Source organism: Leptospira perdikensis, from assembly GCF_004769575.1.
GTDB classification, from domain to species: Bacteria; Spirochaetota; Leptospiria; order Leptospirales; family Leptospiraceae; genus Leptospira_A; species Leptospira_A perdikensis.
Genome location: NZ_RQGA01000007.1, coordinates 1 through 57,671 on the forward strand (window position 1 = coordinate 1; position 57,671 = coordinate 57,671).

Consider the following 57,671-nt stretch of genomic DNA (forward strand, 5'->3'; position numbering starts at 1 on the left):
ATGGATTCGAACAGAACGTTTCAAAAACTCAGGAGGACTCCGAGCCGTCGGAGAAGTAAAAACGGAATGTGGTGGTGCTAAGTGCACAGAAGACCAGGTTTCAAAGTTTGCTCCCGCAAAAATCAAATCGTTACCAAAAAATGGGACTTGGGAAGAATACATCCAATTCGAACAACCAGGTTCCACAGCAGAAAATCCAAAATATAAATCCACACTAGACCAAGTGGGCGAGTATCTTGATGGGAAAAAAACAGGAATTTGGAAAAAACCAGATCCAGAAAGTCCGCAAAAATTTCTCGCCGAAACTCCATGGGTAGATGGGAAAAAAGAAGGTGTTGCTAAAACCTTTGACAAACAAGGGACAATCACTTCTGAAACCAACTATGCAGATGACAAAAAAAATGGTCCCTACTACCGAAAGAATAACAAAGGTGAGTGGGTAGAAAAAGGTTCCTTTAAAGATAATGAAGAAGATGGTGAGTGGACATACCACTTTGTCGGAGCAGACGGAAACGGAATCAAAACAAAAGTATCATTTTCTAATGGCTTAAAAAATGGCCAAGAGACCAACTATTACAAAGATGGTGCTGTCGAATCACAAGGATCCTATGTTTCAGACATTCGCAACGGTCTGTGGAAGATGTATGGATCAAAAGGAAACATTTTAGCTGAAGGGACTTATTCAAAAAAAGAAAATTCTGAAAACTTGGACATTAAGTACGAAAGAACAGGAATCTGGAAAGAATACTATGCTGATGGAAAAATATTTGGAGTTGGTCCACGAAAACATACAAGATCAGGGGAATGGAAGTTCTACTATAAAAATGGTCAAATCGGATACCATGGTAATATGGCAAATGAAAGTATGTTAGAATCTGCTAAAGTTTATGACAATACTGGAAAAATTCTCGGAGAAGGAAAACTTTTCTTTTCACTCGTGAAAATTGACGAAGAAACACAAGACTTAAAACTAAATTATAAACCAAGTATTCCTTATACTTACTTCTACCCTTCCGGAAAAAAAAGGATGGTCATTCGATCCACTGAAGATGCCACCGAATATTCCGAAGATGGTAAAGAATTAGGCAAAGGACCTGTAGAACCTCAAGGAAGAAAAATGGGTTGTTGGACCATTGGAGGCAAAACAGAATATTATATGATTGATAAACCAATGCCAAAAATGACTCCTTCGCAATGCAAATAAACAAAGAACAAATTACAGAAATTTCCGACCAAGTAAAATTACTTCGGTCGGAACTATCCGAATCGATATCAGGGATGGATAATGTCATTCAGTCCCTATTTGTAGGATTGGTTGCTAATGGACACGTGTTACTTGAAGGAATGCCAGGTCTTGCAAAAACACTTGTAGCCAAAAACTTAGCATCTATCATTGATGCAAAATTTTCCAGAGTACAATTTACACCAGATTTGTTACCAGCAGACCTTACTGGCACAAATATCTTTAACCCGAAAACTTCGTCCTTTGAGATCAGAAAAGGACCAATATTCACAAATGTTTTGTTAGCTGACGAAATCAACAGAGCACCCGCAAAGGTTCAATCTGCCTTACTCCAATGTATGGAAGAAAGACAGGTTTCCATTGCTGATGTAACCTTTGATTTAGAACCTCCCTTTTTTGTAATAGCAACACAAAACCCTATTGACCAAGAAGGGACATACCCACTCCCAGAAGCCCAACTAGATCGATTTTTATTTAAAGTAATTGTCACCTATCCAACATTTGACGATGAAGTTGCAATTTTACACCAACATGGAAGTTTGAACGTTACAAAGAAAAAATCAAAGAAAACTCTCAAACCACAAGAAATCCAAAAAATCTCAGGAATTTCAAATCAAGTGTTTGTGGAACCAAAACTACAAAACTACATCGTTAACCTCACGAGGAACACAAGACCAGAAACTACCGTCGATAGTGAACTAAAAAATTTCATTCAACATGGAGTCAGTCCTCGCGCCAGTCTTGCGATGTTAAAAGTAAGTAGAATTCATGCCCTTCTGGAAGGACGTGACTTTGTAATCCCCGAAGATATCCAACGTTTTTTTTCCGAAATCGTTAAACACAGACTTCACCTAACAATTGATGCCATCAGTGAGGACATCAGCACAGATTCTATTATCAAACGAATCCTATCTGTTACGGAAGTTCCATAAATGTTATCTCCAGAGCTAAAACGTTTACTTCAAGTTTTGCAATGGGAAACGAAGAAAAAATTTTCTTCCACTAGACAAGGTTTTCTTGCGATCTCAGAACGGGGGAGGGGGTTTGATTTCAAAGAAGTAAGAAATTATCAGTATGGTGATGATACACGTTATATAGACTGGAATGTAACTTCTCGAACGGGGGAATTGTATACAAAACAATTTTACGAAGAACGGGATGCTTCCATAATCATTTTTTATGATAGGAGTAGGTCACTTAGTGGCTCAAAACAAACCGCAAGTCTTCAAATTGCCTTATTTTTATCATTATTTCATGTAAAAATGGGGAATCGCATTCTTCTTGTTAGCTTTTCAGAGGATCCTAACACACCCTCAGGGTGGCTAAAAACCGAAAACGATATTTTATCTGCTTTTAACACCCTCATAAAACAGAAAGAAGGTAATGGAACTGATTATTCGAAAGCATCTCAAATCGCCTTCAAACTTTATCCAAAATTTGCGATTAGTTATTGGATCTCTGATTTTGTTAACTTTTCTACCTACATAGAAAAAACTAAAATTCCCAAAGTCTGGGATTCCACTGGGATTTGGATCGAGGATGAATTGGACAATTTAAAATTCCCATTTTGGCTTCGTATGTTTAGAGAAATTTCAGAAGAGAAAGTAAACTTTCAAAGTAGGGAAAATACATATTCTAAAGATTTAAAGGCAGCAAAATCTTTCTTTGGAATTAATTTTGTCCAAATCAATTCAAATACAAAACTCTCCAACCAAATCAGACCTCTATTCAAAACCAAACGTCATGATTAAATACATCACGGTATTCCTATTATCCTCAGCTTCGGCATTCGCCTTGCCAAAAGAGATGGTTTTAGAATCAGATATTTATGTCGGAGATACCGTACATTACCAAATCGAGTTAACAGATACCAACGAATCCAACCTAGATTTGCCAGAAGGAGATATCTACGAAGATGACACTATACCATCTTACAAAATCTTCAACATTAAGAAAGAAAAATCAAAACTAAAAGCATCTATTCTTTTTTTCAAACCAGGCGATTATGTAATCCCTATTACTTGGGATAGAGAAAATGAAAAAACAAAATCGACCTTATCTATCAAAGTTAAATCTCAACTACTTGGTTTTGAAAATGATATAGAGGATATAGAACCACCTATCGAATTCTCTGGACCTTATTTTTTTCGTTTATTCATCATCATACTAATCACAGCAATCAATATATACTTATTGTATGCACTATACATTTATTGGAAATCAAAACCAAAAGTTATCGACGCCCTTTGGGAAAAACAACCAACATTAGAAGAAACAACCAAACGCCTTCGCGCAATAGAAACCTATTTACAATCGGAACCAATCCACGAGAAGGAATTGGTCTTTAAAATTAGTGAGTACCTCAAAGAAGTATATTCACAAAAGTTAAAGCGAACCCTACTAGGAAAAACCGATTCGGAATTTCTAGCGGAGTTGTTTGACAGAACTCATATCGAAGACTCTGTCCTTCGTGACCTACGACTTTATTTCAAAAACACGAAATATGACAACAACAGAACCGAAATAAACAAAGATAGAGCAAATTCTATCTGGGAAAAAATCAAAAAGGATTTTGAACTATAATTATGGATCAGTTCCAAAGACCGTATCTTTTATTTTTCATAATTCCACTGCTTCTACTAGGAATATACCAATGGAGAAAAAAACCACTAGGTAATCTCTTACTCATTCAGTCCGATCGATTTCAAACTCCTGATCAAAATATTTTCCTCAAAATCCGTGTTCTTTTTTTAAAACTAACTGAAGGTTTAGTTTATGCAGCCGGCATATTCCTCATCATTGCAGCAGCAGGGCCAGGGGAAAAATACAAACTAACACCCGATACCACCAATGGGATAGATATCATGATCGCTTTAGACATCTCTGGCTCAATGGTCAATTCTTACGATTTTTTACCAAAAAATCGACTCACTGTATCGAAGGAACTACTCAGAGAATTCATTCAAAAGCGATTGTATGATCGAATTGGAATTGTATTATTTGCAGGAGCAGCATACCTTCAGTCACCTCTTTCAAGCGATAGGTATGCGTTAGACGAACTTATAGCAGATACTTCAGATGAAGATATCAGCGAACAAGGAACCGCCGTTGGTGATGCTCTAGTATTGTCCACATATAGACTCAAAGATTCTACGGCGAAGTCAAAAATCATTATATTACTTACCGATGGTGTATCCAACACAGGAAAATTAGATCCAGAAACTGCCTCGTATGCAGCCAAAGTTTACGGGATCAAAGTCTATTCTATAGGAATTGGAAAAGAACAAGGACAATATGAAATTAATTACGAATCCCTAGAGACCATTTCAGAAAGTACAAACGGAAAATTCTTTCGTGCGGAGTCTCCAGAAGTATTACAGGAAGTGTTAAACGAAATCAATGGATTGGAAACAGTGGAGCTCCCATCCAAACCAATGGAAATTCATGAAACCCATTTCCCGTTAGCAGTTTTTGTTTTTTTCACCTTACTAGGGGTAGTGGCATTATCTATGATATACCCATTAACAGAAAAACTATGATCGATATAAACTTAATTGCCAGAGTTGCTATCACTGCGATATTCCTATGGGTTCTACTAATCACTGGTAAGTTATACCTCATTATCAAGGCAAATCGTTTTAAAAAAGAACATCCAAATCTAAAAAGTAGAATTTACACCCCTAATACAAAAATTTATTTGATAAGAATTCTAAGTCTCTTACTTGCCCTTATTTTTGCATTTTACTCACTATTTAAAATAAAATCTACTGAAATGGAATCAACAAAAGAATTCGAATCTGCAGACGTCTTATTTGTTGTAGATGTTAGTTTATCCATGAACGCAATTGACGTTAACCCAAACCGCCTCAAACGGTTTAAAGACTTAGCCCTCCGAATTCTACCCAACCTCAAAGGGAATCGAATCGGAATCGTTGTTTTTGCCGGGCAATCCTTTTCTTTCTGCCCTTTAACATCGGATATCACTGCAGTCTCGGATTACATACAAGCGTTAGGTGTTGAGATAGTTGGAGCAAAAGGCACTGATCTTGCTGTTGCCCTAGAAAGAGTCAACAAAATCAGACGGAAAAACAACAATATATCCTCGCAAATTACCGTAATCGTTTCTGATGGAGAAGATCACGAAAATCAAACTCCTCCACCAATCGTAGGTGAGGTAATGATCTGGGGGATTGGTACTGAAGAAGGAGGACCTATTGAATACCGCGATCCAGGAACCGGAAGAGGGGGCTATGTGACTCTGGATGCAGGTATATCCGAATCTCCCACAACATCCAATTTGGTGGTTTCAAAACTGAATGTAGAAAGATTAAAATCCCTTGCAGACCAAAACAGCGGAGTCTATTACGATGTTTCCTTTCATGCTGATGGTGCTTACGCTTTGTTAGATAAACTAGAAATAATAAAAAAACAAAAAATACAAACGATTGAACATTTCAAAAACGAAGATGGAGCACACCCATTTTTAATTGCCGCTTTTATTTTCCTATTTTTAGAGCGGCTATTGAATCTTTTTTTACAAAAACTACCAACAGGAATTTACACATTACTCATCGTTTCCTCTTTTTTTAACCTCAGCCGCTTAGAAGCTTGGGAATTAGATCCGGGGGGAAATTCTATTGAACGAGGTATCAAATCTTATCATAACAAGAACTACATGGAAAGCCAAAAGGAATTTGAAAAAGCAAAAGAATATATCAGAGATGACCCTAGACTTTTGTATAATGAATCTACTTCTGCCTATCAATTAGGCAAATATAAAGATGCCATCGGACTTTCCGAAAAGATTCTTTCTCATCCAAAAGCAGACAACGAACTAAAGGCAAAAGCCAATTTTAATCTCGGAAATATCTACTCTCGATTAGGTGACAAAAAGAACGCACTTAAGTCTTACACAAAAACTCTAGAAATAGATCCTGACTATCTATCGGCTAAAAAAAACATTGAACACTTAACCAAAAAGAAAGAAGAAGCCCAAAAAAATCGAGGGAACGAACCACAACCTAACACGACACAGAAGAACAATAAAGAAAACAAAAAAGAAGAGAAATCTGATGCCGAGAGAATCTTAGATCCTTTTTCGCAAGACTCCATCCTAAAAAACAAAAAGGGAGGTTCTACTGATAATGAAAAGTTCTGGTAAATTGATATTCCTCATCATCCCATTTTGCTTCATTCCATTTTCTAATCTTATCTCTTCAGATGTAGAATTTCATTTTCATCCAAACGAATTTTCTCTAGGCGAATATGCCAAATTAGAAGTAAGAGCACATGGAGAAAAACCTTTCCGCACAATCCAAACCAATATAAAACAAAACGGTGTCAGAGTTCGTTTTGTCGGCAGTGGTACCGAAACACAAATCATTAACTTTAAAGTTTCCAGATCACAAATACTAAACTTCTATGTTGATACAGAATCAGAAGGGATATTTAAACTTCCTGAAGTGACCGTAGAATATGACAATAAAACATATACTTCTCCAGCCACCCAATTCAAAGTCAGCAAAAGGAGTAAACACTCGCAAAACCAATTTTTTAATCCCTTTCCCATCGAAATTGATGAAGAACCTACCGATGAGTCGCCCGAAGTATTCTTCCATACAAATAAATCCGTTTTTTATAAAGGGGAACCCATAGTTGGTTATTATGTTCTTTATTATAATGGTTACAGACAACCTTTCCTAGAAAGAGACCCAAACCAATCCATCTCCTTCCCTTACTTTTTATCAGAAACACTTAGGCAAGTCTCTGTACAAATTGAACCCGAAGTTGTTCGAAATAATGTAATGAAAAAAACTTTAGTATATGATAAAGAAATATATGGTTTAACAGCTATTAAATCAGGAAAATTTCAAATTGGAAAAACAAAATTTATTTCTGGTGACAGTTTGCGTTTCAATTCCCTTCAAGAAACAGTAAACACAACTCCTGCAACAGTTACCGTCCTTGACCTCCCGCCAAACAATTCAAAGGAATTCACAGGGGCCATCGGCAATTTCAAGTTAAACTTAACGAACTTCCCCAAAGAAATCCACCTAGGAGAAACCGCATATTTCGAAATTACAATTGAAGGGGAGGGGGGACATGAAGGAATCACACCTCTGAAACAATTGGATTCAAAAGTACAACTCATTTCACAAACAAGAAACAAAACCTTTCGGAAACTAGATTCTGGAGAATATGGATTTTATTCAGTAGTCAAGTTTCTTTACGGATACCAAATCGGATCAACAGATAAAGTGACTCTTGATCCATACCTATTCCGCTTTTTTTCTTTGCAGGAGAACCAATACAAAACAATCGCAATCAAGTTTCCCGATCTTCCAGTGCTTCCTGAGATCAAAAGAAATTCCCAGGATTCAACGATGAACAGAAAGTCACAGACTCTTCCGTCTATTTCTCTTTTAGTTTTACTTGCCGTTTTGGGAGTTCTTTCCTATGTAGGATATAAACGGTATACATTTCGCAAACAAACTCTGAAATTAATAAAAATGATGCAAAGCTTTGGGAAAAAAAGAAATTTTTTCCTAGCTGACTATTTAGAGAAAAAAGAAATTTCAAAAGAAGACATTCAGTTTATTGTAACCCTTTTAGGAAACTTTGATTTAGAAACACTGGAAAAATCATTCCAAAATCTATCCAAACAAGAAAAATCCAGAGCCGTTATCATAGCAAAACAATTAGAAACCAAGGAGTAATCTATGTCAGTCGAGGAATCAGGAAAAGTCAGTGTAGAAACGGAAAACATTTTTCCAATTATCAAAAAATGGTTATACTCAGAGAAAGATATTTTCTTACGAGAATTAGTATCCAATGCTAGTGATGCGATTACTAAATTAAAAAAGATTTCTTTATCAGAAGAGTTTGAAGGTGGGAATGAATACAAAATTGATTTAAACTTTGATGTAGAGAATAGAATCCTATCCATCGAAGATAATGGCGTGGGTATGACCACAGAAGAAGTCAAAAAGTATATCAATCAGATTGCATTTTCTGGCGCTACAGATTTCGCAAAACAATACCAAAATGCCGAAAACAAAGAAGAAATCATAGGACACTTTGGACTAGGTTTCTATTCTTCTTTTATGGTTTCCAAGAAGGTAACCATCGAAACAAAATCTTACAAAAAAGACCAAGCGGCTGTTTTGTGGTCAAGCGAATCGGGAACTGACTTCACAATTTCACAAATAGAAAAAGAATCAAGAGGTACCAAAATCTCCCTCTATCTTGACAGCGAGTCAGGAGAGTATCTAGACAAATGGAAACTCAAAGAACTCATCAAAAAATATTGTGATTTTTTACCTGTAGGAATTTACGTTCAAGGCGAAAAAGCAAACCGTGAAAAACCTTTATGGTCAGACGAACCATCTAAAATCAACCAAGAAGATTATAAGGACTTTTATTCTTATTTATTTCCTTTCTCTGGTGAATCCATCTTCCACATTCATTTAAATGTAGATTATCCATTTCGTTTGCAAGGAATTTTATATTTTCCAAAACTCACCCATGAACTAGAAGCATCAAAAAACGGAATTAAACTTTTTTGTAACCATGTTTTTGTCAGCGATAACGCAAGCGAACTCATCCCACAATTCCTTACCATTTTGAAAGGAACTATCGATATACCAGATCTGCCACTTAACGTTTCCAGGTCTTATTTACAAAACGATCCGCTTGTGAAAAAGATTTCAAATCATATCATCAAAAAAGTTGCCGATCGCCTTATTGATGACTTCAAAAAGAACCGAACAAAATATGAAGAAAATTGGAACGATATATCTTTGTTTGTGAAATACGGGGTCCTCACTGATGAAAAATTCTATGATGCAATGAAAGATCATTTAATTTTCAAAAACTCCGAAGGTGGGTATTCAACCACTTCAGAATATTGGGAAAAAAACAAAGAAAAGAACCAGAACAAAATTTTTTATGCAAATGAAACAGAGATGGGCTCTGTTTACATGGACCTACTAAAATCCCAAGGTTTAGAAGCACTTCTCGTTGATTCCAAAATTGATTCTCATCTCATCCAACACTTAGAAATGAAAAATCCAGACTGGAAATTCCAAAGGGTGGATTCGGAAATTGCAGACCAAGTTGTAGACAAAGAAGCTCCTAAAGACTTAGTAAACGAAGACAACAAAACAGAATCAGATAGGATCCAAACTTTATTCCAATCATCGTTACCTGCTGAAGGTGTGGAGGTAAAGGTCGAAGCCTTAAAATCTTTAGATGTACCAGGGGTCATCCTTTTGCCAGAGTTTATGAGGCGAATGTCGGAAATGAACTCAATGTTAAACCGAGAAGACACAAAAAACATTCTGCGATCACATACCCTTATGGTTAATTCCAAATCCCCATTAGTCAAATCCGCATTACAAGCGTTTGAAGGAGTGAATCCGGAGAAAGGAAAAAAATTAGCAAGGATTATCTATGACCTTTCTTTGTTATCAGCAAAAGTCATGGACGAAAAAGAAGTTTCAGAGTATACCAAAAGGACAACGGAATTCCTCCAAGAGATTTTTTCCTAAGTTAGGCAAAACCGCATAGAATGATTTGGCAACGATTCCTCTTTTTGGAATTGTTGCCATGTGATCCAGATTTGTATAACAAGTCGCCTTAGCTCTTTACCGGTAGTAGTTGCCTATAAAAAGGGATACTTTGAAGAATTCGGCGTCAAAGTCACTCTCCATGTCAATACACACCACAAGGCAATTATGCCACTACTGGACGCTGGTCGAGTCGAGGCAGGAGAAGTCCCTACCATTGCCTACTTACAAGATAGCTTTTTAAAAAAATCGAAACTAAAACGTATCTACAAAGGGATATATCTCTATCATTCCCCACTATCATTTTATTCCAGATTCCAATTCAAACCAGAAGACCTCACTCGAAACAAAGCCTACATATTACCGGTTCCTCACCAATACTCTGTGGAGAGACTCTTTGCAGAAAAATTTTTGGAAGAATACGCACCTAAAAATCCAGTCAAAGTTCGTTACATTGACACACCAGGTTTTTTAGAGGAAAAAGAATTTTTAAAACCTTCTTGCCTTGGTCTTGTATCCGATCCGTTTTCAAGTCCCTTTCTTCGAAACTTCCAAGACTTTGCCAACACTTTAGATTTGCCAATATTGGAAACTAAATCCTTTTTCCCATCCACCTTGCTAGCGTTTAGCGGTGATGCAGTTTTAAAAACTGGTAGGGAAATTTCAGGTGTACTTCTTGCTGTCAAAAAAGCAATTGACCTGTTACAGAATACGGACCAATTAACCACAGGAAATCTATGGGAAGATCTCCAACTCTCTCATTTTTATCCACATCTAAGAGTGGGAGAAACAAAAAACCTACTCAATGCACACCCACTCTTACAAAAAGGAGTTTTTTCTTACAAGGGGGACGAAACAACACTTCACCCACTTTTAAAAGATGTATACTTCCGACTTATCAGGAGAGTAATACAACCAGAAGCCGTAAAAACTGCTTTTGATTTTGAAGAAATCTTATCAGCCCTAGAACCAAAAAAAGTATTTGATGTACGCAAACTCAGTAGTTTTCAAGAACCAACAGAAACAAAACTCCACGCCCCTTCTCAAATCAACTATAGAAAACTTAATGCGGTAAGACATCTCATCGTTGATGTCAATTCAGTAGTTCTAGATATCCTTCAAGGAAACTACAACTCGAGGTTAAACTCAGATGAAACACTACAATTGGACAATAGGGTCAAAGTTCTCGTAAACTCGATGTTAGACTCTTTTAACGCCAAGTTGGAGTTACAAAGAGAAGAAATTACCGAACTCGAAAATTTGATTTCCATTTTAGAAATCAAATTGGATCGTTCTGCCGTAGACTTACAATATTCAGAAGAAAAATATAGATACCTATTCGAATTTTCCAGAGAGGCAATTGCACTTGTGGATGCAGATACAGGCAGTATTTTAGAAGCTAACCACCAGTTTCGATCCCTTACTGGATATACTCGTGGCGATATTACTAAGATGAATATCGAAGACATCATCCTAGGAAATCAAGTATCAAACCAACTTAGATTTGGCTCCGATTTATCTTCCGACACCATGATGTCTCTGCCCGATGCCGAAATTCTTGCGAAAGATGGAAACAAACTGGAGGTAGATATTAGTTTTACCTCCATTTTACTTTCACCCAAAAAACGTTACCAAGTACAATTCCGCCCCAACTCAGAAAGAAAAGAACAAGAACGATTACAACATGAATTTATATCCAACGTAAGTCACGAACTCAGAAGCCCTATGACAAATATCAGAGGGTATTTGGAATTTTTTAAATCAGACACTTCTTTACCGTTTAACACCGAACACAAAAACATGTTAGAGGTTATCGATAAAAACGCAAAAAGATTGAGTTTTCTAATCGAAAACCTATTAAAATTAACTACGTCCCGCGAGAAGGATAAAGAAGCTGAAGTAGTCGAGATTTTTGATCCGGTTGCAGTAATCGAAGATGTCATTCACATGAACTCTCACCTAGCAAAAGGGAAAGCGATCGAATGGGATCTATCACTCAAAAAAGGTTTTTTTCTTCGGGGAATCAAATTTGAATTTTCACAAATCATTACCAATCTCTATGTGAATGCTCTCAAATATACATTCAAAGGAAAAATTGGTATCTCCATTCGTGAAACCAATGGCAAAATCGAAATCACTGTCGAAGACACAGGAATAGGAATTGATCCCAATTATAAAAATCAAATCTTTGATCGATTCTTTAGAATTCCATCCTCTGATAATAAAAAAATTGGTGGGACAGGACTTGGATTATCCATTGTTAAATCTCTCGTGGACAAAATGTCCGGAGAGATCTCTGTAGAAAGTAACATGGGAGAAGGAAGCAAATTCACCATTTACTTCCCTAAAGTAAATATTAACGTTTAGAAGTTTTTTTCTTTTTTGGAATTTGTTTTTTCTTTGGAGCAGGTTTCGTTTTATTTTTAAAAGATGAGTCGTTTGGCTTCAATAAAACAAGAGAAGGAATATTTTTTTCCTCTAACTGCATTTTTGATAAAAGTAGAGACAATTCCAACATCTCACGAGTCCCAAGTAAATGCATCATGTCCAACGCTTGATTCATTCCTAACTTCTTAAAAATGGTGAGCGCTTGAGAAACCCCAAAAAACTTGATCAGAATAGGAAGTTCTTCTAAACCACGTTGTTTGATCCACTTTTTGCAATCCACAACAGAAAGTTCGCTAACAAGTTGAATGACTGGACCTACATGAATCTCATTCACAAGCCAAAGAAAATCTTTCATAGGAATTTCTTTGAGTAACGCAATTGACTTTTGAATTCCTAAAGTTTTTAGAATTTCTACACTGGTCTCTTTGCCCAGAGTCTTTGCAAGTAACCCCACATCATGAGGAGGAATACTTCGAGACACAAGAGCCAAATCTGCCATGGGCAGAGAATGAATAAAATATACTAAATCATCATCCTCATTCTCCCGAATCATCTCCACGAGAATTTTTTCTGGGATCTGTTTTACGAGTTCAACCACAGTATCTTCACTTAACTTCTGAGTGAGAACAATGAGCCTTTCTTTGGGAACCTTCCCTGTGAGCGAAAGTAACTTTTCATAACCCAGATTCTTCAAAATCTGGAAGGATTTTTTGGGGCCAAGTTTTTCTAAATACTGGTAAACACTTTGGATTGTAACGAGAACTTCTTTCATTTGCCCCAACTTTGGATACAAACTGTCAGAATCTTCGTAAAATTCCAGAGAAATTCCTTTTCGAATCTGTTAATTTTTGCAAAATGGAAGAGTGAAGCTACGCCAACTTTGGTTTCTAATTTTACTTTTTATTTGCGGAGTAGGGGGACTGATCTACTGCAAAACAGCTCCTTATGATCATTCACTTTCGGCACTGATTGGGATTTGGGAAGGATTTTACGAAATCAACCCAGACCTGGTAGACTCGAATTTTGTAATTTACAAATCGGGTGGTTACGATGGACAATTCTTCTATTTTCTCGCAAAAGACTTGTTCGCCTATGGTGATTGGGATCTAATTGTAGACTCCTACCACTTCCGTTTTCATAGAATTGGACTTTCGTTATTTACCGGCGTTTTCTCTGCTGTGATTGGATTTTCTCATTATCCGTTGATTACAATCCTCTTTCTTTTTACAGTTTTTTTTCTTTCCACCTTCTGTTTGTATTCACTCCTCCCAGAAACAAAAAAATGGTTTGTTGTCTTTTATCTATTCTCTCCCTTTTCTTTAAACGCAAACCTGCTTCTAGTTGCTGACTCCCTTTTTGTCAGTTTTGGAATCATTGCTTTCTACTTCTTTAGAAACAAAAAAACTATCCCCGCCGTTTTCTTTTTTCTTTTGATGGTAATCACTCGTGAATTGGGAGTATTATTTCTGATTCCGATTGTTTTTAAGGCCTTACTCGAAAAAAAATGGAAAGATGTTTTTCTTTATTCCATACCCGGGTTCGCATTTCTCTATTTGGTGGGATATGGATTAGTCCATCCTCCCAACCATTTAGGAACCAATCCTCTTGGATTTCGCGATATGACAGACCTGCCTTTATTTGGATTTTTTAAAAGTTTCAGGGAAGGGGGATCCTTCCAATTCAAACTCAAAGAAATTCCAAAAATTCTTTTTTTTATCTCTTTTATATCCTTGTCCGTTTTCAGCATCCAATCCCTAAAAGAATCCTTTTCAAAAAATATAGACCTACTCATTCCGATTTTTGGAAGCCTATTCGTAATCCTCATTGCTGAACAAGGATACTGGCGGTCTTTTGATAACCTAAGCCGGATGTTTACATTGATTTTACCTTTTTCCATGTTACTAGATGGGGCACTTAAAAAACCTTTTTTACGCCTATTCCTCGGCATCTCCATAACCCTGTTTTTCTTTTTAATCATCCGCATTCTGTGGATCACACCCACAAAGGAGTTTTTCTTTAGCCTATGATATCTCTTGCTTATTCACCATGCCCAAATGATACTTTCCTCTTTTACCATTTGATCCGTAATACGGATTACCCAGTGAAAGAAGAACTATATGATGTAGAGAATTTAAACGAATTTGCTTTCCAGGGAAAATTTCCAGTCACAAAACTTTCGTTTGCTGCCTATTTCCAAATCATTGATAAATACATTTTACTGGAAACTGGTTCCGCTTTAGGGAGAGGTTGTGGCCCTATCTTAATTAGAAAAAAAAATACAAAAACAGATCTCTCCAATTATAAAAATCTATACATCCCTGGCATGTTAACCACAGCAAACCTACTTTTGTCCTTATATACTAATGGAAAACAAAATCCAACCCCATTACGTTACGATGAAATCATACCAAAGGTAATGAGCGAAGACAACAGTTTAGGTGTGATCATTCATGAAGAGCGGTTTACCTATGAAGAAAGGGGAATGGAAAAAGTAGTGGATCTTGGAGAATGGTGGGAAAGTTCCACAGGCTATCCCATCCCTTTAGGTGCTATAGCGATCCGTAGAGACATACCAAGAGATGAGGCATTAAAGTTCCAATCAAACCTTAGAGAGAGTTTGAAGTCAGCCTATTTAGAACCAAAAGAAATGATGGATTATATTCGAACCAACTCGCAAAACAAAGAAGATGCGGTGATCAAATCCCATATCAATTTATATGTGAATGATTTTACAAAAAATTTAGGAAATGAAGGCCACGGTGCCGTAGAATATCTGCTCAAACGAGCAACCGAGGCAGGTTTTATTAAAAAACCCACCTCTTTGCCTTTGTTTTTAGGAGAAAGTTAACATACAAAGGATATTTCCTTTGTCGCGTTTACAGGCTTCGATCGCTTTTGCCACAAGCATTCCCGGTTTCAATTTACTCGGATCCGCTTTCACTGCATGCCCAGAAGATAACCCAGAAACCAGAAGGTCTCCTGGGTAAATTGGCACTTGCGTTGCATCTACATGCATTTTTGTAATCCCAAGAAGTGCCACAAGCACGTATTCCACTGCCTTTTCCTGTTTTCCAAATACCACATGAGCACTTGTCACACAGACACCAATGACATTTGTGGAGTAGGGGTGTTTCGATCTTCCAAGAACACCGGGTTCTTCTGTTGCCACAAGAAGATCACCAGCAGTCACAACATCTTTTCCATCCAATCGAAAGTAACGAGCAATACATTCTTCTCCACCTTCTTTTGTTATACGAAGATTTCCTTCGAACAAAGACTCGCCGTTAGCATAGATCGCTTTTCCAGAGCCGGAAAGTTCCAATTCAGGAATTCCTTTTCCATCCACAACAAGAGCAAAATCAGACTGTGATAGAAAACGACCACCTGGCGCCGTAGTCCCGGCACCTAAAACTCCAGCAGATTGTTTTGTGTCCTTTCCTTTAGAAACGCCATACACTCCAATAGAGTCTCCAAATCCAGAAACACCGGTTCCAGAAGAAACGCCGACAACACCTGTGCCAATCTTTGTATTCTTTCCATAAATGATGGCATCTTTTGCCTGCGGAGGAACAAATCCTTTGGACGAACCTTCGGCCTCTCCTGTGATTTTCAGAAGTCCCGAATGGGAATTAAAATCATGTTCTTTTTCTGCATAGGGATGGGTATGCGGTTTCGGATCTCTTTTATCAGACAACCTTGGGTCATCAGAAAGTACGACCTTACCAGGGATAGCCTCTCCATGATTTGCGAGTAAAACAATTCCTGCATCATCGAATCCGGCCTTTGCAAGACGTTTGTCGTTTCCTTGTACAACAGCACCTGGTTTGACTTCGCCGGAATGAGCAAGTTGGACAATCCCATGTAATTCAGTGCTAGCATGTCTCAAACGTTTGTCGTTTCCTTGTACAACCGTGTTTGGCTCTTCGCCACCGTTAGGTGCAAGTTGCACAATTCCCTTTGCCGTGTTTGTGGCATCCCGAAGTCTCGGATCATCCCCTGTAACCACTTTATCAAGAGCCACTTCTCCTGCGTCCGCAAGTTGCACAAGACCAATGGACTTTTTAGTGGCAACTCTGAGACGAGAATCATTTCCTTGTACGACAACTCCAGGGCGAGTTTCCCCATCTAACGCAAGCTCAACGATCCCAGGGTGATCAGTAGATGCACTGCGCAAACGTTCATCATCTGACTGTACTACAAGACCTGGACGAGCTTCGCCACTTCTTGACAATCGGACAAGACCATGAGTGAGTTCGGTGGCGATTTTTAGGCGTTTATCATTTCCTTGTACTGCCACCCCAGGCTTTTCTTCCCCATCTGATGCCAATTCCACAATCCCACGGTATTCCGTAGTGGCATCACGAAGGCGTCTATCATTTGCCTGAACCACAACTCCTTCTTTGACTTCTCCATCCACTGCGAGACGAATGATCCCCGAACGAAGGACGGAGGCATAGGGGAGAGGTTCTCTTGTTGGCCCGCCATAATCTTTTTTATCTGGGCTAGAATATAATTCGAGTTCTATGACTTCGGTAATGTAATCTTTTTTATTTGGCTGTTTCTCTTGGAAAAAAACTAATTTTAAAAAACGAAGGTTTACCGCAGAGAACCTCCACTTATACCAAGTACCAGGCTCCGATAGAAAAAAATTCTCTTCATGTAACTGGTGCCAAGTAAGATCGTCTTCGCTATAATAAGTAACAAACCGTTCAGGGAAATTAGTAGTGGGGTCATTTTTTGTGAGCATTCGCATCTCTTCAATGCGGTTCACAGAACCCATATCCAAAATCAAATACTCCTCTTCTGGTTCTTCTTTCTTTTTGGAAGACCATCCATAATCGGGCCTTGTATCAAAAAGATTTTCTTTTACGAATAGTCGGTCAAACTCGGAACTTGCCTGAATGGATTGGATTCCAGTGATGAGAATCTTCAGTTGACCAAAACTAATCCGATTTTTCCCATTACTTGCTTTTCTTGAAATCTTAGATACAAATTTCACATAACGAGCGCTAGTTAGTGAAAAAAGCCATTTTGCCGATGTTTTGAAAGACTTACGAAAGGAAGACTCTTGTAAGATTGGCTCCCAATACTTTCCATCATGCGATAATTCAAACCGGAAAGAATCGGGAAAAAAATCCAAACCATCTTTTCCTGGCAGGAGTTCAATCCCGTTAAAATAAACTACGTCATCAAACTTGAAGATAATAGAAGATAAAGAAGACTGTTCCTTTTCTTCAAAAAAGGATAAAAATTCTTCGTTTTTGACTTCATAGGTTCCGGAAGTGGAAACTGATTTAATGGGTAGAGAGTAGGGGTGGCTTGTGCGGATTAAATGATCTTTCATTGCGCTTTTTAATGCTGATTCCTTCCAAAAAATACCGTTTTTATATCCAGTCTATCGAATTTCACTGAGGCGTGATCCTTCTTCCTTCTCCGAAAACACAACAAGAACTGTCGGTTTTACGCGTTCGGTAAAATACATATTCACAATTTGGCGAAGATGCCCTTGAATCGGTGAAGTGACAACAATCACATTTCCATCCATCTGAACTTCCAACCGTTCCAATTGGTTCCAAGAGGATTGGGTCAATTCTTTGCTTGCCCAAGCTAAAAACCCAGACCAAGAAGCCGGGTGGGAAAAGGTTTCTTCCATTGAAACTTTCTGCTCAGTTTTAATCACTTCTGGTCTGCGAACAGAAATCAATTCTCGGCAAAGAGATTGTACATAGGATGTGTTTGATTCCATATGTAAGGAGACTGCTTTTTTATAAGCCTCCAAAGCGATTTCAGGACCGAAGAGATCCACCAAAGTTTCAAATGCTTTTTTCTCTTCTTTTTCCTTGCTCAATTCTCCAGTCGCGGGCACCGCAGGTGGATTGTTTGTATTAGATATAGTTATATTAATATGGTTAGGGGTTCCGTCCGCACCCCCCTTACCGGCCAACTTTGGACCCCCAGAGGTTTCCGGTTCGCCACCGGTGAGGGTTATACTCGTATCCCCCAGAGGGGTAATTTTGGAACCCTCGTAGTGGAAGGAAAAATGATACCGGGTCGAAGTCCGCCCATTGCCTGGAACTTGGTAGAGTAGGCCGGCGCGAGTGAGTTCCTTTTTTGCGGAAACAATGGATTTTTTGGTCTTGAAGCCGGTAAGTCGCATCAATGTTTCTGTGTTGGGCCAAACTGGTTTGAAATTGTAGTCACTGAATTTCAGTAGAACCGGATAGAGTGTTTTGGCGGCATGAGATAGCTCTGCCCAAACACCTGAATCTATGATGTCGGTCATCAGTCGGATATAGGGATGCCGCTGGTCGCTCACAAAAGCTCCTCCGCTTTTCTGCAAAAATTAAACCAAATTTAAGCAAATTTTACGAAGGAGTTGACATTATCTGACATAATGTTAATTATGTCTCATCCAACAACATTCCTTCGGGAAACCCCGACCCCCTGGAACACCAGGGGAATTTTTTTATGTTTCGGGTTGGGATATTACAAATCCCACGTCTCTTTTGCATTTGCAAAGAAACGTTTTGCTCAAACTCAAATCACTTTTATTATGTCACATTATTGTCGGATTCCGGCAGATGTCAAGTTCGTACAGCATTTTTCCTAAGCTGTACGATAAATTTTTTTCCTAAGTACTTGACTGCTTAGTACTTGTTTGGGTTATGCCGAATCGCCGTATTTTTTCACCAATTCTTTGCGAATGAATTTGTATATGTCGCCGAGTAAGATTTCGTCGTCCGACAGAATCTGGATTCCCGTTCCTGTCCTACGAATTTTGTACCCAGAAAAAAGCGAACTCTTCGATTGGTTGGGCTCGCCGGACTTAATCTGTTTATTGAAATCTTTAGCATCTCTAACGGTTTTTAAGGCTCCTTTATGGAATAAGGTTAGAAAATCGTCGAGACTTCCTTTTTTTGCAGCCTGGGCGGCTTGGACCAAAAGGTTTTTGTTGTAGATTTCATTTTTTTTGCACTTCTCAAGGTCTTCTTTTGACATCGAGGTTATGGAAAGTACTTCCGTCATATAACTGCGGCTTTTTCCAAAAAGTTCACCTAACTCCTGATCTGTGTAGTTATGGGAGTTTTTCAAAAAGAGTAGGGCGTCTACCTCTTCATAGGGGGAAAGATTTTCTCTTTGTAAATTTTCAATGACAGCTAATTTATAAATTTCTTTGTCAGGGCGATTTAGGATCTTACACTCGATTTCCACCCAACCAAGTGATTTGGCAGCATGGTATCTTCTTTCGCCAGCAATGATTTTGTAACTCCCTTCCCGATCTCCTTTGGAAACGATGATCGGTTGCAAAAGTCCATCGGCCTTTAAAGTCTGAGCAAGCTCTTCAATCCCTTTTTTCCTTTCCTGTCTTGGTTGGTGTTCGGAGGGTTGGATTTTATCCATCCGAATGGTACGAATCGTCCCATCCAAATTTTCCGCCTGGTAGATGTCGGCGAGAGTTCCGAGGCGTTTACTTTTTAAGCTCATTTAAAACCTCCTCAATAAATCCTTCATACTCTTGAGACTGGCGAGAGGTTCGGTTGTAATCATAAACTGATTTTTTTGCTAGATGGCTTTCGCCAATGGCTACCCCATCCGAAATCGTGTGTTCAAAGATACGAAAGTATTTTGTCAAAACGGGAAGGATGGTTTTGGTAAGTAAGGTCTGGGGTTTGAGTTGGGTGATGAGTGCCCCTAAAATTTCCAGGTCAGGGTTGATCCTTTTTTTGATCGAGGAAATTGTCTGTTGCAGACCCATAATTCCGTCCATGGAGAATTTCTCTGCCTGGAGAGGGATGAGAACAAAGTTGGCTGCCACAAGGCTATTCACCGTGAAGATAGAAAGAGAAGGGGGGCAGTCAATGATGACAAAGTCAAAATCTTTAATTCCTGAAAGGGAGTCCCTGAGGATATAGGGGGCCTCTACAGAGTTCACGGAAACTGTTTCCATCTCCGCCAAACGCATGCTAGATGGCGCTATCCACAAATGTTCGTTATACGCTGGGGCGATAATGTCTTTTAGGCTTGTGGCATTTTGGAAGAGGTGGGCTAAATCTTTCTCAACAGTTTCTGGATTCAAAAAGATCCCCGTGGAATTTGCTTGAGGGTCCATATCGATGAGTAAGGTCTTATGATTTCGACGGGCGAGACCCATGGCAAGATTCAAAGAAGTAGTGGTTTTTCCTTCTCCGCCTTTTTGGTTTGCAACTGCAATCGTGATCATCTGTCTCTTTTTCCCTTCCCAAATGGTATGCTTTCTTGCCGAAAATTTGGGATCAATTGTATTTTTAGAATGGAGCAAAAAAAGGGTTTTTTAGTTCCATCTCCCTTCATTGTCGGACATCCGACATGCTGAAAATTAGCAAAAACTATCTCCTCTGTTTGCGTCGGACATCCGACATTCAAATAGGTACGTACTTGACAAAGTGATTAAATTTAAACAGTTTCATAACATGCCTTCTCAAACAATTCCCCTGCTTGCCTCCGAAAAAATGGGCAAGGATTGGATGGATTTTGTCCTTCCAATTTTGTGGGAAGGGTTATGTACGGAGCTTGGTCTCTCCGCCGGAGTGGTCGTTTTGAAAGCAGAGGAAGAAGATTCTTTTTATGAATCTGCCAGTTTCGGTTATGGAGAAGATGGGTTTTATTATTCGTTCTTGAATCGTGGTTCGGACCATTGGGAAGAGTTAATGCACTCCCCAGAACCCGTGTTTTTTTCCGGAACTGAGTTCGAGTTGTTTGGAAAAAAAACAAATGCCTTTGCGATTCGGATTTCTTACGGACAAACAAAAATTGGCTTTTTGCTGGCAGAAATGGAGGAGACTCTTGTCCTTCCCTTTGGAATTTTCCTTACTCTCTTTGCTGAAAAGATTGGGAATGAGTGGGGAAAAACCAAACCCAGTTTGGGAATCCAAGAGATCCTCCGAGAAGGGAATTCGCATTCTTTGTATCGTAAAGAAATTCCCAATTTAGAGCTGGCTCGTTTAGAGTTTGCGAAACAAAAAGTCCTTACCATTCTTGGTCCCCCCGGCTCTGGGAAAAAAACTTTGGCAAAATGGATCCACCAAACCCAGCTTCCTGGGGCCCCTTTTCTGGTGGTAGAATCGTTACCCGACCACTTTGGGAAACTGGAAAAGGCTCTCTCGGTTTGGGGGAGCGAGTCTCGTTCCGGAAGTTTGGTTCTTTCTGGAATCCAGTTTCTGAACTTAGGACAACAACAAATCCTTTCTGATTGGTGGTCAAAATCTGGATATTCTGGGTCACTATTTTTACTTGGGCCCGAGGAAATCGGCCAAGAATTATTGCCAGAGTTTGAAAGGTTTTTCCGAAAAAATTCGTTGGTACTGCTATCCCTCAGGTTCCTTCCAAAAGCGAGTTTGCAAACTTTGGTTCAGAATATATTTGAAGAATTGTGCAATTCTCAGAACCGGTCGGGTTTGAGATTAGGGGATTCCAGTTTGCAAGAATTAGTATCTAGATCATATCCGGGAAATTTTGCTGATTTGCGAAATGCAATTCTCACCGGGATCTTAACTTGCCGGTCGAACCAGGTGGAACTTGCAGACTTAGAACCTGGTAAATCCAAGATGGATTTGGAGATCCCTGATGCAGAAGATTTAGACTTGCGGCGTGGAACAGAGGCCTTAGAAAGGCAGAAGATTCTTCTCGCTATGCGGATCTTTTCGGGCAACCAAATCCGGATGGCAAAGGCCTTGGGTATTTCGAGGGGATCCCTCCAATATAAAATGAAACAGCTTGGTTTAACGTAAAGATGGATGATACTGTATACGAAGAGCGGAAAACTCCGGCTGGCTTTCTCGTCAAAGTCCGGCTTTCCAAGCTCACATACGTAGTTTTTACGGAAACAGGTCCAGAAGTTCCCAAGGGTGCTAGGAATAATTCCATCGTAGTCAATGTGCCCCGGGTTGGGTTTTTTGGGGACGACTTTGATGTTTCACATTTCCATTTAGGAGAACTTTCCTTCGTTAACGTCAAAGCAAGTAAACTTGTTATCCCTTACCAACATGGATTTTCGAATGAAATCAAAACCATCTATTTAGGGACGGGGAGTTTGAGTGATGTCCTACCTGTGGTCATCTACCACTATAAGAATAAAGAAGAATTGATGGCAGCTTGGGAGAGGGGGGAACAGGCCCAGTTTTTAGTGGTCGATGAAGAAATTCCTCGATCGGACATGGTTTCTTTTAAGATCCGATACCCCAGTATGAATATCCTTGTGATTAAAAAAAGGATCAATACTTCCGCAGAATCGCAGTCTCCTAAAACTGATGAATCCAAAGACAAAGGTGTGGTAGATTACGATAAGGTCCGTGCTACCGATGTTGCTAAAAACCAGAACTTAAATACCTATAGTGAAAACCCAGTCTTTTTGGCTAGAATCCATCTCCGAGCTATGGAGTTGGATAAGGTAAAACAGCTCCTCTTAGATTTCCATCTTTCTTCCGATGACGTTATGTTCATCCGAACATTTTTAGATGTGATGATCAAAAACGAATTAAAAAAGCCGGAATTGGATGTGGTCAAACCGCAACTCATTGCGATGACGGAAGCCTTTCGATTGGCAGTGCTCATTTTGGAATACCGTGTGGAAGATTTCGAAAAGGAATTGGATCTAGGATTTTCAAAAGAGATCTCTCATATGATTTATGCCCTACTCGCAAAAGAACAAGAAACTGCTCAAGACCTGGAACATGAAATAGTTCTTTGGGAATGGAAGTTGCGGGTGCGCTCGCAGATTCTAAAAAAATAGTCAAAATCGGCCAAAAAAAGCTTTATTTTTCCCTGATTTCGAGGAAAACTGAGGATAATCCTATGATTTTCTCGGAAAAAATGAAAAATCTGGCACAAAAGTTGCAAAAGAGTACCCTTTTGGTTTTGCTCTCTGTATTTTTTATTTTTCCTGCAACCGGCCTATTCGCAGACGAAGCCGACCTTCCTGTCATCATTCCAAACGATAAACTCTTAACTCCGATTGAACTTCGAGACGGTTTGGTTTTTGAAGTGGTTGTGGTTGATGAAAGGAAACTTACTTTGAATGATGTGGAACCTTCGAAAGTTCCACAAGTTGGTGAGTTCGTATTTTCTGGTGAACCAACTCCAAAGCCTGCGAACATTTCGATGGTATCTAATCCAGGGATGGTTTTTTTAATTTCAAACAATTCATTTTCCGAAAAAGACGATCGCAGGGATTTGAAAGACGGTTTTGTTTTTGAGAGTGGCCAAGAGCATTTCTCTGTAAAATCGATTGCCAGCCCAGGACTTTTTTGTTTTCTGGGGATATGTCTCAGCCGAAGCGAGTTGCCTTCCAAAAATTTCTCAATGCTATGCGAAAACTCTCTACCGAAGTCAATGACTCGGAGATCTGCAAACGATTGGAAATTCTTATGGCAACCAGTAAGGACGACCTCCCTTTGGCTGTTGTCAACCAGCTCCTCCAAGATGCTAAGAACTTTGACCCCAAGGCCATCCCGGAACCTTACACACAGTATGTCCGACATTTCATCTATATGGTCAAACGCAACGGACGAGTCCCGAGTGACCTTCTATCCGGAGGGGATGAAGACAGAGCTGGTGGTGACCGTTCTTCCAAGTCTGCAAAGAAACAGTCAGCAGTTCAGTCCAAATCCAAACACAGTATCTCTAAATCTTCAAGTCCTGTAAAGAAGGGGAAATCTTCCCCCAAATCCACTTCTAAAAAGTCTTAAAATAGCTAAATTCTTCACTAAAGAAAACCTTCCTGTGCGTAGCACAGGGTGAATTCTCGTTTTTCCATCCCTAGGGGACATAGCACCCTTTTTATCAAAACTGACCATTTTTAAGCACTTATCTCAATTCCCCTGTCTCTTTCAATCGCTCAAAGCGGATTGGTCTCTGGATTGGAACAAAACTGCCAAATTTTAGGCATTTACTTTCGAAACCAAAAATCGGACCAATTGCCCTGCTTTGGACACCTAACGGATGTTCCTGTTTTGTCGAATGTTCGTGTCTCGGCACCTACTGTTCCCATATGGGCGACCAGACATGGTCATGACAGTCAATTGGCAGCCAAGAAGAGGGCAATTCGCTTGTTGCCCAAATTCCGTCTATCTCTTTGGTCGCTCCTTAGAATCTCAAGCAAAGACTGGACTTATGGCGCAAACTCCATAAAAAAGAATTCATCTCGTAATGGGTGCAGTCGGATGCCTGGGAATGGTCAGTTCGGAAGCGCCCGGAAACCGCAGCAACTGGCCTTTGTTTCTGGATCCATTTCAGTAGGATGGGCCAAAAACCGTCAAAAATCAAATTTCGGCCTGTAGTAGATACAGGGAGCTTTTGTAAGGCTGTTTGCACTAGATTTAAGTAAAACAGAGAAAGAAGTGGCCAAATTAGGGCGTTTATACCCCAAACTACCGGACCTTCGGCTCCAACACAGGATGGCAACGGGACTTCAGAGATTAACGTGGAATTACCCGAAAGTCGACCGAAATACTGTCAAAAAGTCATGTGTAGCGAAAATGCATATGTATGTAAAAATGGCAGGGAATTGAATATTGGTTGCCAGGCAGGAGTATCCGACCCACCGTTCTTTTTTATATGGCGGAAACGATACGGCTTAGGGTAAAATGTCATGCTTGTTCCAATTTAATTGAAGGAACGGCCAAATACGGTTCTGGGCACTTTGTTCCAGAGGGAATAGTCTTTGATTTTGTGGCTGTTGGCAAAGTGGAAGGGGCGCAAGGACGAAGAGTTAAGGCGGAAGTCACCTGTACCTGCCCCAATTGTGGCGTAAAATGCAAGTACAATGTCTAATTGATTAAAAATAGTCAGTAATATGCTTTTTAATTCGGCAACATTTGCCCTTTTCTTTGTTGGATCATTGTTCGCTTGGCAGCTTTTACGCATTACTTTGCCTAAAAAAAATGGTTGGTTTGATAGAATTTACTCATTAAAAAGATTAATATTGGTCATTTATTTGATTGGTATTAGTGCTATATTTTACTGTTTTTGGAACCCGCTTTATCTGCTTTTGCTGGTTTGGATTGCTTTTGTTGATTTTTGGCTGGCTCGGGCCTTGGGAAGGACTGATTCTCCTTTCTTTCGCCGTCTCATTTTGTCAGCTTCCCTGCTAGATAGCCTTGGGATTCTTCTCTTTTTTAAGTATGGGCATTTTATTGCTGAAAATTGGGCAATTATTTTTGGTAATTCACAATTCAATCCAGAATTTTGGAGCCATTGGCTTCTTCCTGTGGGGATTTCTTTTTACACATTCCAGTCGATTTCTTACTTGGTGGATGTTTACAGGCGGGAATTGGAGCCTGAAAGGAAGTTTTCATCTTATTTGCTCTTTCTTTCCTTTTTCCCGCAGTTGGTCGCAGGCCCAATCGTCACGGCAAAGTCTTTTTTGCCCCAAATTCGTAGGCCTCTCCCCTTCCTAAAGACTCCTGTCCTTTTCGCAGTATTTCTCATATTGTTAGGGTTGTTCAAAAAAATGGTAATTGCAGACCATTTGGCCGAAACTTCAGACTTCGCATTTAGTCACACCGCAGATGTTTCCACAAAAGCACTTTGGATTGGTATGTTTTCCTATTCCTTTCAGATCTATTGTGACTTTTCAGGTTATACTGATATTGCCCAAGGTGCGGCACTTCTTTTTGGGTTCAGGTTGCCTGAGAATTTTAAGATGCCTTATTTATCCAGTGGGTTTTCAGAGTTTTGGACTCGTTGGCATATTTCTCTTTCCCAGTGGCTGAAAAAATATGTCTACATCAGCCTTGGTGGGAATCGTGTGAGTCGGGTTTTCACTTATCGAAATTTATTTCTTGTGATGGCAATTGGAGGATTTTGGCATGGGGCCTCCTGGAATTTTTTGGTCTGGGGGGCCGGCCATGGTTTTTTGCTCATTTTGGAAAGATGGGCACTTGTTGGGTCTAGAGTATGGAACGTAGCTTGGATGAAACCCGTTCGTGTCCTTGTGACTTTCCTTTTGGTATGTTTTCTTTGGATTTTCTTTAGAAGTAGTGATTTTGCGAGTTCTCTGTGCTACCTACAGGGTCTTTTTACCAAAAAAGACGGTTTTTCCCTGCCTTATACTTTTGAAATGACTTTTGTTTATTGTTTGGTTTTCCTTTTGATAGGTCATTTATTGGGGAATTTGTATTTTAAGGACAATAAGCAATTGTTAGGTGGATTCAAAAAATTAGAAAATTCCTTAGGAAAAACAGCAGTTTTTGGAGTTTTGGCTTCGATTTCCCTTATTTTGATTGTTTTGTTTTCGGCGGATAGCAAACCTTTTGTGTATTTTGTTTTTTGAGGAGATAATATGAAACAGAAGATATTATTTATATGTTTCTTTCTTATTTCTCTATTTGCCATGGACTTTTTGTTTTTTAAAAAACTTCAGTTTTTGTTGCCGAACGAATCTCCTTGGAACACCAATCATTTCTTTAATTTTTTATATGAATATGAACGGATTCGAAACATTCCCAAAACAAAAAAAAGAATCATCATTGTAGGAAGTTCTGTTGCTTACTATTCGATTGACTCTCGTAAATTAAAGGAGTCTTTGCGGAAAGATTACGATTTGGATGTGGATGTTTTTTATTTAGCTTACGCTGGAAATAGTCCACTTTATGTGTATTTACTGCTGAATTGGTTGGATCCATTAGAGCCGGATCTTGTTGTGTATCCCGTCAATTTTATTGATTATCGCCTTCACCGAACCTATGTTATGTTCCCTGAGGGTAGGAATGATTCTGTAGAAGAGTCGGTAGTTGTTAGAGATGCCCTCACCTTTGGAGAGGCACCCCAGTCTTTGTGGGTATTCCCTTGGGAGACCTTAAAAGAAGTTGGTCCTTCGATGGATTGGGATACCTGGTCTCGTTATGTAGTTTCTTCTGGATTTTCTTTCTATCGTTACAAAGATATTTATCTACAAAATTTGCAGAATTTAATCCAACATCGGTTTGGACGAAATACCAGCTATCATGCTTATGCCGGCGCCGACATTCCTGAGGGAATTAGTGGCCTTGGTTGGACGGGTCAAAAATTTAGTTTTTTCCCAACTGAAAAATTGAAAAACAAAGGATTTTGGGTTGAGGTAACTCAGTTCCTTCTCGGTGGAAAACCTTGCCGTATGGAAATTTCCAATGGAATCACTCACCAAGAAATTTTCCTCACCCGGGAAGGTTGGGTGAAACTCCACTTGGATCCAAAATTCTTCCAAGATAAAAAGTTGATCACTGTAAAACTAGAGCGGGTTTGGTATGCTAACCAGGCAACGGGTGCCTATTTGGATTATCATTTTGATCCTATAGGTGTTCGGTTGGAACAAACGTTTGGACTCGAAAAAGCGAAGTCCGGAATCCAATACGAAAGGGAACCGAGAACCGAGGACTTTCGGTATTCAGGAATGAAAGATGAAGAATATCGTAAGTATTTCCATTACCGGTTGCTTGAGGGACTCGAGAAACGACCTGGAATTGGATACCTCGTTGCCTTAAAATTGGCAAAAGAAAGAATTCGTGAGGAAAAGTTTCGGCCTTATTTTCACTTTCGGTATCTCAAAAAAATTGCAGATCATTTTCGAGAGAGAAATGTTCGTTTTTTACTCATCAATAATCCCGAGAGCCCCATCTCTCTTGATTGGTATGAAGATTCTGACTGGTATCGAGATCACCTATCGTATTTGGAATCTTTAGCTGGAGGTTCTGTCCATTATTGGGACATACACCGAAGTTTGCCGATGCAGGGTTTTTCCGACTTCCACCATTTCACATATCTCGGAATGGAACAAATGAATCCGATTTATGCTAAAAGAATTGGAAATCTCTTTCCGAAATAAGATGTTTTTCAATCCTTACATTAGATAAGGAATTTTATGGAAAAAATCAAAGTTGGAGTCCTGGGAGCAACAGGATCCGTCGGTCAAAGATTCATTCAACTTTTGGAGAATCACCCTTATTTCACGGTGACTCATTTGGCAGCTTCAGAAAAAAGTGCCGGCCAAACTTATGGAGAGGTAATGAAATCTCGTTGGAAGATTTCATCCGATATCCCTGCTTACGCAAAAGACATTATCATTACGTTACCAAATCCTGAAGTGACCAAGGGCGTGCAACTCGTGTTCAGTGGTCTTGATGCATCCATTGCTGGAGAAGTAGAAACTGCCTACGCGGAAGCGGGTGTGATGGTTCTATCTAATTCTAAAAATCATAGAATGGATCTGAACGTTCCGATTCTTTCTGCGGAAGTGAATGCACATCATTTGGATGTTTTACAATTCCAAAAGACCAAAGGAAAAATCATTACCAATTCCAATTGTACCATTATGGGTGTAACGATTTCATTGAAACCTCTGATGGACGCTTTTGGTTTAAAGTCTGTTATGTTGTTTTCGATGCAGGCCATTTCGGGGGCAGGATACCCTGGAGTGCCGACTATGGACATTCTTGGGAATGTGGTTCCTTATATTGGTGGCGAAGAAGACAAAGCAGAAATTGAACCACAAAAATGTTTGGGAACTGTAAAAGATGGAATCATCAAATCAGCTGATTTTAAAATTTCAGCTCATTGCAACCGAGTTCCTGTTTTTGACGGACATACGGTTTGTGTCTCCGTTTCCTTTGATAAAAAACCAAAAAAAGAAGAGATTCTTAAGGTTTGGGCCGATTTTCAAGGGGAACCGCAGAAATTGGGATTGCCGTTTGCACCAAACCCGGCTATTCTCTACCGCGAAGAAAATGATAGGCCTCAACCACGTCTGGATTTAGAGACGGGGAGAGGAATGACTACTGTTGTTGGAAGACTTCGGGAAGATCCAATTTTGGATTGGAAATGGGTAGTACTTTCACATAACACGATTCGAGGTGCGGCAGGAGCTGCTATTTTGAATGCAGAGTTATTGTATAAAAAAGGATTTTTTAACTAAGGAATTTCCCGAGACATGTTGGATCCAAACCTCCCGGAATTAAAAGTAATGGATTACACCGCCTGCCTCCAAAAGGTTCAGGCTATGGATTCACGGGGGGATTTTTCATACAAAGGGATCTATAAAGTTCTACTTGTGATCTTCGAGTGGACGGATAAGTTTTTACAAAACAAAGTTTTACCCAATGTAGAACAAATTGAACGTGATAGTTCAATTGATCGTGATCGTACAGAAAATTATGTGATCGACCTTAGTTATAAACAAAATCCTGCAATCATCAGAAAGATGAACGTTCTCGAATTTCATCCCAACGAACCTGGAGATCCAGAAAATCCAAAAACTTTTATCAAACACAATACTGTATTTGCAAGACCTACAACCTCTGATGGAGGCACAGCTTTCCGTTACGCGTTGGGACTGAATGAACTTTCTACAGCCGCCATCAAAGGATGGTTCAACGAAAAAAGAAAGTATGTTGGTAAAGAAAAAATGCGCAAAGTCATCAAAGCAGCAGTGGATTCTAATCGGTTGTTTGATACGTATGCATCTACTGAAATTGGAAATTTATTCCAGTGCCCTTATGACAAAACAAAAGTGCAAAAAGATGCAACCATCATCATCCATTTAAAACCAATTTTGAAACAATTGGTGGATGATAAAATTTTGTTTTTCTTTCGAAATGATTCTGCATCAAGACCTGCTAATAAAAGTGTTTTTCTTTATAATAGGCCATCTGAAATTGCTGATCGATATGATGGATATATTGATTATACAAAAAATACCATTTACCCAGCTCTAAAAAATTTAGGGGTTATGGGCGAAATTACAGAAGATTCATGGAATAATCCCCGTAACCTTTTAACTGAGATTAAAGGGTATATGAACGATTCTTATGGGGATCAAAAAACTCTTATCGAAGAATGTTTAGTTTTAAATGAAATTATAGAAAAAGATAAAGAAAGAGAAGAAAAACAAAAACGCAAACAGCAGGTTGATGATTTGATGGCTTTCCTTGCTGAGGCTGGCCGCATTGTTGAGGTAAACTTACTTCGTGTGAGTGGAGAACCATTGACGGACGAGTTTCGGGCCAACCTTCTTTCGCAACCAGAGCTTTTATATACTGAGTATGCAGACAATAAAGTATATAACGAATTTATCCTTCATAAGTCTTGTATCCCTCAGGCGATTGAATCGGCCAAAAGAACTTTTCAAATCAAACATTCGGATCTAGAGATTCGAGTTCTCAACCAAATGAATGTCACCCTTCATTTGAATGATGAAAGTCCTAAACGGTTGTTAGAAGAAATTGAAGCACAAAGTCTCTTCCAATTTTTGCCTTTTTTCACAAGGATATGGCGGATGATTATGGGGAGTATGACAGTTCATAAATTTGAAATTCCCCCGATCAAAGCAAGATTACAACAGCAATTAAACAAAGATTTGGCGAATCAGAAAGTCAAAAAAATTGCTCAGGAAAAAGACCGTCTTGTCAAAGCTCGTTTGAAGGAACGGGAAGAATCTGAAAAAGATGCAGAAAGAAAATCAAAACAGTCGCAACAAACTGCTGCGTCCACTGCGGGTTTTAATGGTGGGGAAGAAGATTCTCCTGAACCAGTCAAACAAGGAAGCCCAGAAGAAGAGAAAAAATGGAAAGAATCCATTGAAGCAATCATTCGTATTTTAGATGAAGCTTGGGAATTTGGAGTTTATCCGGATCGTGAGTATGTTCTTTCTAAATTGAATGGAAAGTTTACTGAAGAAAATCTGATATTTTTCTTAAAGAAATTTGGGGGAAAGGAAATCTATAGTTTTCCTATCCGAAACCAAAGGGAAAAATTCCCTTGGCCGATTCTTATTTCTACAGGCTATCTCAAACGACATGGCAAAAAACTTTTGGACAAAGTCAGTGCAGAAAGTGATCGCCAACGAAGTGAAAAATTTCCGAACCAAGAGAAATTTGACATTGCGGAATCGCAATTAGAGTTTCTGAATAGAATCTTACCTAGATTAAAACCTTAAAATTATGCCTGCTATTGAACAACTAAGAGCTCGAAAAACAAAAATCGTTTGTACCATTGGTCCTGCGACAGCCTCCAAAGAAATGATCCGAAGTTTAGCTTTGGCTGGAATGAATATCGCAAGGATCAATATGAGCCATGGAGATCATGAGTTTCATAGAAAGATCATTCGTATCATCAAATCACTCAACAAAGATGAATTACACAAACAACCGATTTCTATCCTTCTTGATACACAAGGGCCGGAAATTCGAACGGGGGATGTTCAAAACGATCTCCACTTAAAAGTGGGTGAAACTTTTACGTTTCATATCATTCCGGGGATGGAAGCGGAAGCCCAAAGTGTTTTTGTAAACTACCGAGATATTGTAAAAGACCTAAAGGTTGGTGACAAAGTTACTGTTGACAATGGGCTCATCAACTTGGCCGTCCAAGAAATTCGCGAAAACGAACTCGTTTGCACTGTGTTAGATGGTGGTAAACTTGGATCTAGAAAACACATCAACTTACCGGGAATTCGGGTGAACTTGCCATCAATCACTCCAAAAGACCTTAAAGATATTATTTTTGGATTGGAAGAAGATATAGATTTTGTGGCTCTATCTTTTGTTCGCTCTCAAGAAGACGTGATCCAACTTCGAGGGATCATCGATGAAAAAAATCATCATGCCCAAATCATCGCAAAGATTGAAGACCAAGAAGGTTTAAAAAACTTGGATGCCATCATTCGAGAATCGGATGGGATCATGGTGGCCCGAGGAGATTTGGGAGTTGAAATTGAAATTGAAGAACTCCCTATTGTCCAAAGACGAATCATCAAACGTTGCCAAGAAGAAGGGAAACGTGTGATTGTTGCCACTCACTTATTAGAATCTATGATTCAGAATCCTTCTCCTACAAGAGCGGAGGTGACCGATGTTGCTAACGCAGTGTATGAAGAAGCGGATGCCATTATGTTGTCTGGTGAAACTGCGATGGGAAAATTTCCAGTGCGTTGTGTGGAGATGTTGGATAAAATTGCTCGGCGTATGGAAATGTCGATCAACCTAGGCCTTGCTGCACAAAGAAAACCAAAAGACCAAAAAGAAGAAATGGCTCGTTCTGCGGCAAACTTAGCCGATTCCATGCAAGCACATGCTATCATTGCCATCACCCGCCGGGGAATTACTGCCAATAATTTAGCATCTTTTCATCCGAAATATCCAATTGTTCACGCGTTCACCAATATGACGTCTGTTAGGCGCAAGCTTTGGCTTACAAGGGGAGTGATTCCATACCGTGTTGATTTCTCCTCCGATCCAGAAAAAACAATCAAACTTGCGATCCAAACTCTTGTGAATAATGGATACCTCCAAATGGGAGAAAAGGTTGTCATTCTTTCTGATATCATTGCTGGTGAAGATCGAGTCGAAACCATTCAAGTCCGCGAAGTAAAATAATCTTCATGTTTATTCGGAATTCGATTTCTGTGTTGGTAGTGATATCAACATGGATTTCCATTCCACTTTATTCGGAAGAAAGAAGTTCTGATGTACCAGAATGGATTGGTGAGTTTAAAAAATTAGACGAGAAGGAACTGTCCAACAAAAAAGAAGGTTGGTATGCTACCGGTCTTCCTTTGTTTGGAAATGACGCCGTCAATGGGTCTGGCCTTGGGGTACTCGCCAATATTTTTTATAACGGAACCAAATCAGATTCTTCGTTTAAATATACTCCTTATGAACATATGTTCAACGTGGGAGTTTACAGAACCAATCGAGGGACCCAGAATAATTATTTGGCATGGGATGCTCCTTACTTTGCGGATACCGCTTACAGACTTAAGGCTTATGTGGGTCGCGATGCAAGTTTTTATAATCAGTATTTTGGTGTTGGAACGGAGAGTTTGCAACCTCTCTATTATAAAGATCGAAATTTGGATGGTAGCCGGATCAATCGTAACGCTACATTTTCGGACTTTGAAAATGCAAATTCCTATACACGCAATCGAGGGCCGGGAAAAGAATTTACTTCGAACCAACACTATCATGACTACCAATTTGAAACTACCTATGGGCAATTTTCATTAGATAAAACAATATTCCAAGTTTTCAGAGTTTGGGGTGGAGTGGAGTTTTCAAAAAATTCTGTTAGGCGGTATGATGGAACCTCCACAGAGGCAAAGGATCCATTAACAGGAATCAAAGTCCCCGCAATTGAAGATAGTTCTAAAATTACCGAGGATGCCAATTCAGGGAAAATCATTGGTATCAATGGTGGAAATTTAAACTATGTACGTGCTGGGATTGCTTATGATACTAGAGACTATGAACCTGATCCCGATCGTGGTTGGCTGATTGAATACAATATCAATAAAGCAGAAAGAACCATTGGCTCGGATTTTAATTACATCAGACATTTTGCACAGGCCAAGAACTTCTATCAACCTTTTCCAAAACTCTTTGAAGAGTTTGTCATCGCACAGCGTGTGGCATTGACTAAAATTGAAGGTGACGTTCCTTTTTTTGAATATCGTTATCTTTTTTCCATTGATGGTCCGTTTGGTGCTCTTGGTGGTCAGAACACCCTTCGTGGGTACAGACAAGAACGTTTTTTTGGACCTGTGATTGGATTTTATAATTTGGAGCTAAGGTATCGTGTGGGAAGTTTTTCCCTCTGGGATCAGTTCTTTCAGTTAAGCATTGTTCCATTTTATGACGTAGGACGAGTTTGGGATAAACTTCGTGATGTGAATGCATTAGGTTATAAACATGCACGTGGGTTGGGATTACGACTAATTTGGGACCAAGCCACAGTGATTTTAATCGACTATGCTCATTCTAAAGAAGACCAATTGTTATATTTGGACATTGGTCATACCTTTTAGATATTTTTATAGAAATTAGCTGATGTTATATTTCAAAAATCTGTGAATCCCTATTCAATTTTTTTAGTGGCGAGATAACCTGAAAAAAAATCGAGGGAATGATACAATTGATAATCAGGAAGGATATTTTTATCTTTTTCGGATTTGATTTTTAGACTGGCTGAGCCATTTTGTTCAATCCATTGGTTGATAGAGGAGATATCCAATTTCGGATTTTTTTCTTTTGAATCTCCTGCTGAATCTGCCTGTATATGATTCTTAGCATCTAAAAAGTTAGGATTCAATTCTTTTTGATCCGAAACCCAAATGTCCGGTGTAATTCCTGATTCGTGGAACTTTTTACCATTCGGAAGGTATAAAAAACTAGAAGTTATTTTGATAAGTAAACTGTCTTCTCCTGAAACTTTGTTCAATGTGTGTACAAGTCCTTGGCCAGTAGATTTTGATCCAAGTATAATTCCACGTTGATAATGTTGGATTACTCCTGCAATTAACTCAGAACCTGACCCGGTATTCCCATTAATCAGAATGGTCATCGGTAAATCAGTAATCGTTGATTGGTTAGCATAAACCATATTTGGAGGTCCTTTATGGGTTTGTGTGGTGACTAACAACCCATTTGGAACAAACATCCTCATACATTCAATGATTTGGTCGAAATAACCACCTGAATTATTGCGAAGGTCAAAAACGAAACCATGGATAATGATATTTTTATTTTTTGCCTCTTCCACTAAGGTAAAATAATTTTCCTTAATCAAGTTAGTGGCACTGGATTGATTATTCTTAAGAAATCCAGATACTTTAATGTAAATGAAGTTATATTTCCCGGTCCAGATTTGACCTTCTATCATTTTTTGTTCTGTCGACTTGTTTTCCTTTATAGGAATTTCGATACTATACTTTTGATTTCGCTGAACATCGACTTTGATTGTGGAGCCAATCTTACCTTTAAGTAAATGGTTGATTGTTTGAATGGATAAATAACGAACTGGTTTGTCATTGATCGCTAGTAATTCGTCATTATTTTGCAGGCCGACATTTTTCAAAAAAGAAGTATCTTGCAAAGATGTTATAATTTTTCTTTTCGAATTTGTTTCTTTTAATGGGATATCAATTGATATAATTGTTTTCGGTTGTAAGAGAACTTCGTATTTTTCTAGTATCATTATACTAGAACCTAAAAAAGAAGAAACATAACCTTCCGATGCTGCATATATGATATTCTCCCAATTCGTATCGTTTGTTTTTTCTGTGTATAAAACCTGTAATACTGATTCCAAGAGATCTTGTGTAAACGTTATCTTTGTAAATTCATCTTCAAGTTGCGATGCAACCGAATCAGATAACATTACTTTATTTTCTAAGTTTGGGTTTTGAATGATTATAAGGTTGGATAATACACCATCCTGTATTATTACTCCCTGGATTGAGTTTTGAAATTTGACGTAAAAAGATTTTGGCAATAGAATATGGTTTTCGAAGGATTCTGTTGCCAAGACAGCTGCTCTTTGAAAAGCTTTGGAATTATTTAAATCTTTGGGGTAAAGATAACTAAATTCCATCTGTTTTTTAATCGCAGAGATTCGTTTAGAATGTTGATAAATTTTTTCCGCTTCGATTGGGAATTTTTCAGTTAAAGGTATAGGTTTTGGGCTTTGGCAGGATAACAAGATGGATAATAGTGAAATTTGAATTGAAAATATAATTCGGGAGTTAGTGAAGTTTAGTTTCATTGAGGTCAAACCCTTGTTAAGAAAATACGTTATATTTCTAAGAGTCTTACATTTAATGCAAATTTAGATTAAACTGTCAATATAAGATAAAGACACGAACCGATTTTAGGCAATCGGTTCGGTTAAAAATTTTTATTTCATCGGAACTTCAATCACGAGTAACTCTGATTTGATGTCTGCATGAAACTTATATTCATCCTTTCCCCAATATCCAACGGCGTCTCGACGTTCGAGTAGTGTATCCTCCACCTTTAATTTCCCATTGATGAGAAAAGTAAAGATCCCTTGGTCTGGTGCATGGACTTGATAAGAGAGTTCTTTGCCTGGATCTAAAGTTGCCAAAGAAAAATAAGCATCTTGATTGATCCAAACGGCCTCCTCATCGATGGGGGAGACAACCGTTTGAAACCGGTTCACCCTTCCTGCTTCGGAGAAAGTTTTTTGTGCATACCTTGGTTCGATTCCTCCTACTTTCGGAAGGATCCATATTTGTAAGAAACTCACTTTCTTTTCACTGCTGTGGTTGAATTCCGAATGCATAATTCCGGATCCAGCGGACATGATTTGGACATCCCCTGTCCGAATGATTCCATTCGTACCTGTACTATCTTTGTGAGCCAACTCTCCAAAGAGAGGAATGGAAATAATTTCCATATTTTGGTGTGGGTGGGTACCAAATCCCATACTAGGTTCTACCATATCATCATTTAATACACGAAGGGCTCCGAAGTTTGTTTTTTCGGGATGGTACCAGTGGCCAAAACTAAAGGAGTGGTGGCTATCCAACCATCCGAAATTGACATGTCCACGCTCAGATGCGGGGTGAAGTTTTTTTCCTACGGAATTGCTGTTGGGTTTTAATGTTTCCATATTGAATAGTTTAATATTAAACTATAATTTGTCAATCGAGTTTTGTTTTCAGAAAGTAAAAAAAGAAAATCACTTTCCATTCACTTTCCTTTCCCGATCATCATCCTATGTCGACGAGAACTAGTTTAGAATCAATAAAAACCAAAAAGAGCTGGGTAGAATTGGGTCCTGTGTATGTAAATCGAGTCCGGTTTCTTTTGGCGGGATTCTATATCATAGCGACTCTCGGTTCCTATCAAACCTCAACCACATTACAAACTACAAGTTATTTGGTGGGGATTACTTGTATGTTTTTGTATGGGGGATTGCAAGCCTATCTATTCAAAAAGGAAAAGTTAAACGCATTTTTCCCAAAGGTACTCATTCTTATGGACATTACTGTCCTTTTTGCGGTGACTGCTTCCGGCCTTTTGGGTGGCAGTGGAGTTGCCGCAGACTTAATCAAATCACCCACACTCTATGTATTGTATTATTTTTATGTAGTATATTCGGCATTTTTATTTTCAAAACGAACTCTTCTTATGAGCACCTACTATTCCGCTTTTTGTTTGGTGATGATTTCAGTTATTGGTTATGGCCAAGGAGTAGAGTTTAGAGAGGTAGAGGGATTCCAAAGTTTAAAGAGTACGGTCGGGATCTCGAATGAAGTATTCAAAGTATTGTTTTTAATTTGTTTCGGATATCTGACCTCAGCGGTTCTTAATTTATTAAACGAAATCAAAAATGAATCGGAAGAAAGACAAAAAACGGCAGAGAATGAAAGATCTACTGCAGACAACCTAAATCGTGATTTGGTTAAGATTGGATCTGAGCTCATCAAAACTTTAAAATCGATTCGTGAAATCACAACGGACTTTAATGTACAAATTGAATCTCAAGATAAATCCATCAATGAATTGACAGAATTTGTATCCTCCTTTTCTGAAAGTATCCAGACATCAGTAAATAATATTGGAAAACAACATAACCAAATCAGTTTATTAAATCATAAATCAGACACTCTCAAATCAAGTATTACCGAGATTGGAACTGTTGTTGAGGAATTGAATTCCAACATGAGTGATTTCCAAGATAGAAGTAATGTCCTTTCTGGAACGGTTAAAAACTTAGAAGAAAGATTACGATCTGTGAATGAATCGCAAAAAGAAGTAAGTGAAGTGAATGATATCATGGCAGAGATCGCGGATCGGACGAATTTACTTGCTCTCAATGCTTCCATTGAAGCGGCAAGAGCTGGGGAACATGGGAGAGGGTTTGCTGTTGTGGCCCAAGAAGTTGCAAAATTGGCTGAGAATTCGAATGAAAATGCAACGAAAATTAAAAAAATCATCACTACTTCCAATCGATTCATCCAAGAAGGAACTGAACTTGCTTCTGTTTCTCTCAAACAAACTGAGGCTCTCCAGTCCAAGTATGAGCTTTTGAGTGGAGTCATTAAAACCGCAACGAATAAGATTAGTTCACAAAAAGATGTTAATAATGAAGTTTTAGAGTCACTCGATTTGATCGAATCAATTTCTCGGGAATTGGACCAAGAGTCGAAATTATTAAACCAAGACAAAGACCAGATGGTGGCGGTCGTACAAAAAATGGCTGAAATCAACAGAGAAGTGGTGATTAATGCTAGAAAAGTAGGTGAGAATACTTTAAGTTTGGAAAAACAAGCAGCTGATCTTGCTTCAGAATAATCATTTATCTATGAAATCAAAAATTCTAATATTCTTATTTTTGATTGCACCGACTTTATTACTTTCAGATTCGACCTCCAAGAGGTTTGGGTTTGTAGTTGGAGTCAGTGAATATAAAGAATTGACGCTTGGTGATTTAAAAACAGCAAAAAGTGATGCCTTGGGTATGACTAAGATTTTGTTTAGTTATGGCTCTTACAATCGGATCCAAACCCTGGTGCAGGAAGGTTCTGTTAATTCGACACCTACAAAATATAATATATTATCTAATTTTGAGGCATTATTAGAAGAAACAAAACCCGATGACTTGTTTGTTTTTTATTTTTCAGGTCATGGTGTGGTTGATTATAACGACAAGGTTTATCTCCTTCCAGAAGATGCAAATCCCTTAAAACCATTTGAATCCGGAATCGCCGTCGAACAACTTCTGGAGATGACAAGAAAATACAAACTGAAACGTGTTGTGTTCTTTATTGATGCTTGTCGAAACCCAGAAGATGGAAAAGGGGAAGAAGGCCGTAAGTATTTGGAAGGGACTTCTTTTCGCGATTCTGAAATCGTTTCCATATTTTATTCCACCAAAGTTGGGTATTCTAGTTTTGAAGATCCAAAATCAGGATATGGCGTCTTCACTAAGTTTCTGATTTATGGATTAGAAGGCAGAGCTGATTCTAATTTTAATGGAGAGGTGTCTTACTCTGAATTGTCCAATTATGTGATTTCTTCTTTGAAAGAGTGGTCTAAAGCCAACCAGAAATTACAGAAACCATACACCAAAGAATATGCGGAGAAATCCGAGGATACCATTCTAACATACGCAGTCAATCCAGAGACCTCACTTGCGGATGCTCCTTTGTTCAATCCTTACAATCCAACCTACGCCTTCCGATCGTTTCTTTTTCCTGGCTGGGGACAGTATGCACGTGGTCAGGAAGAAAAAGGCAAGTTGTATATGTCGATCTTTGCATTGGGAGTTTTGTATGCAGGATATCAGTACAATACCTATAGGCACGATAAAGCTAGCTATGAATCGGCGGTAGGAATCCCACCAAACCCGCGCATTGCTGAGACTGTAGCTCTCAATTATTATTTGATAGAACCCCATCGCCAAAAGATGGAGGCTTCTCGAACAAACCTTTCCCAGGCTCTTACGGTACTTCTCATACTTTGGTCGGCAAATGTGTTTGATTTTTATCTCTTGGGACCTAATCCTAAAGAAAAGTCGGGTGTTTGGCTCGAATTTGATTGGGAAAACCAAGGTTATATGGGAATGGACAGGATAGGGAAGTTAGGATATGCGATGCAGTTTTAATCTATTCATAACTTTATTACTCATACAATGTACCGTACAAGACCAATCGAAAAATGCCTTTGATCCTACAACTTTGACTGGTGGTTCCGTTGCCGTTTTATCGACGATGGTTTTCCCAAATCAAATTCAAATTTCATCAAGATACCAGCCGAATGATTATCCATCCTTTGTAAAAACGGAAATATTAGACTTAGATCTAAGCGAACCCGTAGCATCCCATTTCACAAAAACTAATTTTCATGTGTCAGAAAATTACAAAGACGATTTGGTTCTTCGGGATGTATTTCCACTTTCCGAATCAAAAATTCGTGTTTTGTTTTCTGTATCTTCTCGTTCTGAATGGCGGGATCCAATTTCTTTATTCATTCAAAGACCAAACTCTTTGGGATTTGATTCTTTTTCTGGAAAACAGTTTGAATTCAAATTTCCTTACCCTCGTTATATTGGATCTATCTCAGAAGCAAAAGGCCAAATCACATCAGCATCTTTGTTAGACGGAAGAATATTACTTGTTGGTGGAGTTTCGATTGCGGGAAACACTTTGTCTACGGTCGAAATTTTTAATCCCGAAACCGGATTGTCTACCCTTCTTCCACCATTAAGTCAAAGTTTGGTGGGGATGGCTATCTGCACTAACCCAAATGGAATTGTTTATGTATCGGGTGGTAAAACAGTTGCTGGCGCGATCACGGCCAATTCTCAAATCACAGACAGAATTTACCAAATTAATGGATCCGACCAGACAGTGGTGGAACTTCCAGTTGTGCTGCAGAAGAGAAGGTATGGTCATACTATGGTCTGTCTTGCGAATGGGAACCTACTGGTTTCTGGAGGACAATTCCAGGTAGGGAATGATCCGTCTGCTATCACTAATGACCACGAACTCATATCCGTAGAAAATGCAACTTCATCCATTTTGGGTCCAAGTGCAAACTTCCCTATCAATACTTTGTTTCAATACGTAGAGTATGATACGAATAAACAAAGGTTATTGTTTTTTGGAGGTAAGGATCGTCTCGATCCGTATGGTCTATATTCCAGTGTGATTCATAGTTTGGATATTAACTCCCAGGTTTTAACTACTTCGTCTGTTGGTATGCCTACTTCAAGATCCAATGTTAAAAGCATTTTGGTCGCAGGGGGAGATCGATTGGTTTTAGGTGGTGTCATAGGTGGCGGCGTAGGCTCTCGGAGTATAGAGTCGTGGAATGAACTGGATTCTGTATCCAAAATACATGGTTACACAACTAGATTCAAAAATGGCAGTTCTATTGTTCCTTTTTCTAATTCACAAGTGCTTTATACTGGCGGGGTTGATACGTATTACAAATCAGGAATTTTGGAATTATACGATCATATCGAGAAGAAAAATTTTATAGTCGATACAATGATGAATGCGCGGTCGGAACACACTGCTGTTCAAACTGGCCGTGGTATAGTAATATTTGGGGATTCAGCATTAAATGATAGAAGGGTAGAGTTGTATGGAAAAGAATAAACTCATACTTCTGCTTTTATGTCTGGTATCTTGTAAGGTAAGTCCAGGTAAAAACATGTTTGATCCAAACTCACAAGCCAGTTTGGGTTTCCTTCTTTTGGGTGCAGAACCTATTGTGAACATGGAATTTTCAACAAACCGTGTGCAGCCTGGCGGAACTATTTACGTATCAACTAATCATGATTTTACGGGAAGAACTGATGGGTTGAAACTTCCAGTTATTGGCGCTGGTGTAACTCCTATTTCCCAAGTAATCCCTCGAAGCAGATATTTGTACGAAGTTCGTATGAAACCGTCCATTACTAGCGGTAAGTTTAGCATTAATTTAAAAGATTATTATTTGAATGAATCCCTTTTGGTGAATCCAGAGAACTTTGAATTCGAAATTGATTCACAACCACCGGTTTTGGAACTTCGTACAGGAAACGGAATTGATATCTCGGAATTACAATCTGGATTTTTGGATATTGTTTCTAATGAGGATATTGTATGGGATGGAAACTTATCCCAAGTAACCTTATCCGGGACTGCCAAAAACAGTCTTGTTGTTTCAGATGTTATTGTTTCTTCACGTAACATACGTTTATTGTTTGCGGGTAACCCAAATTCAAATGGTGGTGTATTAACCATCTCTTTTTCTAATGTGAAAGACAAGGCCTTAAATTCGCACGCTACAGTAATGGTTCCTGTGAATGTATTTGCGTTTAAAAGCGGACCTAATATGAATGTGGCGAGAAGGTCTTGTGTTGGTATCGAACTTGATGATGGGCGCAGACTTGTTCTTGGCGGAAGAGCAAAAAAAGATGTGTTGATTAACGGAAATGGGACTTTGAGTCACGCAGAATTTTATGATTCTGTTTCTAAACACTTCACACAAGCTCCTGATATGGTTTACCGCCGACAAGAATTTGATGTGGTCAAACTCCTTGACGGAAGACTTTTAGTTTCTGGAGGGTTTGGCGGTAAGGTAGGTGATCCATCTAATGGAAGTCTCACTTCCATAGAAGTGTATGATCCAGTCACAAATACTTGGACTGAGGGCCCTCATTTAACAACACCTCGCCAGTTACATAAAATGACAGTTCTTCCGAACGGTGACGTTTTGGTGGTAGGAGGTTTGACACCTTTTAAACCATTTCAATCCATTGCTATGGTTGAATTAGTTCATATTACAAATAACCCGGCCACGATGACAGTAGAGACCATTGGGGACTTGGCTGATCCCCGAGGCAAACAAACGCAAACCATCTCACATCCATCGGGTAAGGTGGTTATTTTCGGCGGGGAAAGATCTGATGTGACAGGGCCGATGCCGAATGATTTTAATGCTTACGCTTTGGATTCAATTGCAATTTATGATATCAGTTCCAAAACCCTTTCTAGTTCCTCAGCTAAACTTTATAAAAGATTTAATCATTTTTCTCATGAATTGAATAATGGTGAGATATTAATCTTTGGTGGAGTTAATTCTCGTCTAGATACCAGCCAACCGGTGTTACGTGCTCAGATTTACAACCCGGTTACAGATACCATTCGAGATCATAAAAATTTATTATTTGGAAGGGAATGGGGTTCATCTTTTGTTTTTCCATATGGGAAAGACCAACTTATCATTGCGGGGGGATTAGAATACAGGACTGTTAATGGTTCCACTTTTGATTCGATTCATGATACAGAGTCATGGTCGGAATCAATCAATCGATTCTATATGACAAGTCGCTCCTTAAATGCTCGCTGGGAAGGATGTGAGATTCGTTATTCTTCGACTAGTGGTGGTGGGGGTATGATCCTTGGTGGTAGGATTGGTGAAATCCTTGGAAACACGGAGGAATATAGTTTTGAATAAATTATTTTCTTTCTTATTTCTGTTTTTAATTGGCTGTATGTTTCCTTCCGAATATCGAAATTTGTACGATCAAAAATCGGTAGAGGGAATCTTCATGAATGCATTTTTTTATTCAAATCCCTTTAGTTGTAATACAAATACAAATGGGAAATCTCTTGGTAATGTAGATCAGATTCTTCTGCAATGTAACAGAGAACTTGCAAGTTTAGATACTAACTATCTTGCAGAGTCTAACCAAAGTGTTTTTTCAAACATTCAATTTTCTAAAATTGATTCTGATCGACTGCTGATCACTTTTGATCCTTTAACATCTGATGGTCGTTATGAATTGCATCTCTCTGGGATTGTTTCGTATGCGGGAGAAACTTTGCTTGATGATAGACTCCCCATTATCATCGACACACAAATCCCGACGGTTACTCTGAACGGATATATACCCATTACAGATTATACTTTTTTTTCTTCCAGATACTGGGATTTTATTAGTTCGGAACCATTGGCCAATTTTGCACCACCAATCCTTAGCGGATCCCTGGCTTCTTCTGTAGTACTGCGTTCCGTACAAAAAGTAACTGAAACAACTTACCGAGTATACTTTGAAACCAATTTTACTTCGAACGGACCAGGTTCGCTTACCTTACAATTTTCGAATTCAAAGGACAATGCATCCAATGTTGTTTCAAATTCCCTTACAGTCCAATTCATTGGACTTGTACAGGGTCCATACTTAAACCATGGTAGATCTGAATTTGATGCGTTTCAAAACGACAATGGCGACGTAATTGCTATTTACGGATATCATTCTAGTGCTGAAATTTTAAGAAAAGGAGCCACTAGTTTTGTCCTGACAAATCCGAGCTTACCAGAAAGTCTTCGCGGGGAAAGGGGGGTCATGTTGGATGGAAAAAACCTACTCATCACTGGAGGACTTCAATCTGCAACTGCTTATGCATCAACTACTAGTTATATTTTTGATACAGAAACAACAGCCTTTACTCCTACTGGGAGTATGAACGGACCCAGACATTTACATAATATAGTAAAACTTCAAGATGGAAAAGTGATCATACTTGGTGGGATTCGCGATTATGCACCTACACCACCCGCATTTTTTACTTCCTCGAATACTGCTGAGTTGTATGATCCGGCAACAGGTACCTTTAGGGAAATTACGAATCGAATGATGACACCAAGATCGTTTTCTTGTTCTGTATTACTAGATGATGGTAGGGTTCTCGTGATTGGTGGGACAGACGGGATTTTTGCACCCAAAGATACGACGGAGTTTTATGATCCAAATACCGAAACTTTTTCATGGGGTCCAACGTTACCAGTTCCTGTTGGTGCGTTAAAATGTATGAAATTGTTAGATGGGAATGTTTTGATTTATGGTGCGCAGTTGTCCAACTTAAACAACTCTACAATGTTATTTGATAAAACAAGGAATCAAATATTCACAATAGCAAATTCAAAAATCCGCAGGGAATGGAGTATTGCATCTGAACTTCCCGATGGAGGGATTTTGTTTTATGGTGGGGGTTATCGTTACAATACGAGTGAACCAAGTCGAACTATGGAAAAACTAGATTACGGAAAGAGTAATAGCTTTTTTGATATGGGTATGTCCAAACATAGTGTATGTAAACATAGTGGGGTCAAATTTTCTGATGGGACCTTGTTTTTTCTCGGTGGAGAAGTTGGTGGATTGTTCCATCACGAAACAGAATACTACGGACTCTCTCATTAAAATTTATGCCTCACGATAATGGTCGTATTTACGGCTCCTTCAAAAAAATTTGTATTCCCGAACTGGATTTAAAACAAGAACTAGAATCGATTTTTCCCAATTTGATTTCATTGAAAAAAGATTGGGAAGCGGGTCAGATATCCGACAGCCAACTTAGTTTTCAAATTGTTTTGTTATATTTAGAACGCAGAGTTAAAAAACATCCCTTCCTTAGAATGGGGAAACCATTACCAAACCGAACCCAATCTAAAGAATTTTTAGAAGTTGTTAGATTTTATGGAATGCCAGACACCGTACGATTTGCACTTTGGAAATGGCATATTGGTGAATGGGACATCCGTTTGATTGATTACAATCCGAGTTCCTTGGAAATGTTGGAATCACAAAGTAGGGGTTATCGATATGCAACTATTTGTTGGGATCATGCTATGGATGGTAGTTTAGTTGAGGGTAAACGAGACGCATTTGAACATCTGCTTCACGATTTGGCACATGCATATATGTTCTTTCGAGAAGATTATGATTTTGAAGGTCAGAAACAATTTTTTGGTGAGATGTGGTTGGACTATCCGAAATACGAGTCAGTCTTAGAATCAAATCCGATTTTTCGATCTAAATTTGAATATTGTATTTCTGATATGAATTCGCATCCTGCACATTTAACTTCTTATTGGAATGCCATACGTAGGGAAGCGGGAATTCCCATTCATTCCGATCTTAGAGTTTAGGATTGTTTTTGTGTCGATTGATATCGCGTTTTGTATTTTTTTGAATCGTGGTTTGGATGGCATCTTGCAAAGAGATCCCCATCTGGTTTGCTAAACAAGTCAGTACAAATAAAATGTCACCAATTTCACCGGGGATATTGTCTGCAGACTCTCCAACTTTGAAAGACTGATCTCCGAATTTTCTTGCCATAAGCCTAGAAAGTTCACCTACTTCTTCCATTAGGATCGATAAATTAGTGAGTTCGGAAAAATATCTAACCCCAATGGTCTGAATCCAATCATCAACCTCGGACTGTAATTGGTTTAGAGTGATATCATCGTTTCCCAAGTTTTTTCTCCAACGCATCAGCAAGGATTCCAGAAAATTCTTTCATACCCGCTTCATTTAAATGGATTAAATCAAAACAGTATTTGCCGTTAGTGGCACCGAGGGAATCTTGTAGATCCATTTGGTCTAAAGTTTGGTGGGAAGATAAGGCTTCCGCCAATCCATCTTGCCATACTTTCATTCTACCTGCATTGTTTACTTTTCGAATCACATCGGAATAAGGTGCGAAGACATTGATGATATGGATGTTTTGGTTCCCAATAAAATCATACATTTTTTTTAATCTTCTAAAATACCTTTTGGTATCTTCTGTGGCATTTGAATCTTGTGGGACTACACTGGCAATACCACAAGTTTCAAATAACATTCGTCTATGGTCTGGGTTGGAAGCTTTAGGTATTTCCAATGGAAGATTTAAGGCCAGTCGGTTCAAACAATCATCTACACTAGATAGATTGTATTCATCAATCGATTCAGGATGATTGTTTTCATAATCCCAAGGATTAGTATTTGGGTTTTTATTATTTCTGGAAATTGCTTTTAGTCGCTCATTGAAATTGATAACAAAGTCAGACAAATCTTTACGATACGCAACTGATTTGAAGATAAGATATAGGTAGTTTGGAAATTGGAGATTGTATTCAAAATTGAGAACGGTTGGGATTGCTTTAAAATTTCCAAGTTCAGATAACATCGCCAAGGTAGGGTCTACGACATAGTTTCTATCAACCCAAGGCATACCTGGTTCCATAACGTGTAGGATGATTTTTACATTGGGAAACTTTTGTAAATATTCTTCTAAAATTCTGTGTTGAACAACAAGTTCGGAGCCACGGACTGCAATCGATTGAGTTTTCCAACCTGATTTTTGGAGTTTTTCATTGAGGATCCGAACACTAATCCCTTCAAAGGCAACGGAGGTCCCGACAATCAAAATATCTGGATCTAAAACATCTCGTTTGGATACAACATGTTCGGTAACCCGGTTGATATTGGATGCGTAGGAATTCTTCTTTAAGAAAGGTTTGTAAAATCCAAATTGAAGTATGGTTTCGAATGTTAGTAAAAACAAAATTGCCACTACTAACTTTTTATCAGTAAGAAATGAGATGGTTTCTTTTAGTAAGTTCATAATTAAAATTGAAAGTAGAGGAAGTTCTGACTTTCAGTGACTCCAAAAAGTAATAATAACAATATATTTACAATGACGAAGGTTGTATATTTTATCCAACTTCCTGTAAGAAGGGTAGGGATTTGTCTTTTGGAAAAGATGTAACTTGCTGCAAAACAAATCACAAGGAGGATGCCGAATCGGTAGTTGGACCATCTGGCAATAGGTGCTACAGAATCATTTAGAAAAACTAAAGCTTTCATCATCGGAACTGCTTTTTCCATTGTTTCTGCCCGGAACATGATGAAACCAAATGCTAAACAAAACATGGTGAAGATACGAGCAAATAGGTCGTAAACTTTGCCACCTTTCCCATTTAAGAATTTAGCCAGTTTGGTATCCCCATAAAATTTATGTGAAAGTAACATGGTTCCTTGCCAGATTCCCCAACCTACATAATGGTACGCTGCCCCATGCCAAAGTCCTGCAAAGAGCCAAGTGATCATAATGTTTCTAATATACATCACAATACTCACTCTGGATCCACCTAACGGAATGTAAATGTAATCTCTGATCCACGTAGAAAACGATATATGCCATTTGGACCAATGGTCGGCAATGTTTCGGCAAGACATTGGAAAGTTGAAGTTTGGATTGAATTGGAATCCAAATAACCTGGCAACTCCAATGGCGATATCTGTATATCCAGCAAAGTCAAAATAGATTTGCCATCCAAAAGCAAGAGCTCCTGTCCAAATTTCAATGGTATTTAGATTTTGATAGTTAGCAAATGTAGAATCGACAACGCGGGCAAGGTTGTCTGCGAAAACAATTTTTCTGGTAAACCCAATCAAAATCAAAGCAAAGGCAGCCTCAATATGTTCTTTGTAAACACTGAGGCGAAAGTCTAAATCTCGAAAAAACGTTTCGGCCCGAACAATAGGGCCGGCCACAAGTTGCGGGAAGAAGGCCACATATAAAGCAAAGTCGAGAAAGGATTTTCTAGCTTCAATTTTGCGATTGTATACATCAATGGTATAACTCATGGATTGGAATGTATAAAAAGAAATTCCCACAGGTAGGATGATGTTTTGTTTCGGGAATTGATAGGCGCCTAATAGATGGATGTCGTTGATGACTCCGAGAAGAAAGTCAGTGTATTTAAAAAATCCTAGTGTTCCAATGTTGACAACAAGGGAAAGGACTAGCAACCATCCTCTGGTGCTATCGCTATCTTTTTTTTCTTCAATGAGTCTTGCCGCAAAGTAATCGATAACAGTTGAAAAAATCAGGATAAAAACATAGGGATTGATTTTGAAATCACAGTAAAGTCGATCTGTATAGAATTTAAGTCCATCTGCCGCCATCGCCGTACAGGAAATCGATGATGGTTGCCAAGCCATATAGAAGTAATAACTAGTGAGTAAGAAAAAAAGTTTCTGTAGACGATTCTTTAAAAGATTACCGATGATGATCGTCACAAAGAAAAAAACTAAAAATTCAAAAGAGTTAAATAACATTGATTTGATTCCTAATGGTAAATTGATTCTTCGGCTAACTTTTCAACAGGTCCTTGGATTCCTTCTGTGTATCCAAATTTTGGACCGATGGAACGAGGAAGAGTCGAAAATGTAAAATTGGTACTGAAGTAAAAAAGAAATAATACTAGGTAAATTGTATGTAGGATGGCTTTGGAAAAATTTGGTAATAGTGGGATTGATAAAGATTGTAAACTATAAGAGTTCAAAATCCAAAGCCCAATGGTTGTCCCCACCCAAAATTCAAAGAAATAACCTTCCCACCATGTATAAAATCCAATTGAAGGGATAAGCCAAAACACCATCACCAATAGTTCTTGTTTGTATCGGGCCCACATAGTACGGAAATTCAAAATTCCCAGAGTCAAACTAAAAATCCAGAATAAAAGATTCAAATTGTAGGGAAGGTGTTTAGGATTCTGGAAGTCAAATAAGTTCACACGGAATTTAGGAATGACGTTCTGGAATACTAAAAACGCGTCTCCAATTCCTCGGTAAAAGTACAATACATAGTTTTTTTCTTCTCCGAGACTTGTTCCCCAGCGGTTGATGGCTGCATACAAGAACATCCAAAACGAAAAATGTTTTTCATCCAAAGGACCTAGTCCTCGTTTTAAGATGATGAATCCAACGAATAAATAAGAAAGAATGGTCGCAACTCCGAGGCATGTCAGATATACAAATATGATCCTAAGTTTTTTTCCTAAACTTCTATTAGGAGAAAGAAAAACTGCCATGGGTACCATCCCAAAGTGAATGACATTGGACTGATGGAAATAGATACTAAAAAGTTGAATGATCCACAAAACAAGAAGGTGTTTTGTTTTTAAACCCTGTCTTAGATAATAAATTGTAAATAAAAATAACAATGCCATCAGACAGGAATGGATGAGTGGAGTGTCATTGTGCAAACTATAAAACCAAAATGCTTGAGTGACTTGGATGACAAGAGCAAGAATGATTCCGAGAACTAAATCTTTGTATAATTTGTAATAGAGCCAAATAAAAAGCCCCAAAAAGAATAAAGAAAAACTTAAAATTCGTAATCGCAAAAAAAACATAATATCCGTTGTCGGATAGATGGAACGAAGCATTTTCCAATAAAGTAGACCCGATGATTCAAAACCTAAATGGTGTGGATTAAAAAATGCAGACTCCACTCGATCTTTTTGAATATTGAGTGCATAGACACAAGAATCCCAATCAAAGGCCCGTGATAGGTATCTTAGATGGAATAAAAAAAGAACGAGCAGTAAAAGAAGAATGAATAACTTTTTCAAGAATCCAATCCCGATTTAGCGTTTCAAAATTCTATTAATAATAGTTCGGTTCTTTTGATATGGAAAAAAATAAGGAGTAGTAATGATGGTTTCCCCATCCTTTTCCCAAACCATGCGGTTCCAACCTAAATAATCACTGAGACCACCATGTTCGAATCCGAGTTGTAAGCCTTCTGATTCTAAGTTGAACTTATTTAGTTTTTTCCCAAACCCAAATCTTTGAATTTGCCAAATTTCATTTTTAACAAAAACAGTCCTTCTGTTCCATTTGTTTAATAAGCGGCTAATATCCATTAATAGAGAAGTAGCAATGTAAAAATATACAAAAACAGATAGATAGTGATAATATCTAAGTTCATCCAAAAAAGGAATTTTTAAAACTTTGGTAATCTCAAGGACTCCCACAAACCAATAGAAAAACTTTCCCAAATAAAAGGCATAAGGCAAAGTATAGGTGAAAAAAAGAATGGAGGTAACAATGAGTAATAAAGAGGGGAGAGGGTTTATTGTTAACTCATCGTATAAAGAGGTTCCAAAGTAAGCGATTTCTTTTTTACTTTGAATTTCTTTCCATCGGGAGATCCATTTTTTGATGACTTTCATTAAAAGATTACCTCTTCTATTTTTTTTGCTGTTTCTTCCCATGTCCATTGTTTGGCAGGAAATTTGGGTGACCTTGTTTTTTTTGTTCCTGACATCAATTCAAAACTATTTGTCCAAAGTTTTGTGTCTTTTGGTGGTACATAGATATCACATTTGTCAGATAAAATTTCTTTAAATACAGGAATGTCGGATGCAACACATCGTTTGTCCTCCAACATAGCCTCCAATAAAGGTAATCCAAACCCTTCATGTAGTGAGGGGAAAAAGAACACCTTACATTGTTTAAATGCTTCGGCTAGTGTGGCTTCATCAGGGTTTTCTAAGAATTGAATGCCTTTACTTTTTATTTTAGAGTCTTTCAGCTTTTGATACAAAAATTCCCCTTCTTCTCCCCAGCCCCTTCTTCCCATAATCAGTAAGGAATGTTTGTCTTTCGGATATTTGGTTTTGAAATCTAAAAAAGCATCCACAAGGCGATTGATGTTTTTTCTTGGTTCTAAAGTTCCTACGGTTAAGAAAAAGTCTTTTGGAAAATTAGTTTTGATTTTTTTTGTTTTTTGTTTGGAAACACCGGGATAAACAACCAGGCATTTTTTTTGATATTCGGGGCGGAAAGCGGCGATTTCTTCTTTTGTGTTTTTTGATAAACAAAAGATTTTATCCGCATTTTTCAATGTAATGGGAGAAAGGAGTTTATGTTGCCAATAATTCCATTTTGCCATTGTTTCTGGTGCTGAAATGAAGTTTAGGTCATGGTAATTCACATAACTAGGAATGGGGAGCTTTCTAAAAGGTAACATTTGTATGGTTCCCCAAAATACTTCCACTCCATCTTGTTTCAGTCGTTTTGGTAATATAAAATTTAAGTAGATTGGTCCCGGAATATTTTTTGGTTCTAGAACTACTTTGGTATTAGAGATTAGTAGGTCTTGAAACACCGGATGGATAGGTTTGTTCGTATAAAGAAAAAATTCTTTATTTTTGTGTTTGGGCAAAATAATCCTTAAAACTTCCGCTAAATAACGTGAGTTTCCCGTAATCCCATAGGCTAATGGCCTGGCATCAATTCCGATTTTCTGTTTCATTGAAAGCAAACCTAACGAGGTAAAAATATAATACACTAGTGGTATAAAACAAAATAGAATACATGGAGAGAGCCGCTTCGATTTTAGAACCAACAAAGGTTCTATGAGCTAAAATCGGTAAACTTAAAATCATAAGTAAAATATACATTTCTTTCTGATTGTTTTCTTTGTGAGTTGTCCTATATAAAATAAAATAGATGGGAACAAAACAAATAATATAACTATGAATCCAACTGATTCCACTGAAGAGAGCTGAAATTAAGAATAATAATGATATGATTTCCCATTTTTTGTTTTCCTTTCTCCAAAGAAGTAAAAGTGGAACTCCAAACAAAATCATAAAGAAAAGTTGAATGATCTTTAAACTGGAAAGAGAAAGATTGATGAAGGGCATTCCGTAAGTGGGCTGATTGATCATATCTGCCCCTGAAACAAAATACTTAGCTAAAGTAGAACTCAAGGATTGATTGTTTTTCCAAGAACGAAGTAGGGGATTACTAAACGCGTTCCCTAAAATTTCTGTGAGCCATTCCGTTGTCATTCGGATTGTATAATCAAAATTGTAAAGAAGAGGAAGAGCATTCCAGAAAAACATCCCAAATAAAAACCATAGGATTCTTTGGTATTTTTTTTCGTAAACAAAGACAAAAAGAAAAACTAACGGTGTGATTTTGATACTGACTGCCAGTGCAAGAAGAAGCCCACTCAAGACATGAGATCTAATTGTTAGTGAAACTAACACAAGTAAAATGAGAAGGAACCCCACTTGGTTGTTTTGGATATGACTTTCTAAAAATCGGAAGTTGAATACCAAGGTTCCAATTAAGATCAAATAAGGAAACGGAGATTTACGGTTGGATAGTTCCTTATTTTGAAAGATAAGGTATAAAATGAGAAGTAATGAACATAAACTTAGAATTTCAAAAGCGAGGGCTGCATTTGGTTCTGATAGATAAGTAAAAGGAATGAGTAAAAAGGAAAATAACGGAGGATAAATGTAGGTGGCAGTTTCGTTTTGGAGTGCAGAAAGTAAATGTAGGTTTTCTGGTCGGAAGAGATCTTCCATGGTTTTGATTTTTGTTTGGAGTTCGAAGGCAACATCAAAGCGGTAGAGATTTTCCCCGGTTTCCCAACGTTCCGCCGCATGATAATAATCCAAAAAATCAGATTTCTGTTTGGATCGAGAAACAGAAAGGACGAGCAGAATCAAAACGAGTAGAGTTAAGACCCATTTTCCACGTTTCTCTAGGTTTTCTAAAAATTTCCACATAGTTCTCCTACCATTCCCAATATTTCTGGTTAATTGACAAGGTTTTCCCAAGGCTATACAAAGATGGATTTTTTACAGGAATACGATTTCCTCCTTCCCGAAGAACAAATTGCTAAATTTCCCTTAGAAAATCGGGATGAGTCACGACTTTTGGTTGTCGACAAAACTGAGTCAAAACATTGGGAAGCACCTTTGTTTCGGGACATTATAAATCTTGTACGTCCCGGTGATATTTTTGTTTATAATGAGACAAAGGTATCCTATCGCCGGGTGTATTTACAAGTTGGGTCAGGTAGGATTCATGAATCGATTTTTTTAGAACCACAAGACCCAACAAATCAAACTTGGTTATGTATCTTAAAAAATAGAGCCAAATTAAAGTTTGGTGATAAACTCTCTCCCGTAGCTTTTCCCAACTTCTCCTTTTCCTTCCAGGGGCATTCGGAAGAACTTTCCATTTTGTATTCAGAAACAGAAATTTCTGATTCTGACTTCGCAATTTTTGGAAACATTCCAATCCCTCCCTATTTAAAACGAAATGTAACAGAAGAGGATAAGGTTCGATACCAAACTATTTTTGCAAATCGTTCGGGTTCAGTGGCCGCACCAACAGCGGGACTTCATTTTACAGAAAAGTTAAAAGATGAATTACGAACTAGGGGAGTCGAATTTTTGCCAGTAGAATTACAAATTGGTTATGGGACATTTCGTCCTTTAACCACCGAACAATGGCAGACTAAAACTCTACACAGGGAGAACTACTCAGTTTCTGAAGCCACCGCTACAAAGTTAAACGAGGCCCGAAAAGAAGGAAGGAGGGTCATTGCCATCGGTACAACCACTCTTCGTGTTCTAGAATCTGTATTTGATTCTCAATTGAAGACATATAAGGTAGGATCAAGTCAAACTGACATCTTTTTGTCGCCAGGTGACAATATTCAATCCGTACAAGGACTGATTACTAACTTTCATCTCCCTAAATCCAGTCTCTTACTCCTAGTCAGTGCCTTTGCCAACACCCGACTTGTGATGAGTTCTTATCAGTATGCATTGAAGAACGGGTTTCGTTTTTATTCTTACGGAGATTCGATGTTCCTATTTTAAAAATAGATTTACATTCATTGGAATTTAGGAAATATGTTTCTACAGTTTCTTTATGCACTCCCCGAAATCTTCGGTATTTGTTTCCTTATTCTCAGGTTTAGGTCTTCTTGGGGTGGTTTATTTTGCTCCAGTGAAAGAACCTGCTGTGAGAGAATTAGAAACTCCAGTTTTACTGGAGTTAGGTGAAGAATATGTTTACCCTAACCAAATAAAATCGAAAGGTTTTAAGCCTGGCTCTGGAGATTTAGAATATTCTAATACTTTAAAGTCGCTATCTCTTGGGTTATTGCCGGGTGTTAGAAGAGAGCGGACATCTGGTTCCAAATGGAATCCTTTTGTTAATTCTGGTTCTAAGTTGGACTTCGATTTTTCTCCTCAGTCGGCATATGTTTGGGATGCAAAACTTACGGGAGAGCCTTCCTTATCACAGCCGAATTTAACAACACCAGTACATCCGTCGGCAACAATGATTTTTCGTCAAATGGATACCAATAGACGTTCGTTAGTTGACCCTAAACAAATGTATGAGTATCAGGGAAGTTTTTCCCCTTCAAAGTTTCTCAAGGTACAAACTGCCGTTTATAATGTAAAAACAGAAAATCCTGTGGCCGCTTATGGTGCAGAAGGTGGGAAGTTTTCTTTTTTTTTTGGCAGTGACAAAGTCCAATTAAACGTAAAATACAATTATGTAAATGCAAGGCCTGGTTCCGCACCTGGTGGACAAATGGGATTTTCTCCTGCCCAGGACATCGCATCTCTTGGTCTCGTTGTTTTTTTAGGTTCTTCGAAGAATTATTCTCTTTATGTGGGGAATCAAATTTTCAATGTTTTTAATGATCCCTTATTACAAGTCAAAGACCAAAATGGTAGATCTCCAGAAACTTTTTCTGCCTCCTTTCGTGGAAAACATCCAGGAAAACTAAAAACGACATTTTTTTTGAATTTCCAGAACCAATTTTATAAAGACGGTATGCTGATTGGGGTTCCCGGTGGTTTTATGTATGGAAATGGCTTTAATGGAAAATCGTTTTATGAACAGGTCACCTCACTCGGGATGGAACTTGCGTTTTAGAGTAATCACTATATTCTTTTTTTTATTTAGCGTTAGCGCTTGTTATCTGGGAGAGGAAAGAGAATCCAAACCCAAAAAAGCCTCAACCCCGCCTTTAGAGCAATTGGCCGTTTCTCTTTCTGAAAAAGGTTTCTATTTCCAACCACAGAGACTAGTGGTTCTGACATTTTTAGACAATGAAGGCAAAAAAAGCCCCTATGGTGAAATCCTTGCGGAAAAACTGACTACGGAACTCGTAAAAAAAGATCGGTTCCAGATTTTAGACCGTTTGGCCAACCAAAAAGTTTTAAAAGAAGCAGGGCTTGGACTGGATGCTTCCACAGATACTGCCACCTTGCGGAAAATAGGCGATGTTTTGAAACTGGATGTCATCATCACAGGAATTGTGACACCATACCAAGACGGAGTTTTTGTCAATACTAGGCTTATTGAAATCAAATCGGGCCTCATCCTCAAAGCTGACGAAGTTTATGTCCGTATTGACGGTTAGAAAAGATACTCATTCTCACTAAAGAGCCAAATTTACTGATTTTAATACTTGTAGTTTAATTTTCGATTGATTCCCTTTTTTCCTGCGTTCTGATAGGTATAAGAGGTTCAGATGGCATTTGATATAGAAATGATTGCGGCACGTTATTCCAAAATGGAAGCGACCATAGCACAAGCCAGGAAGGTAGTGGGTCGGCCCCTCACACTTACAGAGAAGATTTTATACAACCACCTTTGGGATGGTAATCCAACAACTAGTTTTGGTCGTGGTGTTGACTATGTTGACTTTGCACCAGATCGAGTTGCTATGCAAGATGCAACAGCGCAAATGGCGCTTCTCCAATTTATGCAAGCTGGTCGTAAAAAAGTAGCGGTTCCATCTACCGTTCACTGTGACCACTTGATCACAGCAAAAGACGAATCCGGTGTGGATCTTAGTTTTGCTGTCAAAGAAAACAAAGAAGTATATGATTTTTTATCCTCAGTTACTAATAAATATGGAATAGGTTTTTGGAAACCAGGTGCTGGTATCATTCACCAAGTGGTTTTAGAAAATTATGCATTCCCTGGTGGGATGATGATTGGAACCGATTCACATACAGTAAATGCTGGTGGACTTGGAATGGTTGCGATCGGAGTTGGTGGAGCGGATGCTTGTGACGTGATGGCAGGTCTTGCTTGGGAACTCAAGTGGCCAAAAGCAATCGGTGTCAAACTCACGGGAAAACTAAATGGTTGGACTTCCGCTAAAGACGTAATTTTAAAAGTGGCAGGGATCCTCACTGTAAAAGGAGGAACTGGTGCCATTGTAGAATACTTTGGACCAGGTGCCGAAGCTCTTTCTTGTACTGGAAAAGGTACGATCTGTAACATGGGAGCAGAAATTGGTGCCACCACTTCTACTTTTGGTTACGACGAATCTATGGAAAGATACTTAAGATCCACTAACAGAAGTGATGTGGCCGATCTTGCCAACAAATACAAAACTCATCTTACTGCGGATCCAGAAGTTTACGCAGATCCATCCAAATACTTTGACCAAGTGATTGAAATTGATCTCAATACTTTGGAACCTTATGTAAATGGTCCATTCACTCCTGACCTTGCGACTCCTATTTCCAAAATGAAAGAAGAAGCAGCAAAGAATGGTTGGCCTCTCAAAGTTGAAGTGGGTTTGATTGGATCTTGCACTAACTCATCCTATGAGGATATCTCAAGAGCTGCTTCTCTTGCAAAACAAGTGGCTGCTAAAGGATTAAAAACCAAAGCTGAGTTTACCATCACTCCAGGTTCGGAACTGGTTCGTTACACGATCCAAAGAGACGGATTCATTGATTCCTTTCATAACATTGGTGCCAAAGTATTCTCGAATGCTTGTGGGCCTTGTATTGGAATGTGGTCACGTGTGGGAGCAGACAAAAAGGAAAAGAACACAATCGTTCACTCCTTCAATCGTAACTTCCAAGCTCGCCAAGATGGAAACCCAAACACATACGCATTTGTGGCATCTCCAGAGATCACTACGGCCCTCGCTATCGCTGGGGACTTAGGATTCAATCCACTGACAGACACTTTGACCAATGAAAAAGGGGAACAAGTAAAATTGGATCCTCCTACTGGTGAAGAGTTACCAAAAAAAGGTTTTGCGGTTGAGGATGCGGGTTTTGTCGCTCCTGCGGCAGATGGATCTGGAGTACAAGTGATTGTGGATCCAGCATCCACTAGACTCCAACTCCTTGCTCCTTTCAAAGCTTGGGAAGGAACCGATCTCAAAGGATTGAAACTCCTCATCAAAGCCAAAGGAAAATGTACAACGGATCATATTTCGATGGCAGGCCCTTGGCTTAAGTTCCGTGGTCATTTGGATAATATTTCCAATAACTTACTCATTGGTGCTACAAACAACTTCAACGGAAAAATCAATGAAGTGAAAAACCAACTCAGTGGAAACTACGAACCAGTCCCACAAACCCAAAGAGCTTACAAGGCCCAAGGGATTGGATCGATTGTAGTGGGTGATGAAAACTATGGAGAAGGATCTTCACGTGAACATGCTGCGATGGAACCAAGACATCTAGGTGTGAGAGCAGTACTTGTAAAATCCTTTGCTCGAATTCATGAAACCAACTTGAAAAAACAAGGGATGTTAGCACTCACTTTTGCAAACAAAGAAGACTACGATAAAATCCAAGAAGATGATGTGATTGATATTCTAGGACTTACCAGTTTTGCCGAAGGAAAACCACTCACTCTTGTGCTCAGTCATAAGGATGGTAAAAAGGATGAAATCTCCGTAAACCATACTTACAATGCACAACAGATCGAATGGTTCAAAGCAGGTGCTGCTTTGAATTTGATGA

45 protein-coding genes (1 of these 45 running past the window's edge) are annotated in these 57,671 nt (G+C 38.6%); 31 read left to right on the top strand and 14 right to left on the bottom strand.

Annotation, left to right across the window (positions count from 1 at the left end):
* From EHQ49_RS07130 to EHQ49_RS07170, 9 genes are all read left to right on the top strand, one after another.
* Positions 1-1,204 (top strand): LIC20035 family adhesin (locus EHQ49_RS07130; protein WP_135577829.1); only part of this gene is annotated, 1,204 nt, incomplete at its 5' end.
* Positions 1,195-2,175, top strand: coding sequence for an AAA family ATPase (locus tag EHQ49_RS07135; RefSeq protein ID WP_135577831.1), 981 nt, complete (start codon positions 1,195-1,197; stop codon positions 2,173-2,175). The genes EHQ49_RS07130 and EHQ49_RS07135, both read left to right, overlap by 10 nt.
* Positions 2,176-2,994 carry a DUF58 domain-containing protein gene (locus tag EHQ49_RS07140; protein WP_135577833.1) on the top strand — a complete coding sequence of 273 codons (819 nt, stop codon included), beginning with the start codon at positions 2,176-2,178 and terminating at the stop codon, positions 2,992-2,994.
* Positions 2,987-3,826, top strand: coding sequence for an LB_053 family protein (locus EHQ49_RS07145; RefSeq protein WP_135578334.1), 840 nt, complete (start codon positions 2,987-2,989; stop codon positions 3,824-3,826). The genes EHQ49_RS07140 and EHQ49_RS07145 overlap by 8 nt, the downstream gene beginning before the upstream one ends.
* 2 nt (positions 3,827-3,828) lie before the next feature.
* Complete coding sequence (batA, locus tag EHQ49_RS07150; RefSeq protein WP_135577835.1) at positions 3,829-4,782, top strand: VWA domain-containing protein BatA; 954 nt, start codon at positions 3,829-3,831, stop codon at positions 4,780-4,782.
* Positions 4,779-6,404, top strand: a complete 1,626-nt coding sequence (batB, locus tag EHQ49_RS07155; RefSeq protein ID WP_135577837.1) for a VWA domain-containing protein BatB — start codon at positions 4,779-4,781, stop codon at positions 6,402-6,404. The genes batA and batB overlap by 4 nt, the downstream gene beginning before the upstream one ends.
* The gene (locus EHQ49_RS07160; RefSeq protein WP_135577839.1) at positions 6,388-7,959 is read left to right on the top strand and encodes a BatD family protein; all 1,572 of its coding nucleotides are present in this window, start codon (positions 6,388-6,390) and stop codon (positions 7,957-7,959) included. Before batB ends, EHQ49_RS07160 begins: the two co-directional genes overlap by 17 nt.
* 3 nt (positions 7,960-7,962) lie before the next feature.
* Positions 7,963-9,792, top strand: coding sequence for a molecular chaperone HtpG (gene htpG, locus EHQ49_RS07165; protein ID WP_135577841.1), 1,830 nt, complete (start codon positions 7,963-7,965; stop codon positions 9,790-9,792).
* A gap of 60 nt (positions 9,793-9,852) precedes the next feature.
* Positions 9,853-12,177, top strand: coding sequence for a sensor histidine kinase (locus EHQ49_RS07170; protein WP_135577843.1), 2,325 nt, complete (start codon positions 9,853-9,855; stop codon positions 12,175-12,177).
* Here the strand turns inward: EHQ49_RS07170 and EHQ49_RS07175 are convergent.
* The gene (locus EHQ49_RS07175; protein WP_244241393.1) at positions 12,167-12,970 is read right to left on the bottom strand and encodes a hypothetical protein; all 804 of its coding nucleotides are present in this window, start codon (positions 12,968-12,970) and stop codon (positions 12,167-12,169) included. The genes EHQ49_RS07170 and EHQ49_RS07175 overlap by 11 nt on opposite strands.
* A 76-nt stretch (positions 12,971-13,046) precedes the next feature.
* Here EHQ49_RS07175 and EHQ49_RS07180 point away from each other — a divergent pair, with 76 nt between their 5' ends.
* On the top strand, positions 13,047-14,225 hold the full coding sequence (locus EHQ49_RS07180; RefSeq protein WP_135577847.1) for an AZOBR_p60025 family cell surface glycopolymer formation protein: 1,179 nt from the start codon (positions 13,047-13,049) through the stop codon (positions 14,223-14,225).
* The gene (locus EHQ49_RS07185; RefSeq protein WP_135577849.1) at positions 14,222-15,046 is read left to right on the top strand and encodes a 1,4-dihydroxy-6-naphtoate synthase; all 825 of its coding nucleotides are present in this window, start codon (positions 14,222-14,224) and stop codon (positions 15,044-15,046) included. The genes EHQ49_RS07180 and EHQ49_RS07185 overlap by 4 nt, the downstream gene beginning before the upstream one ends.
* Here the strand turns inward: EHQ49_RS07185 and EHQ49_RS07190 are convergent.
* From EHQ49_RS07190 to EHQ49_RS07205, 4 genes are all read right to left on the bottom strand, one after another.
* Complete coding sequence (locus tag EHQ49_RS07190) at positions 15,032-17,542, bottom strand: discoidin domain-containing protein (protein ID WP_135577851.1); 2,511 nt, start codon at positions 17,540-17,542, stop codon at positions 15,032-15,034. The genes EHQ49_RS07185 and EHQ49_RS07190 overlap by 15 nt on opposite strands.
* A 51-nt stretch (positions 17,543-17,593) precedes the next feature.
* Positions 17,594-18,481, bottom strand: a complete 888-nt coding sequence (locus EHQ49_RS07195) for a helix-turn-helix domain-containing protein (RefSeq protein ID WP_135578336.1) — start codon at positions 18,479-18,481, stop codon at positions 17,594-17,596.
* 380 nt (positions 18,482-18,861) lie between these two features.
* Entirely contained in the window at positions 18,862-19,683 is an 822-nt protein-coding gene (locus EHQ49_RS07200; protein WP_135577853.1) for a ParB/RepB/Spo0J family partition protein, read from the bottom strand.
* Positions 19,667-20,419, bottom strand: a complete 753-nt coding sequence (locus EHQ49_RS07205) for a ParA family protein (protein ID WP_135577855.1) — start codon at positions 20,417-20,419, stop codon at positions 19,667-19,669. Before EHQ49_RS07205 ends, EHQ49_RS07200 begins: the two co-directional genes overlap by 17 nt.
* Positions 20,420-20,648: 229 nt before the next feature.
* On the opposite strand from EHQ49_RS07205, the gene EHQ49_RS07210 reads away from it, so the two are divergent.
* The 10 genes from EHQ49_RS07210 to omp85 all read left to right on the top strand — a co-directional run bounded on the left by EHQ49_RS07210 (position 20,649) and on the right by omp85 (position 34,006).
* Positions 20,649-21,965: a helix-turn-helix domain-containing protein gene (locus EHQ49_RS07210; RefSeq protein ID WP_135577857.1), complete on the top strand. Its 1,317-nt coding sequence runs from the start codon at positions 20,649-20,651 to the stop codon at positions 21,963-21,965.
* 2 nt (positions 21,966-21,967) lie between these two features.
* Positions 21,968-22,966, top strand: a complete 999-nt coding sequence (locus EHQ49_RS07215; protein WP_135577859.1) for a hypothetical protein — start codon at positions 21,968-21,970, stop codon at positions 22,964-22,966.
* Positions 22,967-23,495: 529 nt separating this feature from the next.
* Positions 23,496-23,921 carry a phosphatidylinositol phospholipase gene (locus EHQ49_RS07220; RefSeq protein WP_135577861.1) on the top strand — a complete coding sequence of 142 codons (426 nt, stop codon included), beginning with the start codon at positions 23,496-23,498 and terminating at the stop codon, positions 23,919-23,921.
* An 868-nt stretch (positions 23,922-24,789) separates the two neighbouring features.
* Positions 24,790-25,005: a hypothetical protein gene (locus EHQ49_RS07225; protein WP_083901925.1), complete on the top strand. Its 216-nt coding sequence runs from the start codon at positions 24,790-24,792 to the stop codon at positions 25,003-25,005.
* A gap of 22 nt (positions 25,006-25,027) precedes the next feature.
* Complete coding sequence (locus EHQ49_RS07230) at positions 25,028-26,506, top strand: MBOAT family O-acyltransferase (protein WP_135577863.1); 1,479 nt, start codon at positions 25,028-25,030, stop codon at positions 26,504-26,506.
* Between the two features lie 9 nt (positions 26,507-26,515).
* Positions 26,516-28,036 carry a hypothetical protein gene (locus tag EHQ49_RS07235; protein WP_135577865.1) on the top strand — a complete coding sequence of 507 codons (1,521 nt, stop codon included), beginning with the start codon at positions 26,516-26,518 and terminating at the stop codon, positions 28,034-28,036.
* 36 nt (positions 28,037-28,072) lie between these two features.
* Positions 28,073-29,122 (top strand): aspartate-semialdehyde dehydrogenase, encoded by a 1,050-nt coding sequence (gene asd / locus EHQ49_RS07240; RefSeq protein ID WP_135577867.1) that lies wholly within the window; start codon positions 28,073-28,075, stop codon positions 29,120-29,122.
* Between the two features lie 15 nt (positions 29,123-29,137).
* Positions 29,138-31,141, top strand: a complete 2,004-nt coding sequence (locus EHQ49_RS07245; protein WP_135577868.1) for a hypothetical protein — start codon at positions 29,138-29,140, stop codon at positions 31,139-31,141.
* Positions 31,142-31,145: 4 nt separating this feature from the next.
* Positions 31,146-32,579 carry a pyruvate kinase gene (gene pyk / locus EHQ49_RS07250; protein ID WP_135577870.1) on the top strand — a complete coding sequence of 478 codons (1,434 nt, stop codon included), beginning with the start codon at positions 31,146-31,148 and terminating at the stop codon, positions 32,577-32,579.
* A gap of 29 nt (positions 32,580-32,608) precedes the next feature.
* Positions 32,609-34,006 (top strand): Omp85 family outer membrane protein, encoded by a 1,398-nt coding sequence (gene omp85, locus EHQ49_RS07255; protein WP_244241395.1) that lies wholly within the window; start codon positions 32,609-32,611, stop codon positions 34,004-34,006.
* 50 nt (positions 34,007-34,056) lie between these two features.
* On the opposite strand, the gene EHQ49_RS07260 is transcribed toward omp85, so the two are convergent.
* A complete protein-coding gene (locus tag EHQ49_RS07260) occupies positions 34,057-35,742 on the bottom strand; it encodes a S41 family peptidase (protein ID WP_135577873.1) in 1,686 nt (561 codons plus the stop codon).
* 132 nt (positions 35,743-35,874) lie between these two features.
* A complete protein-coding gene (locus EHQ49_RS07265) occupies positions 35,875-36,612 on the bottom strand; it encodes a pirin family protein (RefSeq protein WP_135577875.1) in 738 nt (245 codons plus the stop codon).
* 107 nt (positions 36,613-36,719) lie between these two features.
* Here EHQ49_RS07265 and EHQ49_RS07270 point away from each other — a divergent pair, with 107 nt between their 5' ends.
* From EHQ49_RS07270 to EHQ49_RS07295, 6 genes are read left to right on the top strand one after another with little or no spacing between them, the layout of a single operon-like run.
* Positions 36,720-38,300, top strand: a complete 1,581-nt coding sequence (locus EHQ49_RS07270; protein ID WP_135577877.1) for a methyl-accepting chemotaxis protein — start codon at positions 36,720-36,722, stop codon at positions 38,298-38,300.
* A gap of 10 nt (positions 38,301-38,310) precedes the next feature.
* Positions 38,311-39,612: a caspase family protein gene (locus EHQ49_RS07275; protein WP_135577879.1), complete on the top strand. Its 1,302-nt coding sequence runs from the start codon at positions 38,311-38,313 to the stop codon at positions 39,610-39,612.
* Entirely contained in the window at positions 39,596-41,110 is a 1,515-nt protein-coding gene (locus tag EHQ49_RS07280) for a Kelch repeat-containing protein (RefSeq protein ID WP_135577880.1), read from the top strand. Before EHQ49_RS07275 ends, EHQ49_RS07280 begins: the two co-directional genes overlap by 17 nt.
* Positions 41,097-42,956 (top strand): Kelch repeat-containing protein, encoded by a 1,860-nt coding sequence (locus tag EHQ49_RS07285; protein WP_135577881.1) that lies wholly within the window; start codon positions 41,097-41,099, stop codon positions 42,954-42,956. The genes EHQ49_RS07280 and EHQ49_RS07285 overlap by 14 nt, the downstream gene beginning before the upstream one ends.
* A gap of 37 nt (positions 42,957-42,993) precedes the next feature.
* A complete protein-coding gene (locus EHQ49_RS07290; RefSeq protein ID WP_425269838.1) occupies positions 42,994-44,703 on the top strand; it encodes a Kelch repeat-containing protein in 1,710 nt (569 codons plus the stop codon).
* Between the two features lie 5 nt (positions 44,704-44,708).
* Entirely contained in the window at positions 44,709-45,431 is a 723-nt protein-coding gene (locus tag EHQ49_RS07295; RefSeq protein ID WP_135577911.1) for a hypothetical protein, read from the top strand.
* On the opposite strand, the gene EHQ49_RS07300 is transcribed toward EHQ49_RS07295, so the two are convergent.
* The 7 genes from EHQ49_RS07300 to EHQ49_RS07330 are packed head-to-tail and all read right to left on the bottom strand — an operon-like array spanning position 45,421 to position 52,646.
* Positions 45,421-45,777 carry a nucleotide pyrophosphohydrolase gene (locus EHQ49_RS07300; RefSeq protein WP_425269835.1) on the bottom strand — a complete coding sequence of 119 codons (357 nt, stop codon included), beginning with the start codon at positions 45,775-45,777 and terminating at the stop codon, positions 45,421-45,423. The genes EHQ49_RS07295 and EHQ49_RS07300 overlap by 11 nt on opposite strands.
* Positions 45,746-46,891 (bottom strand): SGNH/GDSL hydrolase family protein, encoded by a 1,146-nt coding sequence (locus EHQ49_RS07305; RefSeq protein ID WP_135577914.1) that lies wholly within the window; start codon positions 46,889-46,891, stop codon positions 45,746-45,748. Before EHQ49_RS07305 ends, EHQ49_RS07300 begins: the two co-directional genes overlap by 32 nt.
* A gap of 2 nt (positions 46,892-46,893) precedes the next feature.
* Positions 46,894-48,390 carry an MBOAT family O-acyltransferase gene (locus tag EHQ49_RS07310; RefSeq protein WP_135577916.1) on the bottom strand — a complete coding sequence of 499 codons (1,497 nt, stop codon included), beginning with the start codon at positions 48,388-48,390 and terminating at the stop codon, positions 46,894-46,896.
* An 11-nt stretch (positions 48,391-48,401) separates the two neighbouring features.
* Positions 48,402-49,688, bottom strand: coding sequence for a hypothetical protein (locus EHQ49_RS07315; protein ID WP_135577918.1), 1,287 nt, complete (start codon positions 49,686-49,688; stop codon positions 48,402-48,404).
* A gap of 15 nt (positions 49,689-49,703) precedes the next feature.
* A complete protein-coding gene (locus EHQ49_RS07320) occupies positions 49,704-50,291 on the bottom strand; it encodes an LIMLP_18675 family protein (RefSeq protein ID WP_135577920.1) in 588 nt (195 codons plus the stop codon).
* Positions 50,291-51,376 carry a glycosyltransferase family 4 protein gene (locus tag EHQ49_RS07325; protein ID WP_208732183.1) on the bottom strand — a complete coding sequence of 362 codons (1,086 nt, stop codon included), beginning with the start codon at positions 51,374-51,376 and terminating at the stop codon, positions 50,291-50,293. Before EHQ49_RS07325 ends, EHQ49_RS07320 begins: the two co-directional genes overlap by 1 nt.
* Positions 51,354-52,646 carry a glycosyltransferase family 87 protein gene (locus EHQ49_RS07330; RefSeq protein WP_135577923.1) on the bottom strand — a complete coding sequence of 431 codons (1,293 nt, stop codon included), beginning with the start codon at positions 52,644-52,646 and terminating at the stop codon, positions 51,354-51,356. Before EHQ49_RS07330 ends, EHQ49_RS07325 begins: the two co-directional genes overlap by 23 nt.
* 63 nt (positions 52,647-52,709) lie before the next feature.
* Here EHQ49_RS07330 and queA point away from each other — a divergent pair, with 63 nt between their 5' ends.
* From queA to EHQ49_RS07350, 4 genes are all read left to right on the top strand, one after another.
* Positions 52,710-53,750: a tRNA preQ1(34) S-adenosylmethionine ribosyltransferase-isomerase QueA gene (gene queA, locus EHQ49_RS07335; protein ID WP_135577925.1), complete on the top strand. Its 1,041-nt coding sequence runs from the start codon at positions 52,710-52,712 to the stop codon at positions 53,748-53,750.
* A gap of 52 nt (positions 53,751-53,802) precedes the next feature.
* Positions 53,803-54,822: a hypothetical protein gene (locus EHQ49_RS07340; RefSeq protein ID WP_135577927.1), complete on the top strand. Its 1,020-nt coding sequence runs from the start codon at positions 53,803-53,805 to the stop codon at positions 54,820-54,822.
* Positions 54,782-55,312, top strand: coding sequence for a FlgO family outer membrane protein (locus EHQ49_RS07345; RefSeq protein ID WP_135577929.1), 531 nt, complete (start codon positions 54,782-54,784; stop codon positions 55,310-55,312). The genes EHQ49_RS07340 and EHQ49_RS07345 overlap by 41 nt, the downstream gene beginning before the upstream one ends.
* A gap of 111 nt (positions 55,313-55,423) precedes the next feature.
* Positions 55,424-57,671, top strand: partial view of an aconitate hydratase gene (locus EHQ49_RS07350; RefSeq protein WP_135577931.1) — the 5' portion only. Its footprint extends 8 nt past the window's final position; 2,248 of the gene's 2,256 nt are visible here — the first part of the coding sequence; it begins with the start codon at positions 55,424-55,426; its stop codon lies beyond the right edge, outside the window.

Excerpts from the sequence above, each read along its gene's own strand:
- EHQ49_RS07140 (WP_135577833.1), top strand. The coding sequence starts at position 2,176 with ATGTTATCTCCAGAGCTAAAACGTTTACTTCAAGTTTTGCAATGGGAA.
- EHQ49_RS07195 (WP_135578336.1), bottom strand. The coding sequence starts at position 18,481 with ATGACCGACATCATAGATTCAGGTGTTTGGGCAGAGCTATCTCATGCC.
- EHQ49_RS07260 (WP_135577873.1), bottom strand. The coding sequence starts at position 35,742 with ATGAAACTAAACTTCACTAACTCCCGAATTATATTTTCAATTCAAATT.
- EHQ49_RS07340 (WP_135577927.1), top strand. The coding sequence starts at position 53,803 with ATGCACTCCCCGAAATCTTCGGTATTTGTTTCCTTATTCTCAGGTTTA.
- EHQ49_RS07310 (WP_135577916.1), bottom strand. The coding sequence starts at position 48,390 with ATGTTATTTAACTCTTTTGAATTTTTAGTTTTTTTCTTTGTGACGATC.
- EHQ49_RS07185 (WP_135577849.1), top strand. The coding sequence starts at position 14,222 with ATGATATCTCTTGCTTATTCACCATGCCCAAATGATACTTTCCTCTTT.
- EHQ49_RS07220 (WP_135577861.1), top strand. The coding sequence starts at position 23,496 with ATGTCTCAGCCGAAGCGAGTTGCCTTCCAAAAATTTCTCAATGCTATG.
- EHQ49_RS07330 (WP_135577923.1), bottom strand. The coding sequence starts at position 52,646 with ATGTGGAAATTTTTAGAAAACCTAGAGAAACGTGGAAAATGGGTCTTA.
- EHQ49_RS07190 (WP_135577851.1), bottom strand. The coding sequence starts at position 17,542 with ATGAAAGATCATTTAATCCGCACAAGCCACCCCTACTCTCTACCCATT.
- EHQ49_RS07215 (WP_135577859.1), top strand. The coding sequence starts at position 21,968 with ATGGATGATACTGTATACGAAGAGCGGAAAACTCCGGCTGGCTTTCTC.
- EHQ49_RS07230 (WP_135577863.1), top strand. The coding sequence starts at position 25,028 with ATGCTTTTTAATTCGGCAACATTTGCCCTTTTCTTTGTTGGATCATTG.
- EHQ49_RS07300 (WP_425269835.1), bottom strand. The coding sequence starts at position 45,777 with ATGCGTTGGAGAAAAAACTTGGGAAACGATGATATCACTCTAAACCAA.
- htpG (WP_135577841.1), top strand. The coding sequence starts at position 7,963 with ATGTCAGTCGAGGAATCAGGAAAAGTCAGTGTAGAAACGGAAAACATT.
- EHQ49_RS07205 (WP_135577855.1), bottom strand. The coding sequence starts at position 20,419 with ATGATCACGATTGCAGTTGCAAACCAAAAAGGCGGAGAAGGAAAAACC.
- EHQ49_RS07325 (WP_208732183.1), bottom strand. The coding sequence starts at position 51,376 with ATGAAACAGAAAATCGGAATTGATGCCAGGCCATTAGCCTATGGGATT.
- EHQ49_RS07200 (WP_135577853.1), bottom strand. The coding sequence starts at position 19,683 with ATGAGCTTAAAAAGTAAACGCCTCGGAACTCTCGCCGACATCTACCAG.
- EHQ49_RS07210 (WP_135577857.1), top strand. The coding sequence starts at position 20,649 with ATGCCTTCTCAAACAATTCCCCTGCTTGCCTCCGAAAAAATGGGCAAG.
- EHQ49_RS07275 (WP_135577879.1), top strand. The coding sequence starts at position 38,311 with ATGAAATCAAAAATTCTAATATTCTTATTTTTGATTGCACCGACTTTA.
- EHQ49_RS07290 (WP_425269838.1), top strand. The coding sequence starts at position 42,994 with ATGTTTCCTTCCGAATATCGAAATTTGTACGATCAAAAATCGGTAGAG.
- EHQ49_RS07280 (WP_135577880.1), top strand. The coding sequence starts at position 39,596 with ATGCGATGCAGTTTTAATCTATTCATAACTTTATTACTCATACAATGT.
- EHQ49_RS07235 (WP_135577865.1), top strand. The coding sequence starts at position 26,516 with ATGAAACAGAAGATATTATTTATATGTTTCTTTCTTATTTCTCTATTT.
- EHQ49_RS07295 (WP_135577911.1), top strand. The coding sequence starts at position 44,709 with ATGCCTCACGATAATGGTCGTATTTACGGCTCCTTCAAAAAAATTTGT.
- EHQ49_RS07135 (WP_135577831.1), top strand. The coding sequence starts at position 1,195 with ATGCAAATAAACAAAGAACAAATTACAGAAATTTCCGACCAAGTAAAA.
- EHQ49_RS07265 (WP_135577875.1), bottom strand. The coding sequence starts at position 36,612 with ATGGAAACATTAAAACCCAACAGCAATTCCGTAGGAAAAAAACTTCAC.
- EHQ49_RS07305 (WP_135577914.1), bottom strand. The coding sequence starts at position 46,891 with ATGAACTTACTAAAAGAAACCATCTCATTTCTTACTGATAAAAAGTTA.
- EHQ49_RS07345 (WP_135577929.1), top strand. The coding sequence starts at position 54,782 with ATGAACAGGTCACCTCACTCGGGATGGAACTTGCGTTTTAGAGTAATC.
- EHQ49_RS07245 (WP_135577868.1), top strand. The coding sequence starts at position 29,138 with ATGTTGGATCCAAACCTCCCGGAATTAAAAGTAATGGATTACACCGCC.
- EHQ49_RS07285 (WP_135577881.1), top strand. The coding sequence starts at position 41,097 with ATGGAAAAGAATAAACTCATACTTCTGCTTTTATGTCTGGTATCTTGT.
- queA (WP_135577925.1), top strand. The coding sequence starts at position 52,710 with ATGGATTTTTTACAGGAATACGATTTCCTCCTTCCCGAAGAACAAATT.
- batB (WP_135577837.1), top strand. The coding sequence starts at position 4,779 with ATGATCGATATAAACTTAATTGCCAGAGTTGCTATCACTGCGATATTC.
- EHQ49_RS07270 (WP_135577877.1), top strand. The coding sequence starts at position 36,720 with ATGTCGACGAGAACTAGTTTAGAATCAATAAAAACCAAAAAGAGCTGG.
- EHQ49_RS07320 (WP_135577920.1), bottom strand. The coding sequence starts at position 50,291 with ATGAAAGTCATCAAAAAATGGATCTCCCGATGGAAAGAAATTCAAAGT.
- EHQ49_RS07225 (WP_083901925.1), top strand. The coding sequence starts at position 24,790 with ATGGCGGAAACGATACGGCTTAGGGTAAAATGTCATGCTTGTTCCAAT.
- batA (WP_135577835.1), top strand. The coding sequence starts at position 3,829 with ATGGATCAGTTCCAAAGACCGTATCTTTTATTTTTCATAATTCCACTG.
- EHQ49_RS07145 (WP_135578334.1), top strand. The coding sequence starts at position 2,987 with ATGATTAAATACATCACGGTATTCCTATTATCCTCAGCTTCGGCATTC.
- EHQ49_RS07175 (WP_244241393.1), bottom strand. The coding sequence starts at position 12,970 with ATGAAAGAAGTTCTCGTTACAATCCAAAGTGTTTACCAGTATTTAGAA.
- asd (WP_135577867.1), top strand. The coding sequence starts at position 28,073 with ATGGAAAAAATCAAAGTTGGAGTCCTGGGAGCAACAGGATCCGTCGGT.
- pyk (WP_135577870.1), top strand. The coding sequence starts at position 31,146 with ATGCCTGCTATTGAACAACTAAGAGCTCGAAAAACAAAAATCGTTTGT.
- EHQ49_RS07160 (WP_135577839.1), top strand. The coding sequence starts at position 6,388 with ATGAAAAGTTCTGGTAAATTGATATTCCTCATCATCCCATTTTGCTTC.